General features: G+C 66.7%; 55 protein-coding genes and 3 pseudogenes (1 of these 58 only partly in view). 28 read left to right on the forward strand and 30 right to left on the reverse strand.

Annotated features, from left to right (window positions below):
• Nucleotides 1-258: 258 nt before the first annotated feature.
• Nucleotides 259-741, forward strand: coding sequence for a pullulanase (locus tag RMCN_RS10185; protein ID WP_067388854.1), 483 nt, complete (start codon nt 259-261; stop codon nt 739-741).
• Here the strand turns inward: RMCN_RS10185 and RMCN_RS10190 are convergent.
• Nucleotides 738-1,514, reverse strand: a complete 777-nt coding sequence (locus tag RMCN_RS10190; protein WP_067388962.1) for a TIGR03084 family metal-binding protein — start codon at nt 1,512-1,514, stop codon at nt 738-740. The two genes, RMCN_RS10185 and RMCN_RS10190, sit on opposite strands and share 4 nt — an antisense overlap.
• A 10-nt stretch (nt 1,515-1,524) precedes the next feature.
• Nucleotides 1,525-2,808 carry an MFS transporter gene (locus RMCN_RS10195; protein ID WP_067388856.1) on the reverse strand — a complete coding sequence of 428 codons (1,284 nt, stop codon included), beginning with the start codon at nt 2,806-2,808 and terminating at the stop codon, nt 1,525-1,527.
• 112 nt (nt 2,809-2,920) lie between these two features.
• Between RMCN_RS10195 and RMCN_RS10200 the strand changes: the two genes are divergently transcribed.
• A complete protein-coding gene (locus tag RMCN_RS10200) occupies nt 2,921-3,526 on the forward strand; it encodes a YqgE/AlgH family protein (RefSeq protein ID WP_067388859.1) in 606 nt (201 codons plus the stop codon).
• Nucleotides 3,527-3,530: 4 nt separating this feature from the next.
• On the opposite strand, the gene RMCN_RS10205 is transcribed toward RMCN_RS10200, so the two are convergent.
• Together RMCN_RS10205 and RMCN_RS10210 are read right to left on the reverse strand one after the other, a co-directional pair.
• A complete protein-coding gene (locus RMCN_RS10205; RefSeq protein ID WP_067388964.1) occupies nt 3,531-3,884 on the reverse strand; it encodes a hypothetical protein in 354 nt (117 codons plus the stop codon).
• Nucleotides 3,885-3,964: 80 nt separating this feature from the next.
• A complete protein-coding gene (locus RMCN_RS10210) occupies nt 3,965-5,059 on the reverse strand; it encodes an LpqN/LpqT family lipoprotein (RefSeq protein ID WP_067388862.1) in 1,095 nt (364 codons plus the stop codon).
• 177 nt (nt 5,060-5,236) lie between these two features.
• Between RMCN_RS10210 and leuS the strand changes: the two genes are divergently transcribed.
• Nucleotides 5,237-8,080 carry a leucine--tRNA ligase gene (leuS, locus tag RMCN_RS10215; protein ID WP_067388864.1) on the forward strand — a complete coding sequence of 948 codons (2,844 nt, stop codon included), beginning with the start codon at nt 5,237-5,239 and terminating at the stop codon, nt 8,078-8,080.
• Between the two features lie 79 nt (nt 8,081-8,159).
• Here leuS and RMCN_RS10220 read toward each other — a convergent pair whose 3' ends face one another.
• On the reverse strand, nt 8,160-8,828 hold the full coding sequence (locus RMCN_RS10220) for an SDR family oxidoreductase (RefSeq protein WP_067388866.1): 669 nt from the start codon (nt 8,826-8,828) through the stop codon (nt 8,160-8,162).
• Between the two features lie 53 nt (nt 8,829-8,881).
• Here RMCN_RS10220 and ggh point away from each other — a divergent pair, with 53 nt between their 5' ends.
• Nucleotides 8,882-10,222: a glucosylglycerate hydrolase gene (ggh, locus tag RMCN_RS10225; protein ID WP_067388966.1), complete on the forward strand. Its 1,341-nt coding sequence runs from the start codon at nt 8,882-8,884 to the stop codon at nt 10,220-10,222.
• A 4-nt stretch (nt 10,223-10,226) separates the two neighbouring features.
• Here the strand turns inward: ggh and RMCN_RS10230 are convergent, their stop codons facing one another.
• The 10 genes from RMCN_RS10230 to RMCN_RS10275 all read right to left on the reverse strand — a co-directional run bounded on the left by RMCN_RS10230 (nt 10,227) and on the right by RMCN_RS10275 (nt 19,479).
• Entirely contained in the window at nt 10,227-10,673 is a 447-nt protein-coding gene (locus tag RMCN_RS10230; RefSeq protein ID WP_064346113.1) for a MarR family winged helix-turn-helix transcriptional regulator, read from the reverse strand.
• 77 nt (nt 10,674-10,750) lie between these two features.
• The gene (locus RMCN_RS10235; RefSeq protein WP_067388868.1) at nt 10,751-11,494 is read right to left on the reverse strand and encodes an amino acid ABC transporter ATP-binding protein; all 744 of its coding nucleotides are present in this window, start codon (nt 11,492-11,494) and stop codon (nt 10,751-10,753) included.
• Nucleotides 11,494-13,275, reverse strand: a complete 1,782-nt coding sequence (locus tag RMCN_RS10240) for an ABC transporter substrate-binding protein/permease (protein WP_067388870.1) — start codon at nt 13,273-13,275, stop codon at nt 11,494-11,496. The genes RMCN_RS10235 and RMCN_RS10240 overlap by 1 nt, the downstream gene beginning before the upstream one ends.
• Before the next feature lie 48 nt (nt 13,276-13,323).
• The gene (locus RMCN_RS10245; RefSeq protein WP_067388872.1) at nt 13,324-14,001 is read right to left on the reverse strand and encodes a GntR family transcriptional regulator; all 678 of its coding nucleotides are present in this window, start codon (nt 13,999-14,001) and stop codon (nt 13,324-13,326) included.
• Between the two features lie 52 nt (nt 14,002-14,053).
• On the reverse strand, nt 14,054-14,854 hold the full coding sequence (locus RMCN_RS10250; protein WP_067388874.1) for an LLM class F420-dependent oxidoreductase: 801 nt from the start codon (nt 14,852-14,854) through the stop codon (nt 14,054-14,056).
• Nucleotides 14,855-14,977: 123 nt separating this feature from the next.
• Nucleotides 14,978-15,877 (reverse strand): Rv0045c family esterase, encoded by a 900-nt coding sequence (locus RMCN_RS10255; RefSeq protein ID WP_067388876.1) that lies wholly within the window; start codon nt 15,875-15,877, stop codon nt 14,978-14,980.
• A gap of 92 nt (nt 15,878-15,969) precedes the next feature.
• Nucleotides 15,970-17,046, reverse strand: coding sequence for an inositol-3-phosphate synthase (locus RMCN_RS10260; protein ID WP_064346107.1), 1,077 nt, complete (start codon nt 17,044-17,046; stop codon nt 15,970-15,972).
• Between the two features lie 47 nt (nt 17,047-17,093).
• Complete coding sequence (locus tag RMCN_RS10265; RefSeq protein ID WP_064346166.1) at nt 17,094-17,648, reverse strand: PadR family transcriptional regulator; 555 nt, start codon at nt 17,646-17,648, stop codon at nt 17,094-17,096.
• Nucleotides 17,649-17,770: 122 nt separating this feature from the next.
• Nucleotides 17,771-18,625, reverse strand: a complete 855-nt coding sequence (locus RMCN_RS10270) for a DUF1707 SHOCT-like domain-containing protein (protein WP_084377326.1) — start codon at nt 18,623-18,625, stop codon at nt 17,771-17,773.
• Between the two features lie 20 nt (nt 18,626-18,645).
• Nucleotides 18,646-19,479, reverse strand: coding sequence for a thioesterase family protein (locus tag RMCN_RS10275; RefSeq protein WP_067388879.1), 834 nt, complete (start codon nt 19,477-19,479; stop codon nt 18,646-18,648).
• A gap of 128 nt (nt 19,480-19,607) precedes the next feature.
• On the opposite strand from RMCN_RS10275, the gene RMCN_RS10280 reads away from it, so the two are divergent.
• From RMCN_RS10280 to RMCN_RS10290, 3 genes are all read left to right on the forward strand, one after another.
• The gene (locus RMCN_RS10280; RefSeq protein WP_064346105.1) at nt 19,608-20,033 is read left to right on the forward strand and encodes a DUF5318 domain-containing protein; all 426 of its coding nucleotides are present in this window, start codon (nt 19,608-19,610) and stop codon (nt 20,031-20,033) included.
• A 211-nt stretch (nt 20,034-20,244) separates the two neighbouring features.
• Nucleotides 20,245-22,656, forward strand: coding sequence for a transglycosylase domain-containing protein (locus RMCN_RS10285; RefSeq protein ID WP_067388972.1), 2,412 nt, complete (start codon nt 20,245-20,247; stop codon nt 22,654-22,656).
• Between the two features lie 53 nt (nt 22,657-22,709).
• On the forward strand, nt 22,710-24,356 hold the full coding sequence (locus tag RMCN_RS10290; RefSeq protein WP_084377346.1) for a glycosyltransferase family 87 protein: 1,647 nt from the start codon (nt 22,710-22,712) through the stop codon (nt 24,354-24,356).
• A 90-nt stretch (nt 24,357-24,446) separates the two neighbouring features.
• On the opposite strand, the gene RMCN_RS10295 is transcribed toward RMCN_RS10290, so the two are convergent.
• The gene (locus tag RMCN_RS10295; protein WP_067388881.1) at nt 24,447-25,763 is read right to left on the reverse strand and encodes an adenylate/guanylate cyclase domain-containing protein; all 1,317 of its coding nucleotides are present in this window, start codon (nt 25,761-25,763) and stop codon (nt 24,447-24,449) included.
• 141 nt (nt 25,764-25,904) lie between these two features.
• On the opposite strand from RMCN_RS10295, the gene rpsF reads away from it, so the two are divergent.
• From rpsF to RMCN_RS10330, 7 genes are all read left to right on the forward strand, one after another.
• Nucleotides 25,905-26,195, forward strand: a complete 291-nt coding sequence (gene rpsF, locus RMCN_RS10300) for a 30S ribosomal protein S6 (RefSeq protein ID WP_014818429.1) — start codon at nt 25,905-25,907, stop codon at nt 26,193-26,195.
• A gap of 91 nt (nt 26,196-26,286) precedes the next feature.
• A complete protein-coding gene (locus tag RMCN_RS10305) occupies nt 26,287-26,790 on the forward strand; it encodes a single-stranded DNA-binding protein (protein ID WP_064346102.1) in 504 nt (167 codons plus the stop codon).
• A 41-nt stretch (nt 26,791-26,831) separates the two neighbouring features.
• Nucleotides 26,832-27,086 carry a 30S ribosomal protein S18 gene (rpsR, locus tag RMCN_RS10310; protein WP_064402259.1) on the forward strand — a complete coding sequence of 85 codons (255 nt, stop codon included), beginning with the start codon at nt 26,832-26,834 and terminating at the stop codon, nt 27,084-27,086.
• 13 nt (nt 27,087-27,099) lie between these two features.
• Nucleotides 27,100-27,558 carry a 50S ribosomal protein L9 gene (gene rplI, locus RMCN_RS10315; RefSeq protein ID WP_064346100.1) on the forward strand — a complete coding sequence of 153 codons (459 nt, stop codon included), beginning with the start codon at nt 27,100-27,102 and terminating at the stop codon, nt 27,556-27,558.
• Nucleotides 27,559-28,040: 482 nt separating this feature from the next.
• Nucleotides 28,041-29,423 (forward strand): replicative DNA helicase, encoded by a 1,383-nt coding sequence (gene dnaB, locus RMCN_RS10320; protein WP_067388974.1) that lies wholly within the window; start codon nt 28,041-28,043, stop codon nt 29,421-29,423.
• A gap of 130 nt (nt 29,424-29,553) precedes the next feature.
• Complete coding sequence (locus RMCN_RS10325) at nt 29,554-30,897, forward strand: LAGLIDADG family homing endonuclease (protein WP_084377330.1); 1,344 nt, start codon at nt 29,554-29,556, stop codon at nt 30,895-30,897.
• Nucleotides 30,898-31,177: 280 nt separating this feature from the next.
• Nucleotides 31,178-31,435 carry a DUF3297 family protein gene (locus RMCN_RS10330; protein WP_067388885.1) on the forward strand — a complete coding sequence of 86 codons (258 nt, stop codon included), beginning with the start codon at nt 31,178-31,180 and terminating at the stop codon, nt 31,433-31,435.
• A gap of 340 nt (nt 31,436-31,775) precedes the next feature.
• Here the strand turns inward: RMCN_RS10330 and RMCN_RS10335 are convergent, their stop codons facing one another.
• The 3 genes from RMCN_RS10335 to RMCN_RS31020 all read right to left on the reverse strand — a co-directional run bounded on the left by RMCN_RS10335 (nt 31,776) and on the right by RMCN_RS31020 (nt 33,770).
• Complete coding sequence (locus tag RMCN_RS10335) at nt 31,776-32,603, reverse strand: SDR family NAD(P)-dependent oxidoreductase (protein ID WP_064414579.1); 828 nt, start codon at nt 32,601-32,603, stop codon at nt 31,776-31,778.
• Between the two features lie 79 nt (nt 32,604-32,682).
• Complete coding sequence (locus RMCN_RS10340; protein ID WP_165604429.1) at nt 32,683-33,252, reverse strand: methyltransferase; 570 nt, start codon at nt 33,250-33,252, stop codon at nt 32,683-32,685.
• The gene (locus tag RMCN_RS31020; protein ID WP_165604430.1) at nt 33,141-33,770 is read right to left on the reverse strand and encodes a methyltransferase family protein; all 630 of its coding nucleotides are present in this window, start codon (nt 33,768-33,770) and stop codon (nt 33,141-33,143) included. The genes RMCN_RS10340 and RMCN_RS31020 overlap by 112 nt, the downstream gene beginning before the upstream one ends.
• Nucleotides 33,771-34,047: 277 nt before the next feature.
• Between RMCN_RS31020 and arr the strand changes: the two genes are divergently transcribed.
• Nucleotides 34,048-34,509 (forward strand): NAD(+)--rifampin ADP-ribosyltransferase, encoded by a 462-nt coding sequence (gene arr, locus RMCN_RS10350; protein WP_409366049.1) that lies wholly within the window; start codon nt 34,048-34,050, stop codon nt 34,507-34,509.
• A 136-nt stretch (nt 34,510-34,645) separates the two neighbouring features.
• Here arr and RMCN_RS10355 read toward each other — a convergent pair whose 3' ends face one another.
• Entirely contained in the window at nt 34,646-35,113 is a 468-nt protein-coding gene (locus RMCN_RS10355) for a DUF4262 domain-containing protein (protein WP_064414575.1), read from the reverse strand.
• Nucleotides 35,114-35,410: 297 nt separating this feature from the next.
• On the opposite strand from RMCN_RS10355, the gene RMCN_RS10360 reads away from it, so the two are divergent.
• On the forward strand, nt 35,411-36,541 hold the full coding sequence (locus RMCN_RS10360; RefSeq protein ID WP_067388891.1) for a coiled-coil domain-containing protein: 1,131 nt from the start codon (nt 35,411-35,413) through the stop codon (nt 36,539-36,541).
• A 12-nt stretch (nt 36,542-36,553) separates the two neighbouring features.
• Here the strand turns inward: RMCN_RS10360 and RMCN_RS10365 are convergent, their stop codons facing one another.
• The 3 genes and pseudogenes from RMCN_RS10365 to RMCN_RS32095 all read right to left on the reverse strand — a co-directional run.
• The gene (locus tag RMCN_RS10365) at nt 36,554-37,324 is read right to left on the reverse strand and encodes a DUF1906 domain-containing protein (RefSeq protein ID WP_067388893.1); all 771 of its coding nucleotides are present in this window, start codon (nt 37,322-37,324) and stop codon (nt 36,554-36,556) included.
• Nucleotides 37,325-37,454: 130 nt separating this feature from the next.
• The gene (locus RMCN_RS31025; RefSeq protein ID WP_067388895.1) at nt 37,455-37,667 is read right to left on the reverse strand and encodes a hypothetical protein; all 213 of its coding nucleotides are present in this window, start codon (nt 37,665-37,667) and stop codon (nt 37,455-37,457) included.
• 58 nt (nt 37,668-37,725) lie between these two features.
• Nucleotides 37,726-38,151: pseudogene (locus RMCN_RS32095) on the reverse strand (LLM class flavin-dependent oxidoreductase); the annotation flags it as partial.
• A gap of 376 nt (nt 38,152-38,527) precedes the next feature.
• On the opposite strand from RMCN_RS32095, the gene RMCN_RS10375 reads away from it, so the two are divergent.
• Complete coding sequence (locus RMCN_RS10375) at nt 38,528-39,061, forward strand: TetR-like C-terminal domain-containing protein (RefSeq protein ID WP_084377336.1); 534 nt, start codon at nt 38,528-38,530, stop codon at nt 39,059-39,061.
• Nucleotides 39,062-39,096: 35 nt separating this feature from the next.
• Here RMCN_RS10375 and RMCN_RS10380 read toward each other — a convergent pair whose 3' ends face one another.
• The 3 genes from RMCN_RS10380 to RMCN_RS10390 all read right to left on the reverse strand — a co-directional run bounded on the left by RMCN_RS10380 (nt 39,097) and on the right by RMCN_RS10390 (nt 44,853).
• The gene (locus RMCN_RS10380; protein ID WP_067388899.1) at nt 39,097-41,235 is read right to left on the reverse strand and encodes a DNA gyrase subunit A; all 2,139 of its coding nucleotides are present in this window, start codon (nt 41,233-41,235) and stop codon (nt 39,097-39,099) included.
• A gap of 9 nt (nt 41,236-41,244) precedes the next feature.
• Entirely contained in the window at nt 41,245-43,278 is a 2,034-nt protein-coding gene (locus RMCN_RS10385) for a toprim domain-containing protein (protein WP_067388900.1), read from the reverse strand.
• A gap of 171 nt (nt 43,279-43,449) precedes the next feature.
• On the reverse strand, nt 43,450-44,853 hold the full coding sequence (locus tag RMCN_RS10390; RefSeq protein WP_084377348.1) for an IS110 family RNA-guided transposase: 1,404 nt from the start codon (nt 44,851-44,853) through the stop codon (nt 43,450-43,452).
• A gap of 263 nt (nt 44,854-45,116) precedes the next feature.
• Here RMCN_RS10390 and RMCN_RS10395 point away from each other — a divergent pair, with 263 nt between their 5' ends.
• The 4 genes from RMCN_RS10395 (at nt 45,117) to RMCN_RS10410 (ending at nt 48,784) form a co-directional block, all read left to right on the forward strand.
• Nucleotides 45,117-46,415, forward strand: a complete 1,299-nt coding sequence (locus RMCN_RS10395; RefSeq protein ID WP_067388903.1) for a DUF2786 domain-containing protein — start codon at nt 45,117-45,119, stop codon at nt 46,413-46,415.
• A gap of 86 nt (nt 46,416-46,501) precedes the next feature.
• Nucleotides 46,502-47,890 (forward strand): oxygenase MpaB family protein, encoded by a 1,389-nt coding sequence (locus tag RMCN_RS10400; RefSeq protein WP_064414567.1) that lies wholly within the window; start codon nt 46,502-46,504, stop codon nt 47,888-47,890.
• A 76-nt stretch (nt 47,891-47,966) separates the two neighbouring features.
• Entirely contained in the window at nt 47,967-48,293 is a 327-nt protein-coding gene (locus tag RMCN_RS10405) for an ArsR/SmtB family transcription factor (protein ID WP_064414566.1), read from the forward strand.
• A 2-nt stretch (nt 48,294-48,295) separates the two neighbouring features.
• On the forward strand, nt 48,296-48,784 hold the full coding sequence (locus tag RMCN_RS10410) for an SRPBCC family protein (protein ID WP_064414565.1): 489 nt from the start codon (nt 48,296-48,298) through the stop codon (nt 48,782-48,784).
• Here the strand turns inward: RMCN_RS10410 and RMCN_RS10415 are convergent.
• Complete coding sequence (locus tag RMCN_RS10415; RefSeq protein ID WP_067388905.1) at nt 48,753-50,006, reverse strand: MFS transporter; 1,254 nt, start codon at nt 50,004-50,006, stop codon at nt 48,753-48,755. The genes RMCN_RS10410 and RMCN_RS10415 overlap by 32 nt on opposite strands.
• On the reverse strand, nt 49,990-51,291 hold the full coding sequence (locus tag RMCN_RS10420; protein ID WP_067388907.1) for an FAD-dependent oxidoreductase: 1,302 nt from the start codon (nt 51,289-51,291) through the stop codon (nt 49,990-49,992). The genes RMCN_RS10415 and RMCN_RS10420 overlap by 17 nt, the downstream gene beginning before the upstream one ends.
• Before the next feature lie 157 nt (nt 51,292-51,448).
• Here RMCN_RS10420 and RMCN_RS10425 point away from each other — a divergent pair, with 157 nt between their 5' ends.
• Nucleotides 51,449-52,087, forward strand: coding sequence for a sigma-70 family RNA polymerase sigma factor (locus tag RMCN_RS10425; protein ID WP_082680851.1), 639 nt, complete (start codon nt 51,449-51,451; stop codon nt 52,085-52,087).
• A 70-nt stretch (nt 52,088-52,157) separates the two neighbouring features.
• Here the strand turns inward: RMCN_RS10425 and RMCN_RS10430 are convergent, their stop codons facing one another.
• Complete coding sequence (locus RMCN_RS10430; RefSeq protein ID WP_064414562.1) at nt 52,158-52,424, reverse strand: hypothetical protein; 267 nt, start codon at nt 52,422-52,424, stop codon at nt 52,158-52,160.
• Nucleotides 52,425-52,481: 57 nt separating this feature from the next.
• Here RMCN_RS10430 and RMCN_RS10435 point away from each other — a divergent pair.
• A pseudogene (locus RMCN_RS10435) lies at nt 52,482-52,724 on the forward strand (ArsR family transcriptional regulator); the annotation flags it as partial.
• On the opposite strand, the gene RMCN_RS10440 reads toward RMCN_RS10435, so the two are convergent.
• On the reverse strand, nt 52,708-53,580 hold the full coding sequence (locus RMCN_RS10440) for an SDR family NAD(P)-dependent oxidoreductase (protein ID WP_067388911.1): 873 nt from the start codon (nt 53,578-53,580) through the stop codon (nt 52,708-52,710). The pseudogene RMCN_RS10435 and the gene RMCN_RS10440 overlap by 17 nt on opposite strands.
• Before the next feature lie 180 nt (nt 53,581-53,760).
• Between RMCN_RS10440 and RMCN_RS10445 the strand changes: the two are divergent.
• From RMCN_RS10445 to RMCN_RS10465, 5 genes and pseudogenes are all read left to right on the forward strand, one after another.
• Nucleotides 53,761-53,994, forward strand: a pseudogene (locus RMCN_RS10445) (acyl-ACP desaturase); the annotation flags it as partial.
• Nucleotides 53,991-54,434: a hypothetical protein gene (locus RMCN_RS10450; protein ID WP_067388915.1), complete on the forward strand. Its 444-nt coding sequence runs from the start codon at nt 53,991-53,993 to the stop codon at nt 54,432-54,434. The pseudogene RMCN_RS10445 and the gene RMCN_RS10450, both read left to right, overlap by 4 nt.
• A gap of 154 nt (nt 54,435-54,588) precedes the next feature.
• The gene (locus RMCN_RS10455) at nt 54,589-55,959 is read left to right on the forward strand and encodes a flavin-containing monooxygenase (RefSeq protein ID WP_067388978.1); all 1,371 of its coding nucleotides are present in this window, start codon (nt 54,589-54,591) and stop codon (nt 55,957-55,959) included.
• A complete protein-coding gene (locus tag RMCN_RS10460; RefSeq protein ID WP_064346081.1) occupies nt 55,949-56,578 on the forward strand; it encodes a TetR/AcrR family transcriptional regulator in 630 nt (209 codons plus the stop codon). The genes RMCN_RS10455 and RMCN_RS10460 overlap by 11 nt, the downstream gene beginning before the upstream one ends.
• Nucleotides 56,575-57,066 carry the 5' portion of an alpha/beta hydrolase gene (locus RMCN_RS10465; protein ID WP_067388917.1) on the forward strand. The gene runs 453 nt beyond the window's last position, so the window shows 492 of its 945 coding nt (coding positions 1-492); it begins with the start codon at nt 56,575-56,577; the stop codon falls past the right edge of the window. The genes RMCN_RS10460 and RMCN_RS10465 overlap by 4 nt, the downstream gene beginning before the upstream one ends.

Below are 57,066 nucleotides of genomic sequence, written 5' to 3' on the forward strand. Positions count from 1 at the left end.
TGGCAGTACCTCAAGGAGTTGCGCCTCGACCGCGGCCCGCTGTCGCGCGAGGAGGCCGTCGAGGAATTGCTGGCGTGGTGGACCGCCCGGGGCGGACAGTAACCCCGCCGAACCCCGCCCGCCCAACCCCGCCCTCCCACCCCCGCGAGCGACCGCGTCTGCCCGCCGACACGCCGCCATCGCGCGTACAAGAGCGGTCGCTCGCGCGGGTTCAACGACCGATGGAACCCGCGGCCGGGCTGCTGCGTCCGATCAGGCATGGACTACTGCCTCGGTGACGGCGACGGCTCGGCGACGATCTGGTCCGCGACGCCCGATCTGGATGTCGACGGCGACGGCGCATTCGAGGCGGTCGGGCTCGACTTCGACGGCGACGGCCTGCTCGACGACGCGATGGCCGACCTCGACGACGATGGCATCGCCGACCATCTCGTGCGTGACCATGCCGGTGCCGCAACGCATTTCACTGATGACGGCAGCGGAACCTGGGCGGTCAGCGTCGAGCGGGGGCTGCGCTGGTTCGGCCTCGACGGGGTCGAGCGGTTCGGCGGCCCGCTGGTCGACCTCGACGCCGACGGCCAAGACGACAGCCTCGTCGACAACGATGGCGACGGGTTGGCCGATCGCGCCCTGGCCGGCGAAACCGCCTACGTCGACGCCGACGCCGACGGCACGTGGGACATCAAGCTCACCGACAGCGACGGCGACGGCCGCGCCGACTCGGCCGCCGAACTCAGTTAGCCGCGGCCAGACCCCGGCGGGCCCGCGAACGCCTGCGCGATGCTCAGCCATTGTTCGGCGTCCTCGCCGACCGCGTGCACATCGAGTTCCGAGCGCGGGCGCCGCTGGGTCACCAGCATGCAGAAGTCCTCCGCGGAACCGGACACCCGCTGCGCCGCGTCCTCCGGTCCCCACGACCACGTCGACCCGTCCGGCGCGCGCAACTCGACGTAAAACGGTTCGGCCGGCGGCGCCATGCCGTTGATCACGAACGCGAAATCGCGTGTGCGCACACCGATGTGAGCGATCGACCGCAGCCGCGCGGTGGGCTCTCTGCGCACACCGAGAGCGTCGGCGACATCGAGGCCGTGCGCCCACGTCTCCATCAACCGGGCCGTCGCCATCGACGCGGCGCTCATCGGCGGACCGAACCAGGGCAGCTTGCGGCCCTCGGCGACGGTCAGCAGCGCGTCGTGCAACCGGGACCGGGTCGCGCGCCACTCGGCAAGCAGGTCCGGCGGCGACATGGCGGCCAACTCCTCGGCGCCCGCATCGACGAAGCCGGTCGGGTTCTTGCCCGCCTCTTCGAGCAGGTCGGCGAAGGCGGCCTCGTCGGTGACGGCGGTCAGCGCGACGCGGTCGGTCCACAGCAGATGTGCGATCTGATGCGCGATGGTCCAGCCCTCGGCGGGAGTGGGTTCTGCCCAGCCCTCGGCGGGAAGGTCGGACACCAGGGCGTCCAGTTCGTCGCTCTCGGCGCGCAGGTCGGCCACCATCGGCGCGGCACCAGCCATGCCGGTCACCTTAACCCGGGGTCGGCGACTGTTTCGCGATTGTCGCGTGTGCGGCCAGACCGGCGAGATACACGCCGACGCCGGCCAACGCGAGCGCCGGTTGGCGTCCGTCCGGCGGAATCACACTTGCGCTCAACGCGATCGCCCCGATGAACGACATCCAGAACAGCGAGTCCTGCACGGTGAACACATGCCCGCGCAGGCCGTCGTCGACGTCAAGCTGCATGGCGTTGTCCGCGCACAGCTTGACCACCTGGCCCGCCATACCGAGCAGGAACCCGCAGGCCACCATCATCGCCAGCTGCAGCCCGGACCCGGCCAGCTGGACCAGCGCGGCGATCGCCAACGCGCCGTTGGCCGTGGCGTACCGGCCCCAGCGCCGAACCGCCACCGGCATGACCGCGGCGGCGATGAAGGCGCCCGTGCCGGTCGCCGCGACGAACAGCACCGCGGTGCCCAACCCGGCGACCTGCGCAGTGTCGGTGTGCCGCACCATCACCAGCACCAACAGGCTGTTGATCCCGAACACCATCCGATGCGCGGCCAGGCCCGCCAACGTCGCGGCCACGGCAGGTACCGCCGTCACGGTTCTGACCCCGTGCACCCAGCCGGTGGCGACCGCGTAGAGCACCGAGCCGTGTACCGCACGCGCGCTGTCGTCAGGTCCCAGCAGCCGCGGCGGAAAACGCCACGCCAACCACAGGGCCAGGGCCACCGGAGCGGCCACGATGAGGATGATGACCGCCGAACCGGCGTCGTCGGCGCCGAACAGCCAGCGCGGCAGCAGCATGAAGTTGGCGCCGAGGAACGCGGCGGCCGCGCCGGCCGCGATCGCAACGGAGTTCATCGCCGCCACTTGATCTCTGGGCACGACATGCGGCAGCGCCGCGGACAGCCCGGACGACACGAAACGGGTGAACCCGTTGACGATCAGCGCACAGCACAGGATCGCCAGATCTCCCGCTCCGGATTCGAGCAGCTGCGCGACGGCGAGCACCAGCACCAGGCGGCCGGCGTTCGCCGCGACCAGCACCAGCCGACGATCCCAGCGGTCGAGCAGCGCTCCGGCGAACGGACCCAACAGCGAGTAGGGCAGGAACAGCACCGCGAACGCGCCGGCGATCGCCCACGGTTCGGCGGCGCGCTGCGGATTGAACAAAATCGCGCCTGCCAACCCCGCCGAGAACAGCCCGTCGCCGAACTGGCTCACCAGGCGCAGTTCCAGCAGACGCCGAAACTCGGGCAGGCCACGCACCGACCGCCACACGGCGACGGGCGCGCGAAAATCGGCCAAGGGGGATCCCGTTCCTGATAAGCGGCGGATCGGACCGCACCCACAGTACAAATATCGCGGCGGCGTCGCGCTTGTCCGCCACGACGGGGGTTGCCGGTGCCATGATGGACGGGTGGCGCAGTCAGAGGACCCGGAGGATTTCATCGCCCCTGCCGCGCCTCGAGTGCGGGCGGGGACACTGCTCCTTGCCAACACAGACCTTCTGGAACCGACGTTTCGCCGCAGCGTCATCTACGTCGTGGAACACAACGACGGCGGCACCCTCGGCGTCGTGCTGAACCGGGCGAGCGAGACGGCGGTCTACAACGTATTGCCCCAGTGGGCCAAGCTGGCCGGCAAACCGAAGACCATGTTCATCGGCGGACCGGTCAAACGCGATGCGGCGCTGTGCCTCGCGACTCTGCGCGCGGGGATGGAGGCCACCGACTGTCCCGGTCTGCGCCATGTGCAGGGGCGGATGGTGATGGTCGATCTGGACGCCGATCCCGACTCGATCGCCCCGGTGGTCGAGGGCATCAGAATCTTCGCCGGCTACTCGGGCTGGACGATCGGCCAACTCGAAGGCGAGATCGAGCGCGACGACTGGATCGTGTTGTCCGCGCTGCCATCCGACGTTCTGGTCGAACCGAAGGTCGACCTCTGGTCGCGGGTGCTGCGCAGACAGCCACTCCCGCTGTCGTTGCTCGCGACGCATCCCATCGACGTCAGCCGCAACTAGCTCCTCAACTGCAGGACAGCGTGCAGGTGGCGCACGCGCCGCCGCAAGCATCTCCGGTGCTGCGTTCAGCGCCGGAAAGACGGGCGGCCATCTTCGCGCTCTGCCAGCATCCGGCCCCGACGGTTCCGAGCGCCCCGACCACGCAGACGATCAACACGACGATGGCCGTGCCGGGATCGGCCGCCAGTGCGACGGCACCGCCGGCGGCCAGCATCGCGGCGGCCGCCAGTTGGACCGGCGCCACCGAGCGCAACACGGTGCGCACGGGGTCCTCGGGATGTGGTCGGCGCAGCAGCCACCCGCCGACCGCGGCGATCGCGCCGGCAGCGCACAGGCAGAGCACCGCGGCGATGAGCATGGGCGACAGGATATCGAGACCCGTCGCCATCGACGAGTTGGGACGTCCCCCGGGCGCCAGGCTTCGCCCGGGGGACGGGCCTAACCCGGCAGGCCCGGCTGGGTTCCCAGCGCAGTTGCGCTCGGGATCCGCGGGGCGGCCGGCGCCGTCGCAGCTGACGGCGGATTCGACACCGGCGATGCCGCGCCGGGAGCGGCCGGGGCAGGGGCGCCGGGGGCTGCAGGCGCAGCGGGTGGTGCTGCGGCGGGCGCCCCGGGAACCGTGACCCGGAAACCGTTGACGATCGCGTCCGTGGCCTCCGCGGCCGGGACCACTTGGTCGACACTTGTGGTGACGGACAGCGACACCAGGTACTTGTCCGGCCCGGCCGTGGCGATGACGTGACGCCGCGAGGTGTTCAGCGTCATGTTGTTCTCGCGGTACGTGCCCTCGATCACCGCCGACGGCATGCCGCCGAACTCGGCCAGTGACGCATCGGTGGTGCGCCAGGCGGGCAGCTTCTGGCTGTCGATGAAGCCGTGGCTGATCGCCTCTTTGGGGTCGAACTCGCCGACCAGCTTGTACACCACGACCTGCGCATTCGACGTGTACAGCCCGTTGCCGCCGACGCGGTCCGCGATCACGGCGAAGGCATCGGGCACGTTCGGGTCGGGGACGTGCGACCAGCCGCGCGGCATCGGCAGCACGATGGTGAGCGCCTTGAATTCGCGGCTGTTCTGCGGCTCGAGTTTGACCCCCTTGTCGGCGAAGAACTCCGAGAGCGTGCCGGAGGTGGCGGGCGTGATCGTGGCGACCGGTGCCGGGGGCACGGGCTGGGCGGCCAGGCCCGGCGCCGTGGTACCGGCAGGGGCCGCCGCGGTTCCGGCGTGCGTCGCGGCCGTGCCGGCCGCAGGCGCTGCCCCTGCCGGAGTCGCAGTGCCCGCTGGGGCGGCCGCGCCGGCGGGGGTTCCCGCGGTGGCAGAAGTCACACCCGGTGTGGTCACACCCTGCTGAGTGAGGGCCGCAGCGTTCGGTGTGACGGTGACGGTCTGCGTGACGGTCGCCGGCGCGGGCGCAGGTGGTTGCGGAACGAGAGGTTCGGCCGATGCGGTCGTGCCCGCGAAGCCGAGGACGCCGGCGGTGGCGGCGGCCACACCTGCGGCCAGAACCCGCCAGCGAGGGGCGATCTCGATCATCTGCGTCGGTCCTTCCGAACTGCACGGGAAGAGGTCAGGCGCTGACTGTATCGACCGGCCAAGCACGGCGACCAGCGTCGGAATCGACCTGCAACCGTGTTCTGACATCCCCGCAATGCAACCGAGACCGACCCGTGGCCGAAGCATCGCGGATAGGCGTGCTTATACCCTGTTCACGTGACAGACGCGCCGACCACAGACACCCCGCAGCACCGCTACACCGCGGAGCTGGCCGGGCAGATCGAGCGCACCTGGCAGCAGCGGTGGGCGGACGCGGGGACCTTCCACGTGCCGAACCCCGTCGGGTCGCTGGCGCCCGCTGACGGTTCGCCGGTGCCCGAAGACAAGATGTTCGTGCTGGACATGTTCCCGTATCCGTCGGGTGAGGGTCTGCACGTCGGGCACCCGCTGGGTTACATCGCGACCGACGTCTACGCCAGGTACTTCCGGATGACCGGGCACAATGTGTTGCACGCCTTGGGTTTTGACGCGTTCGGCCTGCCCGCCGAGCAGTACGCGATCCAGACCGGGACGCATCCCCGAATCCGGACCGAGGCCAACATCGTCAACTTCAAGCGGCAGCTGGGCCGGCTGGGGTTCGGTCACGACTCGCGGCGCAGCTTCGCCACCACCGACGTCGACTACTACAAGTGGACGCAGTGGATCTTCCTGCAGATCTACAACGCGTGGTTCGACCCCGCCGTGCAGAAGGCCAGGCCGATTGCGGAGCTCGTCGAGGAGTTCGAGTCAGGGGCGCGCGACCTCGACGACGGCCGGGCGTGGTCAGACCTTTCGACGACCGAACGCGCCGACGTCATCGACTCCTACCGGCTGGTGTATCGGGCCGACTCGCTGGTGAACTGGTGTCCGGGATTGGGCACGGTACTGGCCAACGAGGAGGTCACCTCCGACGGCCGCAGCGAGCGCGGCAATTTCCCGGTGTTCCGTAAGCGCTTGCGGCAGTGGATGATGCGTATTACCGCCTACTCCGATCGCCTGCTCGACGACCTCGAACGGCTGGACTGGCCGGAGAAGGTCAAGACCATGCAGCGCAATTGGATCGGCCGGTCGACGGGGGCCTCTGTCCTTTTCGGCACCGATGCCGGGGACATCGAGGTGTTCACCACCCGGCCCGACACGTTGTTCGGCGCGACGTACATGGTGTTGGCGCCCGAACACGAACTGGTCGACAGGGTGGTGGCCGACCAGTGGCCCGCCGGTGTCGACGAGCGGTGGACGTACGGCGCTGCGACACCGGCCGAAGCGGTCGCCGCGTACCGGTCCGCGATCGCGGCGAAATCGGATCTGGAGCGTCAAGAGAACAAGATCAAAACCGGTGTGTTCGTCGGCGCGTACGCGACGAATCCCGCCAACGGTCAACAAGTTCCGATCTTCATCGCCGATTACGTGCTGCTCGGTTACGGCACCGGGGCCATCATGGCCGTTCCCGGACACGACCATCGCGACTGGGAATTCGCGACCGAGTTCGGCTTGCCGATCGTGGAAGTCGTTGCCGGAGGTGATGTCACGCAGGCCCCCTACGTCGGAGAAGGCCCGATCGTGAACTCCGACTACCTCAACGGGCTCAGTGTCGCGTCGGCCAAGGAGGCGATCACCACCCGGCTGGCGGCGCAGGGCCGCGCCCGTCCGCGCGTCGAATACAAGCTGAGAGACTGGCTTTTCGCGCGGCAGCGGTACTGGGGTGAGCCGTTCCCGATCGTGTACGACGAGGACGGTCGCGCGCACCCGCTGCCGGAATCGGCGCTGCCGGTGGAGTTGCCGGACGTACCGGACTATTCGCCGGTGCTGTTCGACCCCGACGACGCCGACAGCGAACCGTCACCGCCGCTGGGCAAGGCCACGGACTGGGTGAATGTCGAGTTGGATCTCGGCGACGGGCTCAAGCGCTACACCCGCGACACCAACGTGATGCCGCAGTGGGCGGCCAGCTCGTGGTACGAGCTGCGATACACCGACCCGTACAACACAGAGGAGTTGTGCGCCAAGGAGAACGAGGCGTACTGGATGGGGCCGCGGCCCATCGAACATGGCGCCGACGATCCGGGCGGTGTGGACCTGTACGTCGGCGGTGTCGAGCATGCTGTGCTGCACCTGTTGTACGCCCGGTTCTGGCACAAGGTGCTCTACGACCTCGGTCACGTCAGCTCCTCCGAGCCGTTCCGCCGGCTGGTGAACCAGGGATACATCCAGGCGTTCGCCTACACCGACTCCCGCGGCGCCTACGTTCCTGCCGCGGAAGTCGTTGAGCGGGACCAGAAGTTCTATTGGTCGGGTCCCGACGGAGAGGTCGAGGTCTTCCAGGAGTTCGGGAAGATCGGCAAGAGCCTGAAGAACTCGGTGTCGCCCGACGAGATCTGCGACAACTACGGTGCGGACACGCTTCGGGTGTACGAGATGTCGATGGGCCCGCTGGAGGCGTCGCGGCCGTGGGCCACCAAGGACGTCGTCGGCGCGCACCGGTTCCTGCAGCGGGTGTGGCGGCTGGTGGTCGACGAGGAGACCGGTGCGAACCGCGTCGCCGAACACGAGGCGATCGACGAGCCGACGCTGAAGTTGTTGCACCGCACCATCGCCGGAGTGACCGACGACTACACGAACCTGCGGAACAACACCGCGGCGGCCAAACTGATCGAGTACACGAACCACCTGACCAAGGAGGGGGTGACGGCGCGCGCGGCGTTGGAGCCGCTGGTGCTGATGGTCGCGCCGCTCGCCCCGCATCTGGCCGAGGAACTGTGGCGTCGGCTGGGCCACGACTCGTCGCTGGCGCACGGACCGTTCCCGGTGGCCGACCCGCAGTACCTCGTCGAGGACACCGTCGAGTACCCCGTGCAGGTCAACGGGAAGGTGCGCGGTCGTGTGACGGTCGCCGCGGACGCGGACGCCGACGCGCTGGAGGCCGCCGCGTTGGCCGACGAGAAGGTTCAGGCGTTCATCAACGGCGCGACCCCGAAGAAGGTCATCGTCGTGGCGGGCCGCCTCGTCAACATCGTCGTGTGACCCCCCGCCCCGCCGCTCGATTGTGATTCTGGCGACGGTTTGGGCGCTCTGAGCGTCGTCGGATTCACAAACGGCGGGGCTACTTGCGGGGGCGGACGACGACCTCGTGCACGTGGGCGTCCGGCGGGGTGTGCACCGCATCGGCGATCACCTTCGCCACACTCTCCGGGCTCAGGAACCGCGACGGGTCGTACTGGCCGCCCTCGTAGGCGACCAGCCCCTCCTGCATCTCCGTGGCGATGCGGCCCGGATACACCGACGTCACGCGCAGCGACGGCTCGTCTGCCCGCAGCGAGTCGGCGAACGACCGCAACGCGAACTTGCTCGCCGAATACGACGCCAATCCCGGCGACGCGTTGATTCCCGATCCCGAGTTCACAAACAGTACGTGTCCGCGCGCGGCGCGCAACGCAGGCAACAGTGCCAGCGTAAGGGCAACCGCGCCAATGACGTTGACCTCCATGGAGATACGCCACTCGTCGACGGTGGATTCGGCGACCCGGCCCGGAAACGCCACCCCGGCGTTGTGGATCAGCACGTCCAGCTCGACGATCGGCTCGACCGCGGCCTCGATTCCGGAAACGTCAGCCAGGTCGATCGGCCAAGTGGTCGCGCCGAACTGCGCGGCGACCTCGTCGAGCGCCGCCGACGGCCGCCCGGCCAGAAACAGGGTGTGGCTGTCGGCGAGCGCCGTGGCGATCGCCGTCCCGAGTCCCCGTGAGGCACCCGTGATCATCGCGGTCGGCATGTCGAAACCCTACCGATCTGCGATTCGCCGCGAAGCGTCGCATCATGGAACGGATGCCACCCGACCACAGCTTTGCTCCCACCCAGCTCGCGGCCCGCGCTGCGTACCTGCTGCGGGGTAACGACCTGGGCACCATGACCACGGCCGCGCCCCTGTTGTACCCGCACATGTGGAGCTGGGACGCGGCGTTCGTGGCGATCGGGCTGGCCCCGCTGAGCGTCGAGCGCGCCGTCGTCGAACTCGACACCCTGCTCAGCGCACAGTGGACCAACGGGATGATCCCGCACATCGTGTTCGCCAACGGCGTCGACGGTTATTTCCCGGGCCCGGCGCGCTGGGCCACATCCGCGCTGGCCGCGCACGCGCCGCGCAACCGGCACACGTCCGGCATCACCCAGCCGCCGGTGCACGCGATCGCCGTGCAGCGCATCCTCGATCACGCCCGCACCCGCGGCCGGTCCACCCGCGCCGTCGCCGAGGCGTTCCTGGACCGCCGCTGGTCCGACCTCGTCCACTGGCATCGCTGGCTCGCCGAGGCCCGCGACCCGAAGGAGCACGGCCGGGTCACGCTCTACCACGGCTGGGAGTCCGGTATGGACAACTCCCCACGCTGGGACAGCGCGTACGCCAACGTGATTCCGGGCAACGTGCCGGAGTACGAGCGCGAGGACAACACGATCGTCACCGACGCCACCCAACGTCCCTCCGACCTCGAGTACGACCGCTATCTCTGGTTGCTCGAGGAGATGAAGTCGGCGCGCTACGACGACGAATTGCTGCCCAAGGTCATGAGTTTCGCGGTCGAGGACGTGTTCGTCTCAGCCATCCTCGCGGTCGCCTGCGACGTGCTCGCCGAGATCGGCGAGGACTACGGCCGCCCACGCGCCGACGTGCGTGACCTCTACGCGTGGGGCCGGCGGTTCCGGGCCGGAGTCATCGACACCGCAGACGAAAGAACCGGCGCGGCAAGGGATTTCGATCTCAAGGCCGGCAAGTGGGTGGCCACCGAGACGGTCGCGCAGTTCGCCCCGTTGTTGTGCGGCGGCCTTCCGCACGACAAGGAACGCGCGCTGGTGAAACTGCTGGAGGGCCCGCGATTCTGCGCTCACCCCGACCTCAAGTACGCCTGTATCCCGTCCACCTCGCCGGTGTCGCGGGACTTCCGGCCGCGCGAATACTGGCGCGGGCCGGTCTGGCCGGTGATGACGTGGCTGTTCTCGTGGTGCTTCGCGCGCCGCGGCTGGGCAGAACGCGCGCGTCTGCTGCGCCAGGAGGGACTGCGCCAGGCCAGCGACGGAACCTTCGCCGAGTACTACGAACCCTTCACCGGCGAGCCGCTGGGCAGCATGCAGCAATCGTGGACGGCGGCCGCCGTCCTGGACTGGCTGGGTTAGCCCGCTATTCGGCCAGCCGCTCGAGCGGGTCGATGGCCTTGGTCAGCGTCTCAATGTCCTCCGGGCTCAACCGCGACAGCAGGCTGGCCAGATGCGCGCGACGAACCTCGAGCGCCTCCTGGTGCTGAGCCCGGCCCTCCGGGGTGATGTCGACGAGCACCGCGCGCAGGTCCGACGGGTCGCGGGAGCGTTTGACCAGGCCCAGCTTCTCCAATCGGCGGATCGCGACCGTCGTCGTGGGCGTGCGAACACGCTCGTGGGCGGCCAGATCCGTCATCCGCATCGGGCCCTGCTCCAGCAGCGTGAGCAGGATCGACAGCTGCGCCAACGTGAGGTCCCCCGCGTCGGTGCGGTTGGTGTCGCTGCGACGCAGCACGGAGAACACCCGGGACAGAACCCGCTGCAGCTCTCCTGACAGCTCCGCGACCTGCGGTTCGACGACTTCCGCCATAATTTCGGCAGTCTAACCTGTTAGCCGCTGCCATGATGCGTGACGGACGCGTTATTTCAAAGTCGTCGACGGCCCGGTCACAGCACCTGCGAGAGGAACCGCTGCAGGCGCTCGGTCTCGGCCGCGTCGAAGATCTGCTCGGGCGGTCCGGCCTCGACCACTTTGCCGTGATCCATGAACACCACGGCATCCGACGTCGACCGGGCGAAGCCCATCTCGTGCGTGACCACCACCATCGTCATGCCGTCGGCGCCGAGGTCGGCGATCAGCGCGAGGATGCCCTTCACCAACTCCGGGTCGAGCGCCGAGGTCGCCTCGTCGAAGAACATCACCTGCGGCGCCATCGCCAGCGCCCGCGCGATCGCCACTCGCTGCTGCTGTCCGCCGGACAGCGTTGTCGGCCGCACGTCGGCTTTGTTGCGCAGGCCGACGCGGTCCAGGTGTGCCAGCCCGAGCTCGCGGGCCTCGTCGGCGCTGAGTCGTTTGAGCTTGCGCGGGGCGAGTGTCACGTTGTCCAACACGCTGCGGTGCGGAAACAGGTTGAAGTTCTGAAAGACCATCCCGATGCGCTGGCGCAACTGGTCGGGATTGTCGGCGAGCACCGAACGACCGTCGAGCAGGATGTCGCCGCGGTCAGGCTCGTACAGCCGGTTCAAAGTCCGCAACAGCGTGGACTTGCCCGAACCCGACGGCCCGATCACCGCCGCGGTGGTGCCGGCGGGCACATCGATGTCCACGCCGCGCAGCACCGGGTTGGGGCCGAATGAAAGGTGGATGTCGTTGGCGCTCAACGACACAGGATCGAATCCCGACGCGCTCATCAGATCATCTCCTGAGACGTCGCCATCGGAAGCGGGTCCTCCTCGGAGGGTTTTCGCCCGCGTCGCAGCCGGTTGTCGATGTAGTTGACCAGATGCGTCAGCGGCACGGTCAGCAGGAGGTAGAAGAAGCCCGCGGCCACCAGCGGTGACAGGTTGCCGGTCTGCGCGTTCAGGTCGCGTCCGACCTGGAACAGCTCACGCTGATCGGCCACCAGCCCGAGGAAGTAGACCAGCGAGGAAGCTTTCAGCAGCGAGATGAACTGGTTCATCAGCGCCGGCAGCACCCGCCGCACACCCTGGGGTATCACGACCAACCGCATCGACGAGGTGTACGAAAAGCCCAGTGCGCGTGATGCTTCCATCTGCCCGGGTTCGACGCTTTGGATACCGGACCGGAAGATCTCCCCGACATAGGCGGCCGCCATCAAGCCCAGCGCCGCGATGCCCAGCGGGAACGGGTTGTTACCGGTCAACCCGCCCACGACCGGGCCCACTCCCAGGCCGATCAACAAGATGATGACCACCTCGGGCAGGCCGCGGAAGATGTCGGTGTACACCCGCGCCGGCCACCGCAGCCAGCGATGCCGCGAGATCCCGGCGACGGCCAACAGCATCCCCAGCACCAGCCCGATGACGGCTGCGCTGACGGTCAGGATCAACGTGTTCGGCAGGCCGGTCTTCAACAAGTCCGGAACCGCCTGCCGGTACAGGTCCCAGTTCAGGAACGAGTCCTTCAGTTGCGCCAGCGTCGATTTCGGCGCCGCGGGTCCGGTCGGGGCCTGCTGGTTCTCGGCGGCGATCGCGTTGAAGTCGGGCAGTTGGGGCGGTGGAGCCGCCTTGGAGCCCGGCTTCCACCCGGGCGGCAGCGCCCGCGGCACCCATTCCGAATACAGCCGCGCCCAGGTGCCGTCGGCGATCACGGCGTCGAGCCCGGAGTTCAGCGCGTCGATGAGCGGGCGGTTCTCGGTGGCCACCGCCCAGGCGATGAAATTGTCCAAGCTAAAGGTATTTTCGATGATCTCGGCCGGATCGCCGGGTTGCACGGTTCCCGACGCCTGCTGGGACGGGGCGACCCAGGCGTCGATCTGCCGGGTCTTCAGGCTCGCGTAGACGGTGTTGTAGTCGGGGTACTTGACCGGCTGCAGGCCCAGGGTGTCGATGACGTAGGACTCCTGCACGGTGCCTTGCACCACGCCGATGCGCTGTCCCGGGGCCAACTTGTCGAAACCGGTGATCGGCGAGCCGGTGGGCACGACCAGCGAGAAATAGCCGAAGTCGTAGCCGTTGGTGAAACCGACTGTGCGGCGGCGCTCCTCGGTCGTGGTGATCGATGAGGACCCGACGTCGAAGCGCCGCGCCGCCACCTGCGCCAGCAGCCCGGAGAACTCGGTGCCGACGAAGTTGATCCGCAGGCCCAGCTTGTCGGCGATCGCGCGCAGCACCTCGTTGTCGAAGCCGGTGAACTGACCCGCCGAGTTGATGCAGATGCTCGGCGGCGCGTCCGACAGGGTGCCGACGGTCAGCGTGCCGGGTTGGATCAGGCCCAACGCGTCGACGTTGACCGACGTGAGCGGCACCACGGAGGGGGTGGTGTACCGGTCCTCGTCGGGCCCGGAAGCCGCCGCGGCCAGGTTGGTCGGAAGGGCGCTGGCACTCTCGACGCCGGGAGGTGTGCACTGGTCCACGTTGGCGTGTGCGGGTGCGGCCAACCCGACACCGGACACCAGCACCGCGACGAGCGCCACCACCAAGATCTTGCCGAAGCGCGCGAACGGGGTCATCTGTGCAACGTATCGGTCAGGGCCGCGCGTTCGCGGGGTTGGGCTCGATCAGAACGTAACCGACGAGGCGTCCGCCCCGCGCAGCACGCCTCGTCGAACCAGTTCGGTGACCATGATGTGGCCCATCGCCTCGCTGCGGGCGATGCAGGCGGCGCGTGCGGCCTCCTGGTCACCGCCGCGGATCGCAGCGGTCTCGTCCTCGTAGAACGGCAGCATCTCGTCGTGGTCGCTCAGGTATGCCACCCAGAACGCTCGAGGTGTGAAGGCCTGGACGGAGCGGATCAGCGCCGTCAGTCGCGGGCCGGCGTAGGCGTCGGTGATCACGGTGCGGTACTGCCAGGCGGCGTCGTAGAAGGCGCGGGAGTCGCGGGTGCCGCGCAGCGTGTCGGTCAGCGCGTCCAGCCGTTCGGCGACGCGGGGATCGGGCTCGGCGGCGGCGCGCGCGGAGGCCATGCCGGTCAAAAACCCGTGCAGCTCATGGTGCTCACGAACGAACGCCTCGTCGAAACGTTCGACGAACGCCCCGCGGTGATATCGGGTGGACAAGATGCCGTCGTGTTCCATCTGTACGACGGCCTCTTGAATCGGCACGCGCGACAAACCGAGGTCCTGCGCGATCTCGTTGCGGTCGATCCGATCACCGGACCGGAGCTTGCCGGTCAGGACGAGGTTCACGACGTGCGCGACCACAAGGTCTTTTTCCTTGACCCCATACTTCTTGGGCATGGCGGCGACAGTCTCTCACGCACCACGCCTCGCCGGGAGCGGTTACGCCGGTTCAGCCGCCCGCGTTTTGACGACGGTCGCGCCAGCGGACCAACGCTTCGGCTTCGGACAGGTCGTAGTCGGGTCCGTTCACCCCGACGGTCAGCATCGTGACGCCGAGGTCGGCGAGCGCATCGGCCTCCCCGATCAAAGCCTCCACGGTCTTTCCCGACACGCCTGCCGACCGCTCGATGGTCTGCGGGTCACGACCCACATCGGCGCAGTGTCGCGCCAAAACCTCGGCCTTGCGCGGGTATTCGGCGCTGTCGGAGAAGCTGTGCCAGAGGTCGCCGTACTCGGCGACCAGTCGCAGCGTCTTCTTCTCGCCACCGCCGCCGATGAGGACCGGGATGTCGCGGGTGGGTTGCGGGTTGAGCTTGGACAGGCGCGACGTGATGCGCGGCATCGCCCCGGCGAGGTCGTCGAGCCGGCTGCCCGCGGTGCCGAACTCGTAGCCGTACTCGTCGTAATCCTTCTGCTTCCAACCCGAACCGATGCCCAGGATCAGGCGCCCGTCGCTGATGTGGTCGACGGTGCGCGCCATGTCTGCCAGCAGCTCGGGATTGCGGTACGAGTTGCAGGTCACCAGGGCGCCGATCTCGATGCGCGATGTTTGCTCGGCCCAGGCGCCCAGCATCGTCCAGCATTCGTAGTGGGCCCCGTCGGGATCGCCGTAGAGCGGGAAGAAGTGGTCCCAGTTGAAGGCGATGTCGACGCCGATGTCCTCGCACCGGCGGACCGCGTCGCGGATATGGCTGTACTTCGGGGAGTGCTGCGGCTGCAATTGCACGCCGACACGAATCGGAAAGCTCACACTTCAACCGTACGCAGCGTCAGTCTCCCGACCACCAACCCCCGCGAGCGACCGTGTCTGCCCGCCGACACACCGCGAAACCGCGGACAAATGCGGTCGCTCGCAGGCAGGGGCGAAACCGAGCTACTCGGCGAGCACCGCCCGCAGGATGTCGATCAACTTGCGCGGCTGATCGCTCTGCACCGAGTGTCCGGAATCCTCGACGATGTGGACATCTTTGAATCCCGGTGCGCGACGGGCGAATTCGGCGGCGTCGTCGTCGTTGACGAAGAACGAGTTGGCGCCGCGCACCAACGTCGTTGCCACCGCCAGCCGCGGGACGTCGTCCCACAGACCCTCGAAGCCCTCACCCTTGCGCATCTCGTCGTAGCGCCAGGTCCAGGTGCCGTCGTCGAGCCGTCGCGCATTGTGAAACACGCCGCGGCGCAACGACTCCCGATCACGGTGTGGCGCTGCGGCGACCGTCTTCTCCAGCATCGCCTCGAACGAGGGGAAGATGCGGTCGCCCTGCACCAGAGCGACGGTGCCCTTCTGCGCCTCGGTCATCTGGGTGTGCCGCTCGGGCGCCGAAGGCGTCACGTCGACGAGCACCAGCCTGCGCACGAGATCCGGGGCCTCGACGGCCAGGCGCAACGACGTCAGGCCGCCCAGCGACATGCCCACCACCAGGGAGGCGTCCGGGGCCAGTGAGCGGATCACGGGTTCGACCGCGACCGCGTTGCTCTTCGGGCCGTAGTCGCCGTCCTCGCGCCACGCCGAGCGGCCGTGCCCGGGCAGGTCGATGGCGAGCGCCGGCACGCCGAGCCCGACGATCACGGTGTCCCAGGTGTGGGCGTTCTGTCCGCCGCCGTGCAGGAACACCACCCGCGGCGACCCCTCGCCGAATTTCAGCGCGCTGATGGGTCCGGAATCGATGCGCTCGGCGTGGGGCACCGCGTCGACACCGGCCTGCCGCGCGTTCTCCGTGAGGAAGATGAACTCGTCGAGCGTGGCCAGTTCGTCGTCAGCAGAGATATCGGTCACGAAGTCATCTAACCGTGTCGCCGGGACCGACGTAATGGCGGTCCGTACTGCGACGAATCGACCAAAACGTCGGTTTCGGCGAGCAGTGAGAGTCAGCCCTCGATGAAGGTTTCGAGCTGCGCCCGGGCGACATCGTCGGGCAGCTGCTTGGGCGGGCTCTTCATCAGGTAGGCCGAGGCCGCCTCGACGGGGCCGCCGATGCCGCGATCGAGCGCGATCTTGGCCGCCCGCACCGCGTCGATGATGACACCGGCCGAGTTCGGCGAATCCCACACCTCGAGCTTGTACTCCAGGTTCAGCGGCACGTCACCGAACGCGCGGCCCTCGAGCCGGACGTAGGCCCACTTGCGGTCGTCGAGCCAGCCGACGTGATCGGACGGGCCGATGTGCACGTCTTTGGTCTTGAACTCGCGCTGCAGGTTGGAGGTCACGGCCTGGGTCTTGGAGATCTTCTTCGACTCCAGCCGCTCGCGCTCGAGCATGTTGAGGAAGTCCATGTTGCCGCCGACGTTGAGCTGCATGGTGCGGTCGAGTTGCACGCCGCGGTCCTCGAACAGCTTGGCCATCACGCGGTGGGTGATCGTCGCGCCGATCTGGCTCTTGATGTCGTCGCCGACGATCGGGACGCCGGCGTCGGTGAACTTCTTCGCCCACTCCGGGTCCGACGCGATGAACACCGGCAGCGCGTTGACGAACGCCACACCGGCGTCGATCGCGCACTGGGCGTAGAACTTGTCGGCCTCGTCCGAACCGACCGGAAGGTAGGACACCAGGACGTCGACCTCGGCGTCCTTGAGCGCCTTGACGACGTCGACCGGGTCGGAGTCGGACACCTCGATGGTGTCGGCGTAGTACTTGCCGATGCCGTCGAGCGTCGGTCCGCGCTGGACGGTGACGTTGAGCGGCGGCACGTCGGCGATCTTGATGGTGTTGTTCTCCGACGCGAAGATCGCCTCGGACAGATCGAAGCCGACCTTCTTGGCGTCGACGTCGAAGGCGGCGACGAACTTGACGTCGCGCACGTGGTAGGGGCCGAGGCGCACATGCATCAGGCCGGGCACGGTGGCCGTCTCGTCGGCATCGTGGTAGTACTGCACGCCCTGTACGAGCGACGACGCGCAGTTGCCCACGCCGACAATCGCGACCCGCACCTCTCCGTTGGATGACATGACGACTCTTCCCTTCGTAATCCCGGTCGTAGCTGGTTCGGTTCTGCCTAGGGCTGCACTGTGTTGTCTGAGCGCCCCTGGCTCAGACGTTCCGCCGCAATCAACTCGTTGAGCCACTTCACCTCGCGCTCGCTCGACTCCAACCCCAGCTGATGAAGCTGGCGGGTGTACCTGTCGATCGAGCTGCTGGCCCGCGCAACGGCTTCACGCAGACCCTCGCGGCGTTCCTCCACCTGACGACGACGCCCCTCCAGGATCCGCATCCGGGCCTCGGCCGGGGTGCGGTTGAAGAAGGCGAGATGGACACCGAATCCGTCGTCGGAGAAGTTCTGTGGGCCCGTGTCGGCCACCAGTTCGGAGAAGCGCTGCTTGCCCTTCTCGGTGAGCTGGTAGACGCGTCGCGCCCGGCGCATCTTCGGGGTGCCGTCCGGTGCAGCGTCCTCGACGATCAGCCCGTCGTTCTGCATGCGCCGCAAGGCCGGATACAACGATCCGTACGAAAATGCGCGGAAGGCGCCGAGCAAGCCCGTCAATCTCTTGCGAAGTTCGTAACCGTGCATCGGCGATTCCAGCAGGAGTCCCAGGATGGCCAATTCCAGCACCGAGGACACCCCCTCCAGAAATCGCAGCTCGTCCGTTACGGCGTTTCGACACCTCGCACCATAGTATCGCGCCGATATATTCGGCGCGAATGTTGGGTTACCGTCGCGCGAACGACTGGGCCTCAGCCGGGGTAGTTGATCTGCTTGACCGTGCCGTCACCGGCCAGCTCGATGTACCCGCTGCCGTAATCGCTGGACACGTAGACATCGACCGACAGCGCGCCGGGGGTGGTCGGATCGGAGGCCGGGTCGATGGACAGATACGTGCTGGTGACGTCCTCGGGCTTCATGCCGAGCGTCTCCGGGGCGCCGCGCAGGACGCCGACGACCGCCTTGGCGTCGAACTTGCTCAGGTCGACCTCGACGGCACTGCTGCTCTTCGAGGTCGACGAGGGATCGTCCCAGCCGCCGCGGTAGGTGTAGTTCAGCTCGCGGCGCTCCTCGGCGGGGTCCGGCCGGGTCAGCGATGCGTAGTCCGGGTAGACGATCAGGCGGTATCCGTTGGTGTCGCCGAACCGCTGTTTCATCTGTTCGAGCAGACCCGTCAGCCCGCCGAGCGAGTGCAGATGCTTGGGCGGGGTCAGCACCACCGGGGTGATGCCGTCGGACTTCGCCCCGGGATCCGACGTGAAATTCAACGGCGACGGGGTGTTGCCGTACAACCCCCAGCCGATCGCGATGCCGAGCACCACCAGCACGCCGGCCACCGCGAGACGCAGACCCCAGCCGTTCCCCGCCATGGGCAGCGTTCGCGGCTTGCGCAACGTCGGCAGCTGCACGGGGGCGTTGTTGGTCTGCAGATCGGACACCAGCGCCTGCAACTCGCCGAGCGTGGTCGCGGTCGTCGCCGCCTTGACCCGCTCGCCGTGTTCGGTCATCGACAGCTGGCCCTCGGCCAAGGCGCTGTCGAGGATCTGGCACGTGTCGTTGCGGTCGCTGTCTTTGGCCCGCGTTGCCGATGTCTGCCGGGTTGCCACGCCGATGATCGTAGAAGTACTCAGCGGATGAGGCCCTGGGAAGTCATCACGGCCAGCAGCGATCCGTCCGCACCGCGCAGCGAGCCGTAGGCCGAGACGCCGCCGCTGGCGACCGAGCCCCGCGCCTCGAGCAGCCGCCACGCCGTGGACGGGACCAGGTGTGCGCCGGGCTGCCACACCAGGCTGAGGTCCAGGCTCAGTAGCCATGCGTCGACGAATCCGCTGACCTTGCCCGGCGCATCGAACAGGTGGGCGTCGGCGTGCAGGACGTCGCTGATCTGGGGGTGGCTGAGCGGGTCGGTACGGGAATCGGTGTCGGCGCTCACCCACAGCGCCACCTCCGGGCGACGGTCCGCGAAGCGGGTGAGGCTCGGCGGATAGTCCAGGCCGCGGCGATGGGCGAATCGCAGCGGCCGGTACTCCTGGCCGATCCAGTCCAGCGCGGGCGCCGACTCCGGTGCCGGCAGCGGGACGGCGTAGCGCTCGAAGGGGACGGGTGCGTCGACCGACGGCGGGCCGAGCCAACCGTCGGCGAACCAGCTGTTCGCGATGAGGATGGTGCGTTCCCGCTGGCGGATGGTGGCCTCGACGGCCGCGGCGGTGCGTCCGCCGCGGATGCTGCGGACGTCGATCTGCAGCGGTCCGGGCGCCCCGGCCTCGACGAAGGTCACCGACAGCGACGCCGCCGCCGGCCGACCGCTGTGCGCGAACATCGCGGCCAGCGCCAGTGCGGAGGTGTAGCCGCCGAAGGCACGACCGTCGAAGCACCACTGTTCGGGAAGGTCGCGGGTGAATCGGCTCGCGCCTTCACCGGCGGGCCCGCCGTCGAGGGCGAAGTCGCGCCCGTCCAACATCGAGTCTCCTCAAGGTCGCCGCACACGGCCGATTGCTGGTGCCGTCGGTCCAGATCAAACACCTTAGAGAGGGGCGTGACCGTGCCGTCACGCTCCGGTAGGTCCATCGCCGACGTACTCTGGTCCTCGTGCGATTGCAGCGACAGGTGGTGGACTACGCACTTCGGCGACGGTCCCTGCTGGCCGAGGTCTATTCGGGACGCACCGGCGTCTCCGAGGTCTGCGACGCCAATCCCTACCTGCTGCGCGCCGCCAAATTCCACGGCAAGCCCAGTTCAGTGACGTGTCCGATTTGTCGGAAAGAACAGCTCACCCTGGTGTCGTGGGTATTCGGTGACCATCTTGGCCCGGTATCGGGTTCCGCACGAACGGCCGAGGAGTTGGTCCTGCTGGCGTCCCGATACGACGAATTCTCCGTACACGTGGTGGAGGTATGCCGCACCTGCAGCTGGAATCACCTGGTCAAGTCGTACGTGCTCGGCGCGGTCCCGCCACCGAAGGGAAAACCCGGCACTCGAACCGCGCGCTCACGGGCGCGCACGGCCAGTGAATAGCGAAGGGCGCCACGACCGGTCAGTCAACGAAGTCCGTTCAGGACACGGGGCTGATGGCGTGAGCGCGCCGAAACCCAACGCCGGTGACGCCGGCCGACACCGCCCGGCCCCCGAGGCACCGCAACACCGATCAGCGCCCGACGCGCCGCAACAGCGCCCGCCGGCCGGCCAATCCCAACACCGCCCGTCGGCGGATTCCCGCACCCGGCCGGTGCCGCCCGACGACCGGCACACCTCGGTGCTGCCGCCGGTGCGCGAGGCTCGACCGCCCCATCTGCGCGACCCCGTCGACGTCGTCAAGGCGGCGCTCGACGGCACTCCGACACGCAAACCGCCGACGCCACCACCGCCGCCGCCCCGGCCGCCCGGCGGGGGCGGGCCTCCGAGCGGTCCGTCGGGTCCGCGGCGAGGTCTGCCCAGCCAGGTCAACTGGACGTGGGTGCGTCGCGGCGCGCTCATCGCGGCGGCGGTGTTCATCGTGCTGCCGCTCATCACGTTCGGAATGGCGTACATGATCGTCGACGTCCCCAAACCGGGGGACATCCGCACCAACCAGGTGTCGACGATTCTGGCCAGCGACGGCAGTGAGCTCGCGAAAATCGTTCCCCCCGAAGGCAACCGCGTCGACGTCAACATCGACCAGATCCCGGTGCAGGCGCGCAACGCGGTGATGGCCGCCGAGGACCGAGACTTCTACTCGAATCCAGGCTTCTCGTTCACCGGGTTCGCGCGGGCCATCAAGAACAACCTGTTCGGCGGCGACCTGCAGGGCGGCTCGACCATCACTCAGCAGTACGTCAAGAACGCGCTGGTCGGTTCCGAGCGCTCCGGCGTCGGGGGCCTGATCCGAAAAGCCAAGGAGCTGGTCATCTCGACGAAGATGTCCGGCGAATGGTCCAAAGACCAAGTGATGCAGTCATATCTGAACATCATCTACTTCGGTCGAGGGTCCTACGGCATCGCCGCGGCGTCGAAGGCGTACTTCAACAAGCCGGTCGAAGAACTCAACGTCGCAGAGGGCGCGCTGCTGGCCGCGCTGATCCAGCGACCGTCGGCGCTTGACCCCGCGGTCAACCTCGAGGGCGCCACGGCGCGCTGGAACTGGGTGCTCGACGGGATGGTCGAGATCGGCGCGCTGACCCCCGAGGAGCGGGCCGCGCAGGTGTTCCCGGCGACGGTGCCGCCCGACCTGGCGCGCTCGCAGAACCAGACCACGGGGCCGAACGGCCTGATCGAGCGGCAGGTGCAGAAGGAACTGCTCGAGCTGTTCGACATCAACGAGCAGACGCTGAACACCGAGGGCCTGCAGATCACCACGACGATCGACCCGAAGGCGCAGCAGGCCGCGGAGGAGGCCGCCGCGGAGTACCTCGAGGGCCAGGACCCGGACATGCGCACCGCGATCGTGTCGATCGACCCACGCACCGGTGGGGTGAAGGCGTACTACGGCGGCACCGACGCCAACGGTTTCGACTTCGCGCAGGCGGGCCTGCCGACCGGGTCGTCGTTCAAGGTGTTCGCGTTGGTCGCGGCGCTGCAGCAGGGGATGGGCCTGGGCACCCAGGTCGACAGTTCGCCGCTGGAAGTCAACGGCATCAAGATCACCAACGTCGAGGGTGGCGGCTGCGGCACGTGCAACATCGCCGAGGCGCTGAAGCGTTCGCTGAACACCAGCTACTACCGGCTGATGCTCAAGCTGAAGAACGGCCCCCAGGACGTCGCCGACGCTGCGCATCAGGCCGGTATCGCCGAAAGCTTCCCCGGCGTCGAGCACACGCTGTCCGAGGACGGGCAGGGCGGTCCGCCGAACAACGGAATCGTGTTGGGCCAGTACCAGTCCCGGGTGATCGACATGGCGTCGGCGTACGCCACGCTGGCGGCATCCGGGGTCTACCACAAACCGCACTTCGTGCAGAAGGTCGTCAACTCCGAGGGTGAGGTGCTGTTCGACGCTTCGCAGCAGGACAACTCGGGTGAGCAGCGGATCGAGAAGAAGGTCGCCGACAACGTGACCTCGGCGATGCAGCCGATCGCGGCCTACTCCAACGGTCATGCGCTGGCCGGCGGTCGGCCGTCGGCGGCCAAGACGGGCACCAACCAGCTCGGCGACACCGACAGCAACCGCGACGCCTGGATGGTCGGCTACACGCCGTCGCTGTCCACCGCGGTGTGGGTCGGCACCACCGAGGGCACCAAGCCGCTCGAGAACCAGTGGGGTTCACCGATTTACGGGTCGGGTTTGCCGTCGGACATCTGGAAGGCGACGATGGACGGCGCGCTGGAGGACACCGACAACGAATCGTTCCCCAAGCCCGAGGAGATCGGTGGCTACGCGGGTGTTCCGCAGGCTCCGCCGCCACCGTCGACGACGGCTCCTCCGACGGAGGTCACATCGCCGTCGCAGACCGTCATCCAGCCGACAATCGAAGTGGCGCCGGGCATCACGATTCCGTGGGGTCCGCCGACGACGGTCCCGGTCGCTCCGCCGCCCGGTGGCACCGTCCCCGGCGGTCCTGTACCCGCTCCCGGGGTTCCCGCGCCGGCACCGGCACCCTTCGGAGCGCCGCCGCCCGCACCCGTTGGAGCACCCCCGGCGCCCGGTGCGCCGCTACCGCCTCCGTGACCGAGGTGGGGGGCGAGGAAAGCGGCGAGCCGTCGACGGCCGCGGCGCAAGCTGTGTCGCCTGCGGGGCTCGCTGAGGTGGTATCGCCGGCTCGGCCGGCGGCCGACACCAGAAGCTTCGACGAGCGTGATCTCCCCAGCCGCACCGACGTCATCGGGTCCGCGCTGTCCGATGTCATCGGCGGACCCGTCGGCAGGCACGCGCTGATCGGCAGGCAGCGGTTTCTGACCCCGTTGCGCGTCATGCTGATCATCGCGTTGGTGTTCCTGGCGCTCGGTTATTCGACGAAGGCCGCGTGCCTTCAGACCACGGGCACGGGCACCGCCGATCAGCGGGTGGCCGATTGGAGCAACCAGCGGGCGTACTTCCAACTGTGCTACTCCGACACGGTTCCGCTCTACACCGCCGAACTGCTCAACCTCGGTAAGTTCCCGTACAAGTCCAGCTGGATCGAGAAGGACGCCACCGGCCAGCCGCACATTCAGTACGACGGCAACATCGCGGTGCGCTACATGGAGTATCCGGTGTTGACCGGCATCTACCAGTACGTGGCGATGTCGTTGGCCAAGACCTATACCGCGCTGACGAAACTGGTGTCGATGCCGGTGATCGCCGAGGTGGTGATGTTCTTCAACATCGCGGCGTTGGGTCTGGCGTTGGCGTGGCTGGTCACGGTGTGGGCGACGTCGCGATTGGCCGGGCCGCGACGGGTATGGGATGCCGCGTTGGTGGCGGCCTCGCCGCTGGTGATCTTCCAGATCTTCACGAATTTCGATGCGCTGGCAACGGCTTTCGCGACGGGCGCGCTGCTCGCGTGGGCGCGACGAAAGCCGGTGCTGGCGGGGGCGCTGATCGGTCTGGGTGTGGCGGCCAAGCTGTATCCGCTGCTGTTGTTGGCACCGCTGGCGGTGCTGGCGGTGCGCACCGGGAAGCTGCGGGAGGTCGGCAAGACGGCCGCGGCGGCGGTGGCGGCGTGGCTGGTGGTCAACCTGCCGATCATGGTGCTGTTCCCGCGGGGGTGGTCGGAGTTCTTCCGGCTCAACACCCGCCGCGGCGACGACATGGACTCGATCTACAACGTCATCAAGTCGTTCACCGGGTGGCGCGGGTTCGATCCGGATCTGGGCTTCTGGCAGCCACCGACGGTGACCAACACGGTCTCGGCGATCCTGTTCGTGTCCTGTTGCATCGCAATCGGTTACATCGCGCTGACCGCGAAGCGCCGGCCGCGCGTGGCACAGTTGGCGTTTCTGGTCGTCGCGGCGTTCCTGTTGACCAACAAGGTGTGGAGTCCGCAGTTCTCGCTGTGGCTGGTGCCGCTGGCGGTGCTGGCCCTGCCGCACCGTCGCATCCTGTTGGCGTGGATGACGATCGACGCGCTGGTGTGGGTGCCGCGGATGTTGTACCTCTACGGTGAGGCGAACATGGGATTGCCGGAACAGCCGTTCACCATCACCGTGCTGCTGCGCGATATCGCGGTGGTCGCGTTGTGCGCGTTGGTGGTTCGTCAAATCTATCGGCCCGAACTTGACCTGGTCCGGGCTCGCGGAGTGGTCGACGACCCGGCGGGCGGGGTGTTCGACCGTGCGCCAGACGCGCCGCCGCGGTGGCTACCGGACTGGCTGCGACCGGACGGGTCGAGACTGCGCACAGATCGCGAAGCTACGAAAGACCGCGATCTGACCGCAGTGTCGAGGTAGGCGGCCCGCCGCTCAACACCCGCCCCACCTCGATTGTGAATCCGCCTGCGCGAAACTGCCTGAAAGCGCAGCCACATTCACAATCGGTGGCTAGCAGGCGACGGCGAAGAGCCGCCATTCGCCGGGTACGCCTTTGAGTTCGTGGGTGCCGCGGTCGTCGAACGTCAGGCCGGAGCCGATGACCAAGTCGCGCAATGTACTCGACACGAGTACCTCGTTGGCACCGGCGAGGGCGCTGACCCGTGCACCGATGTGCACGCCGATGCCGCCGATATCGTCGCCGCGGACCTCGCATTCGCCGGTGTGCAGCCCGGCGCGTATCTCGATGCCGAGCGCCTGGACGGAGTCGCGAATGGCCATGGCACAGCGGATCGCTCGTTGCGGGCCGTCGAACATGGCGAGAAAGCCGTCACCGGAGGTGTTCACCTCGCGGCCGCGGAAGCGGGCCAACTGTGCGCGGACGACGGCGTCGTGAGCGTCGAGCAACGCGTGCCAGTCGCGGTCGCCGATCTCGGCGGCGCGACGGGTGGAGCCGACGATGTCGGTGAAGAGCACGGTGGCCAGCACGCGGTCGTCGGCCACGTCGGGTTGGTGTCCGGTGAGGAACTCGCATATCGCCTGGAAGGACTCACGCCAGGGCTCGACGAACTGGTACATGTTGCGGCCCGGCAGCTCAACGTATTGCGCTTCGGGTGCATGGTCCGCGACGGCCTTCCCCCACTGAGGCAAATTGAATTGGTCGCCGCCATGTTGGACGACCAGCGTGGGAGTGCGGATGCTCGAAAGGATCGCTCGCACATCCAATTCGGTCACGAGCGGCAAGAGCAACGACACCGTCGCCGGGCTGGCCGCCAGCCGTTCGTGCCGTGCCCACGACGCGCGGATCTCCTCGTTCCATGGCATGTCCGGATTGATGATGTGCTGGAACTCTCCGGTTCCCCACATCGCGACCCAGGCCGCTTTGACTTGCTCGAGGTCTGGCCCCTCCGCGCGTTCCACAGGTGGATCGGCATAACCCTGAAGCACCACCAGCGCGGCTGTCCGGGACGGATGCGTTGCGGCGAAGAGAGCGGCGGACGCGAATGCGCCGTCGGCGGCCAGCAGGACCGCCTCCTCGCTTCCGAGGTCGTCGAGGACGGCGGTGATGCTGTCGGACCACTGCTCCAATGTCGGAAGCGCCTCCGGGGTGATGGGGTCTGACGCTCCCGCACCCGGCTGATCGAAGAAGATGAGCCGTCCTAGTGACGTGACAGCCGCAACCCACCCTTGAAGCGAGGGCAGCTCGGGCGCCAATTCGCAACAGGTGAACCAGTTGGGCACGAAGACGATGTCGCGCTCGCCGGGCGCCGACGCCCGGTAGGCGACGCGCAGGTCCCCGTTCAACGCGTAACGCGTCTCGGAGAACATGGCCGAAGTGTAGAGCCGCGAACAGGACGATTTCGCAGATCAGCGCGGTTTCCTGTAGCCTGGGCCGGTTGCCGACGCAGGCGACCCTCCTGCCACGGACAGTCCGTGGCCGATCAGACCGTAGGAGGTGATGAGGTCTTCATGCGTCCATACGAAATCATGGTCATTCTCGACCCCACCCTTGACGAGCGCACCGTAGCTCCGTCGCTGGAAACGTTCCTCAACGTCATCCGCAAGGACGGCGGCAGTGTCGACAAGGTCGACATCTGGGGCCGGCGCCGGTTGGCATACGAGATCGCCAAGCACGCCGAGGGCATCTACGCCGTCGTCGACGTGAAGGCAGAGCCCGCCACCGTGACCGAGCTGGACCGTCAGCTCAACCTGAACGAGTCCGTGCTGCGGACCAAGGTCATGCGGACGGACAAGCACTAGTCCCGAAGAACGGGCTGTAAGCGTCGGAGTGCTTCCGTAGGCTCGCCTGCGACCGCTCCCAGACTTACACCGCCAATCCCAGGAGGACATCGTGGCTGGTGACACCATCATCACCGTCGTCGGAAACCTGACTGCCGATCCCGAACTGCGCTTCACGCCGTCGGGTGCTGCCGTCGCCAACTTCACCGTGGCGTCGACACCGCGCATCTACGACCGCCAGAGCGGGGAGTGGAAGGACGGCGAGGCACTGTTCCTGCGCTGCAACATCTGGCGCGAGGCCGCCGAGAACGTGGCCGAAAGCCTCACTCGCGGTTCGCGGGTGATCGTGCAGGGCAGGCTCAAGCAGCGTTCGTTCGAGACCCGCGAGGGTGAGAAGCGCACCGTGGTCGAGCTCGAGGTCGATGAGATCGGCCCGTCGCTGCGGTACGCGACCGCCAAGGTGAACAAGGCCAGCCGCAGTGGCGGCGGTGGCGGCGGTTTCGGTGGTGGCGGCGGCGGAGGTTCGCGGCCTGCCGAGCAGCCGAAGGACGACCCGTGGGGCAGCGCCCCGGCGTCGGGCTCGTTCTCCGGAGCCGACGACGAGCCACCCTTCTGATCCCCAACTGATCAATCAAGAAGTAAGAAAGAGAAAGACACATGGCCAAGGCCACCAAGCGTCGGCCGGCTCCCGAGAAGCCGGTCAAGACCCGCAAGTGCGTGTTCTGCTCCAAGAAGGGGCAGACCATCGATTACAAGGACACGGCGCTGCTGCGCACGTACATCAGCGAGCGCGGCAAGATCCGTGCCCGCCGCGTCACCGGCAATTGTGTTCAGCACCAGCGTGACATCGCGATCGCGGTGAAGAATGCGCGCGAGGTTGCGCTGCTGCCGTTCACCTCGTCGACGCGATAGGCAGGACGGAAAGATGAAACTGATTCTCACCGCCGACGTCGAACATCTCGGCGTCCAGGGCGACATCGTCGAGGTCAAAGACGGCTACGCGCGTAACTACCTGGTGCCCCGCCGGCTGGCGGTCGTTGCATCGCGCGGCGCGGAGCGCCAGGCCGAAGAGATTCGTCGGGCCCGCGAGCAGAAGGCCATCCAGGGCCGCGAGCACGCCGTCGAGTTGAAGGCCGCGATCGAGAACCTCGGTCCGGTGCAGCTGTCGGTGAAGGCGGCGTCCGACAGCGGCAAGCTGTTCGGCTCGGTGACGACGGCCGACGTGGTCGCGGCGATCAAGAGCGCCGGCGGCCCGAATCTGGACAAGCGCACCGTCCAGTTGCCCAAGGCACACATCAAGTCGACGGGCACGCATCCGGTCGCGGTTCGGCTCCATCCGGAGATTGCCGCGACGGTTTCGCTGGAAGTTGTAGCCGGGCAGTAACCACAGCGTCAAATACGGCCGGGTGAAGACGTGATCGATCTTCACCCGGCCGTTGCTGTGTGCGCGAGCGAACTTCGCGCGGCGGATAGCCGTAGCGAAGATAACCCGCCGTTAACCTGGACGGTCCCTGGCGGCAATACAACACGCCCGAGTCGGCAACCTGACACGACACGCCGAGGCATTTGTCATCCACAAGATCGCAGACGGTTTATGGTGCGGCTATCTGCGCAGATGCAGTGAGCGAAGTGGTTGATTAACAGGTTCTCCCCAACGACTCAACATGGCTGTCCAGACCTATCCACACCCCATCCACAGGTCTATGAACAGGGCCGGGTTGCGCCCCCGCCAGCAACGTCTAGCGTAAGCCGTCGGCGGGGCGGATCCAGAGCCGCGAAAGCGGTTTGTCGGATGTCTGGCTTACAGTCGCGATTAGCGGGTATCGAACTTGCGTTCGATAGTGAATAAAGGGGGTGACGCGCTACGTGGCCGTCGTGGACGACCTTGGTCATCACGGGATGGACACCCCGCCGCCGAGCGAGGACTTCGGGCGTCAGCCCCCTCAGGACCAGGCTGCCGAGCAGGCGGTGCTCGGCGGGATGCTGCTGAGCAAGGACGCCATCGCCGACGTGCTCGAGAAGCTGCGCCCGGGGGACTTCTACCGTCCTGCGCACCAGAACGTCTACGACGCGATCCTCGACCTCTACGGCCGCGGTGAGCCGGCCGATGCGGTGACGGTGGCCGCCGAGCTGGACCGGCGCGGGCTGCTGCGCCGCATCGGCGGGGCGCCGTATCTGCACACGTTGATCTCGACGGTGCCGACGGCCGCAAATGCCGGGTTCTATGCAGGCATCGTCGCGGAGAAGGCGCTGCTGCGGCGGCTGGTCGAGGCGGGCACGCGTGTCGTCCAGTACGGCTACGCGGGGGCCGAGGGCGCCGACGTCAACGAGATCGTCGACCGCGCGCAGTCGGAGATCTACGACGTCACCGAGCGGCGCACGGCCGAGGACTTCGTGCCGCTGGAAGAACTGCTGCAGCCGACGATGGACGAGATCGACGCGATCGCATCGCAGGGCGGCATCGCGCGCGGTGTGCCGACGGGCTTCGTCGAACTCGACGAGGTGACCAACGGCCTGCATCCGGGGCAGATGATCATCATCGCGGCGCGGCCGGGTGTCGGGAAGTCAACGCTCGGTTTGGATTTCATGCGGTCCTGCTCAATCAAGCACCAGATGCCCAGCGTCATCTTCTCGCTGGAGATGAGCAAGTCCGAGATCGTGATGCGGCTGTTGTCGGCCGAGGCGAAAATTAAGCTGGCCGATATGCGATCGGGCCGGATGAGTGACGACGACTGGACGCGGCTGGCCCGCCGGATGAGCGAGATCAGCGAAGCCCCGTTGTTTATCGATGACTCGCCGAATCTGACGATGATGGAGATCCGTGCGAAGGCGCGGCGGCTGAGTCAGAAGGCCGGCTTGCGGCTGATCGTCGTCGACTACATGCAGCTGATGACATCGGGCAAGAAGTACGAATCGCGCCAGCAGGAAGTGTCGGACTTCTCGCGAAGCCTCAAGCTGATGGCCAAGGAACTCGACGTTCCGGTGGTGGCGATCAGCCAGCTGAACCGTGGACCGGAACAGCGCACGGACAAGAAGCCGATGGTGTCGGATCTTCGCGAGTCGGGCAGCCTGGAACAGGATGCGGATATGGTCATCCTTCTGCACAGGCCGGATGCGTTCGAGCGTGACGACCCGCGTGGTGGCGAGGCGGACCTGATCCTCGGCAAGCACCGTAACGGCCCCACGAAGACGATTACCGTTGCGCACCAACTGCATTTGTCGCGATTCGCCAACATGGCCAAGCAATAAACCTGGCCGACACCGCCATTACGATCCCCGCCCGCCACGCGTGCTACTGGTGTTCCAAGGGTCCAACACTGTTCGTAAGAGGCTAAGCGCGCTGGCGGAAGCTGTCGGTGGGCCGAGGTAGCTTCGATTCATGCCAGCTGTCGATGGGGATGCCGAATCCGGTTGTGCCAGTGGGGCCGGGGACCGACCATGGGATCTGCAATTGCGGGTGACAAGGGCGGATAACGGCTATGACACTCCCCTGGAAGAGCTTGTGTATACGGGGGAAAGATCGATCCTGTGGTCAGTCGATGAAAGGATGCGTCTCGTCAAACGGCGCCTGAGTGGATCGATCTCAACTGGCAGGTGTGAGGCCTCGAGCATCAGATTGTCGTCGGGGAGAGCTCTAGAAGTCAGTTCGTCGCTGTCTGTTCGCAAGCTCACAGGTTGGTCGCCGATAGCCGAATTGGCGGTGGGCGACAGGATCGCGGCAGTACGTCGCCTCCCGCAGCCTGAGCAGACCACCCGCATGCACGATTCCGAGGTGATCTTATTGGCGCACATGATCGGTGATGGGTCCTGCGTGAAACGGCAACCGATCCGATACGCGTCCATCGACGAGGCGAACCTTATGGCGGTTACCATCGCAGCGGCGCACTTCGGCGTGACGGCGATCCGCGACGATTACGCTGCAGCTCGTGCTACCACCTTGCGCCTTCCTTCCCCGTATCGCTTAGCTCGCGGCAAGCGAAACCCGATCGCTGAGTGGTTGGACACTCTCGGCCTGTTTGGTTTACGAAGTTACGAGAAGTTTGTTCCTGCTGCGGTATTCGCACTACCGGACGAGCAGGTCGCCTTGTTCCTACGTCATCTCTGGGCGACCGACGGGTCGGTGCGGTGGGATTCGAAGACCGCGCAGGGGAGGGTGTACTACGCGTCCACAAGTCGCCGGCTGATCGATGATGTATTGCAGTTGCTTCTTCGCATAGGCGTGCAAGGGAGGATCACTCGAACAAGCAAGGGAGGCTACCGTGATTGCTGGCACCTGACGATCGACAGGGCCGCCAATCAGGTCGCCTTCCTCAACAAGGTGGGAGTTCACGGCGAGCGGGGCGTCAAAGCAAAGGAGGTTGTGGCTCAGCTGCTTGGACGCGTGCGACGACCAGGCACAGACACCATTCCCGTCGAGGTCTGGGGCCACGTCAAAAGCCTTCTGAAAGAACGGAACTGGTCCGATCAGCAATTTGCGGTCGCCACCAATACCAGGTTCGATGGGCCGATGATGTGGACCCATGCGCCAGGGAGATCGCGGCTGCATCGGATATCCAACGTCCTCGATGATTCAGTGCTCCATGACCTGGCGACCAACGACGTCTACTGGGACAAGGTCGCCGAGATCACGAGCCTCGGGTCTCACGACATTGCTGACCTGAGCGGTACCCAGGACTATCCGGTTGTAGTGCGGGGCGTATTGGTGCAACCTTTGGGCGACTGAATCGGCGCGTGCGGGCGATGTAGCACGCAGTAGGCGGACCTGCCGGAGCAGTGCTGGGGGACGAAGGACACCGCTACCGTTGCGCATCAGCTACACCTGTCGGGATAGACATATTCGGGTGTTATCGGCTAACTGCCCGCGGGGTCTACCGCAAGATCCGGTGACAGCTTGGCCTGCCAGTGTCACCTATTCCATCCAGCGGACCCCAGTACGGCTGGATCGCGTAAATTCCTTGCCAGAGAAACGCAAGCACCTGACGCCGTATAAAACGAGAGCCATCATGCCCGAAGATTCAAAAGCAGACGTTCCACCGAACCACCTCTCCATCGATCCGCGCAGCGCCTTCTACAACGAAGAGGTGCTTCGCCGCGACGTGGGTATTCGCTTCAATGGCGTTGAGAAGACCAACGTTCACGAATACAACGTGGCCGAGGGTTGGGTGCGTGCCGAAATCCCGACCGCGAAGGATCGCCGCGGGAATCCCATGGTCGTCAAGCTCAACGGCACGGTTGAACCTTATTTCCGCTCAACGGAGTAGCGGACCTCGCGAAGCGAGCAACGCCACCCCTCGAGCAATCCCCGTGCCCTGGCCCACGCTCCCCGAGAGCACATGACGGACCACCCTAGGGCGCGAGTATGGCCAGACTCGAAGCACGGCGAGCGGGTATCAGAGCCGCGGCGCGAGCGGCAGTTCGGCTCGCCGCTGAAATGGCGGCGCTTGGCGGGCCGATCTTGTCCTCGACTCTGCGAGCCAGCAGCGCGATGTCGCCGCCGGCCGCATCTACCACGCAATCAGCAGGCGTTTTTGGGACTCTCGTTAACTTCATGGGAGAGGACGGCCTTGCGGCCGTGCGAAATCTCCGTGTGGAACCGTGGAGCTACCGCTGAGACCTATCGAGCATTTCGTAAGTGTGCTGCCACAGCACCTTTCGTAGCTCTACATCATCGGCGGCGCGGTGCGTCTTAGCGACCCGTCGTTTGCGGAAGTGCTCGCCCGAAGGCCAATCAACACCAGGGGCTGAGTCCGCCAACCATACGAGGGTGTCTGCGCCCTGCTCGGGGGTGCGTAAGAGCTTCCGCAAGGGCGAGTGGAAGACGGCGCGCATGACCGCCGTCGAATCGTTGGCGAAGTTTGACGCCACCGACCCCGGTTCGAAGGATGCCGCGGCGAGCCCGGCCGATCGATACCTGCGGTGAAGTTCGCGGGTGAACAACACATTCGCGAGCTTGGTTTCCGAATAGGCATGCAATGGACGAAACCGCTTCTCCCCGTTCAGATCAGCGACGTGCAGCTGCACCAAACGCGCGGCACTGCTCGATGTAGCGATCACAGCCGCCTTGGATTCGATCAAACGATCCAGGAGAAGACGTGTGAGCAGAGCGGGCGCCAAGTGATTCACTTGGAGAGTGCGTTCGTAACCATCACGGGTCAGCTGACGCGCGCCGCTGAGTTGAAGTCCGGCGTTGTTGCACAGCACATCGATCTTGTCGTAGCGGTTCAAAAGCTCTGCCGCCAGACCGCGGACGTCGTCCAGACTGTCGAAATCACAGCAGTGATGCGGTGCCCCGACTTCGGCCGCTACTGCCTCAGTCTTCTCCCGGGATCGCCCGACGATGACCGTCGTGTGTCCACGAGAAGCCAGCACCTGGGCCGCAGCACGCCCGACCCCGTCGCTCGCGCCCGTGATGACGATCGTCTTGCCCACGGCCTCGACGATACGTCGACCACGAAGGGCGCAGGACTGTCTAACTCGGCGGTCGGTCCAGCGATATGGGCTGCACCCTTCACGCCTTCTCGGCCTCGATGAGGTCGTGCGGGACGACCGAGAACGTCCGGCCGGTCGGCCTCAGACCGGCGCCGGTGAGGAGGGCCGACAATTCGGCGAGCGAACGCAGACGTCCGCCGTCTCGTTGGGTCAACGTGTGCAGATCGAGAAGCGGCGAAAACGGGTTCGGGCGATTGGGTTCCTGAAGGTATTCGACCACCACCAGCTTGCTCCCTCGGGGCATGCTCGCCGCCACCGCGGCAAGAATCTCTGCGCAGCGTTCGTCGTCCCAGTCGTGCAGCACATCCTTGAGCAGATAGACGTCAGCGGTGGCGCTGATGGTGCCGAAGATGTCGCCCTCGACACGGTCGATGCGATCAGCCAGGCCGCGCTCGGCGAGGAAACTTTCGGCTTCGGCGATCATCCCTGCACTGTCGACCAATATCCCGCGCAGGTTCGCGCGCGATTCCGCCACGATCACCGACAGCAGCGTGCCGATGCCGCCGGCGACATCGCACACCACAGCACCGTCCGGCCACGGGTAGACCCGCGCGATGGCGCGGGCGCTGATCTCGGTGGCTTGCCGCATCGTCGACGCGAAGAGCGTTGCTCGTCGGGATGGGCGGCGAACCACTCCCATACCGACATCCCGTGTACGAGCTCGAAAGCGCTTCGGCCGCTTCGCACACTGGCGGCAAGGCCGCCCCATGCATCCACGGTCGACCGCATCCCCTTGTAGCGCATCCACGCCCGCAGCGAAGAAGGATGGTCGCTGCGCAGCACCGCCCCGGTGCGGGTCAGCTTCACCGCGCCCGTGCGGTGATCCATCGTGCAAAGGCCGCATCCGACCGCGCCGCGCAGCAGGCGGTGAGTGGTGTCTTCATCGCAGTCAATTCGGGCGGCGATCTCGTGCGCGCTCTTCGGCCCATCGGCGAGCACATCGGCGATCCCGAGTTCGGCGATGGTTGCGGCGATCTGGACACCGCCGACGCCTTCGCCGAGATCCAGCATCGCGATCTGAGGCGGCACCAAAAGGTCGGCGAGCTGTTTGAGTCTGCGTCGCAGAGCCAGCGTGGCCAGCACTACGGGCAGTGGCGTCGACGGCATCCGTGCAGGTTAGCCATCCAGGCGGATTCTCAATCCCGCTTTCTAGCGTCACCGCGGGAGGGAAACACACAGGTGCCCCCGCGGGCAGTTCGGCGGATGCACTGCCGGGCGTCTGCTCGGCGGCATTGCGAAAGCTGTTCTCTCAAAAGGAGATTCGGACCGACACGACCGACCGAGAGCCTTCGGTGAGATCCCGGGATCCGCACTCCGCAGAATCGCTCTCACCTCCAGGATAAGGCCTGATAGGGGGCTTGTGGCAAGGCCCGGGTGGTGCTGCATGCTGGGATGTCTCAGCAGTACGTCCGAAGGACTTCAGGTGTCCAAACAGATTGATGACGGCCCGTTCTTCCACGGCACGATCGCGAAGCTGAGTGTCGGTGAGTTCCTCACCGCGGGGCATCGATCAAACTACCGTCCCGAGATCGTGATGAACCACATCTACTTCACCGCTCTCGTTGAGGGAGCCGGCCTTGCCGCGGAGATCGCCGCGGAACTCGCCGAGGGGCAAGCACTTCCGAGGGTGTACGAAGTAGAGCCGACCGGAGAGTTCGAGAATGACCCGAACGTGACGGACAAGAAGTTCCCCGGCAACCCGACTCGGTCCTACCGCAGTACAGCCCCACTGCGGATCGTCGGCGAGATCACTGAGTGGACGCGACTGACCCCTGAACAGTTGCAGACGTGGCGCCACCGACTGTCTGCGCTTCTCTCAAACGACGATGCGGAGATCCTGAACTGAGAAGACCGCCGTCACCACTTTCTACGTCGCCGCACCAAGCCCTCGGCCGCTCACCGACGTCCTGCACGCCGGCGCTGCGCTGCGCGGTACCTGCTCGTACGCCGCTACTTCGATTCGAATCGGGTAGCCGGCCAACCTACGTCTGCCGAGCGCGCACGCCCAACACTGGCTGGCGGCGGCCGCCGGCGTTGAACTCCGGGCACCAGGGGGAGTGGCCGCGCTCATCGAGCCACGCGATCTGCAGGGCCCGCACGTCGGGTCCGTACAGTTCCACCGCCAGACACATATGCACGTCTGGTTGCGCGACCGCGACGAACTCGGCGCGCCAGCCGTCGGGCAACTCCATCGTGTCGCCGGGTGCCGGCACCCGGGAGCGGATCATGTAGTCGGCCACCGTGTTGAGCACCCTCGCCGCTTGCCGGGGTGCCAACGCGGTCACCAACAGCTCCGGCAGCCCGGCTCCGTGCAGCCCGATGGTGTAGGCGAACGGGGTCGGCTCGTCCTCGACGTATTGCACGGCCCAGCCGTGCTCAGAAATCTTTCGTCGGAGCACGTCGTGGTAGTCGGCACGGGTGGCCTCCGGGTGATCGCATTGCCAGCACATCTTGGCTCCTTTCCGTCGCTGCCCTCACCTTCCTCTCGAGGTCCGACAACCTGCCTGCGTGTCGACTTGCTGTAACCGCCAGACCCGCAAGGCGGTCATCGCCGTCGGCGGCGTCCACGAGCCGCGCAGCCATCGCGCTGACGATGCCGGTGCTCGAGAAGTGGCGGGCCTTCAGGAAGGAAGCGGCGTCAGATTGACCGACGAGTAGACATCGTCGGTGTGAGTTCATAACCTGTCCGAGACAAAACGTGGCCGGACCGGGATGGGTCCCTGCAACGAAGGATCGTGACAATCCGAATGGGTCGGGTGCGCCGTTTACTCCCGCGGATGGCGGGCGGCGTCGCAACCGCAGTCCTGGCGCTGGCTCTGTCACTGGCAGGCCACGTGGTGGCAGACCCGGCGGATGACGCACTGGCCAAACTCAACGAGTTGTCGGCTCAGGCGCTGGAGACCCGCGAGGCCGTCACCGCCGCCCAACACGATGTCGACTCACGAATGGCTGCCCAGAAGGCGGCCGAAGACCGCCACCGCACCGACCTTGATGCCCTCGCAGCCGCGAACTCCCAGCTAGCGCCGTACCAGGCGGCAGTCGACCGCATCGCGGCGATGGACTACATGAGTGGCCGCAACGGCCAGGCAGCGGCGCTGCTGACCGCATCCTCGCCGCAGCAATTGCTCGACAAGCTGACGCTGCAGCGGGTGGTCGGCGCCACGACGGCTGAGCAGATGAAGGCGTTCCACGCCGCACGCGAGCGCGCCCAGACCGCCGCCCAGGCTTCCGAAAAGTCGGCAGCGGACGCCCGCGCCGCGGCCGAGCAGGCCGCTGCGGTCCGCGCGGACCTGCAGGCCAAATGGAATGACCTGCTGCGCAAGATCGCCGCCGCCGAGGCGCAGTACGCGGCGTTGACACCGCAGCAGCAAGCGGTCATCGACAACGCGGTCCCGCCACCAGCAGCGCCCCCGCCCCCGCCGCCCGCTGCGCCCGCACCGCCGGACCCGGCGATACTCGCGATGCCCGGCCAGCCGCCCGTCGACCCCGCTCAAGCCCTGGCTGCCGCGCGCGTCGACGTCCCGGAGGCACTGCCCGTCGGTGTCGCGAACGAGGCCGGGCTACAGGTCAACACCGTCCTTGCCGCCCGGGCGATCAGCGCGAAATATCCTCAGATCGCCGACATCGACGGCGTTCGGCCCGACTCGAAGCCGTGGCATCCGAGCGGCCTGGCGATCGACGTGATGATCCCCAATCCCGAGAGCGCCGAGGGCATCGCCCTCGGTGACGCGATCCGTGACTTCATGCTGAGCAACGCGAGCCGATTCGGGCTCCAAGACGTCATCTGGCGCGGCACCTACTACACGCCCAGCGGTCCGGCGGGCTCAGGTTACGGCCACTACGACCACGTGCACGTCACCACGACGCCGCGCCGCTGACCGCGACAACGGTCACGGGTGCAGATTCCACTGGCCGCAGTCCTGGGCCAGCACGTCGTTGACGTCGACGCGGATGCCACCGACCACCGGCCCCGGGTTCGACGCGGTGTCGATGATGCGCTGGTAGAGCACCGCGCCGGGGTAGATCTGACCGTTGGACCAGGACCGGGTCTGCCAGGCCCACACCTTGCCGGGCGAGGTCGACCTGCCGATGACGCCGTCGGCCGCGGCCCACTGGCACGTCCTGATACCGCCGTAGACCCCGGTGCGCAGCGCGCCGATCACCGAATTGATTCCGCGAAACCAGGGCAGCGCGACGTTGTTCCACGTCTCGCGGTCGATGTCGTCGTCGACGCTGAAGAAGATCGGCGCAGTGCGACCGCCACCCGCTGCGGTGTGCAGGTGCCAGGCCGTGCGCGCGTCGGCGACGCCGCCGGCATACCCGCGCGTGAAGTCCGACGGTGCCGTCCCGCCCGGCTTGCCGTACTGGTAGTTGCTGACGATCACCAGACCGGCTGCGGCCAGCGATTTCGCGTAGGGCAGCGTGATCGGCTTGGCGCCGAAGGACGAGCCCGGTCGTGAGGTCGAGACGTAGTTGATGACGCCCGAGTGGCCGGCGGCCCGGATGTCCTGCGCCGGAATCTGGCGCATCGCATAGTCGATCAGCGTGGGGCGCGCCGCCTCGGCCCTCGGCGCATGCGTACCCGCCGAAGCCGCACCGAGTCCGGCCAGTGCCGACACCGTGGCGGCGTAGCGCAGTGCGTCACGCCGGGATAACTGCACCGCGCGATGTTATCTATGAGACGCCTGTGATTAGGGAGCCACGCGGGGTCGATATCAATTTTTGATGCCGCACCGGTACGGGCGGGTGCGGCGCCATCATGTGCCCCCGTCACCGACACCGAGCGCCGGATCAGATACCAAGCACCTCGCGTGCGCGGTCGATTTCGTTTGGGTCGGTGGTCGACGGGATGAGCCTGAGCTCGTCGAGTCCCGCCTCTCGTGCACCGTTGACGGCGGCAAGAAGGCCGGCCGCTCCGCAGTTCATTGTCCCCGTGCCCGGAGTGGTCAAGTAGGAGACGTCTTCTCCGACGGTGCCGACTTCTTCGTCCCAGAAGTCCTTCACGTGCTCCCTTCGGGCCGATCACGCCGGCGACAAGCGGAATGCCGTCGCTCTGGACGGGCGCGGGCCCTACGGGAAAGTGTCCGTCGATGGGCGGCTCCTGGGCCCACACGCGGCGCATCGCAGCGACGGCCTCGTCCATTCGTTGCCGCTTTCGGTCAAGCGGGCTGTCGGCTGCGAGGTAATCCTCGTCCCAGGCGCCGATGCCGATCCCGAGCGTCAAGCGTCCGTCCGATAGGACGTCGATCGTCGCCAAGTCCTTGGCGAACAGGACGGGGTTTCGCATGGGGAGTGCGACGACGTCGGTCCAGAGTCGGACGCGCTCCGTCATCGCAGCCGCGGCGGCAAGCTGCGGGACGACTGACCAGCTGTAGGGGTAAACGATTCGTTCGTAGGTGACGAGCCCGTCCCACGGGCCCTCGTCTATCTTCCGATACCACGCAAGCTCCGTCTCGCGTCCGTGCGGGAACAGTGTCGGAAGACCCATGGAGATCTTCAACCCGAGATCAGAGCTCAACGTGGCACCTCGGTAGGCGTGGGGCAGAGCGGAATCCGACTACTAAGCGGCGCAGCGCTATCCGTGGCATATGCAGCATTCCTTTACTGAACCAGCGATCGACAGCAGGCATAATAGCAACAGTATGTTCAATTAAGCTCGCGTGTCTCGGGGATCGGAAGGCCGCCCGGCGCTGGCGCGGTCTAATGGGACACCGACGGCGAGGAGGCTCGATGAAACCGACAGCGCGCAACGCCAGCGTCGGTCCAGCTGCAAGGGACCAAGGATCGTGAGCTCGTCAACGCACCGCAGTGCGGCGAATCATGCAGTCAGACAACGCGTTCGCCCTGGCGGACGCAGCGAGCGTGTGCGTGAATCGGTGATGCGCGTATGTCTGGAGTTGTTGACCGAAGGCAAGGTGGAGCTTCCGATCGCGGAGGTGGCGGTACGGTCGGGGGTGAACAGGGGCACGATCTATCGGTGGTGGCCCACCTCGGGGGCACTGCTGGACGAAGCTCTCGTATTTCACGCGCGTCATCGCACCGACACCCCGGACACCGGCGCGTGGGAGAGCGATGTCCGGACCCTGATCACCGAGTTGGCCTCGCTCGCAGCCGATCCCGTGGAGCGAGCAATCATGGCCACGATGATCTCGGGGCGGTACCCGTCGTTGAACGACTCCATGATGGGCTGGTTTCGAAACGACCTCTCGCAATGGTTCGGGATGGTCGAGCGAGGTATGGATCGCGGCGAGGTGAGCGCTGACGTGGATTCGGCGGTCGTGCTGCGCATGATGCTGGCACCCGCGGTGTCGGTCTCCCTCTTCGACGGACGAGCGATGACACCCGACGAGATCGATTCCCTGGTGACGTTGGTGTGTCGAGCTACGGCAGCGCGGTAGGGATCCGGTCAACCGTAAAGCGAAGCGAACTTCGGCTAGCCGGCCGGCGTCACATCCAGGCCCGAGCCCTTGATCGACGCCTTGGCACGGTTTTCCGCGCGCACGGCCCTCTTCCCGCGCACGAACCCCGTCGCCGAGATCGACGCCGCAAGCAGCGCGCTCTCACCCTTGACGAATGGATGGAACCCGACGCCGGCGCCGCCGCGGCCCTTCACCGGGATGTCGGCGACTTCGGTGACCTTCCAGCTCTTTTCCGCCAGCGACAGGATGGCCTCGACGTTGGCGCACGAGACGGGCAGCGCGGCGATGACCTCGTCGTCGGCGCCGGCCAACTTCACCCCGGCCACGCCGTTGCCGGCCACGCCCTGCGGATTCACCGCCGCCGGGTCGATGCGCAGAATCTTTCCGCGTCGCGTCACCAGCGCCAGGTGGTACCCCTCGGGTAGCACACCCGAGCACACGAGGCCGGTGATGTCCGGCGCGACGGGAATCTCGCGGACCTTGTACGGCAGCCCTCCACCGGAGGTGAACTTCACCCGGCCGTCGGTCCACACCGCCCACCCCAATCCGGAGGTGAGCAGCTCGCCGTGGCGGTCGGAGAAGACGCCGCGGTCGTCGAGCCGCCAGGACGCGTTCACCTTGCGCTCCCGGGGTCCGTCGTCGCCTCCGCCCGACGTGACCGGCGTGGCGTCGAAGTCGAGCACGGTGCGGCGGTCGAATTCGGGGCCCTTGAACAGTTTTGCCGTCTCGACCAATTCCTTGTCGATCACCGACTTCCGCGCCTCCGGATCCGACACCAGCTCGGTGAGTTGGGCGAATTCGGCGTCCAGTCGTTCGGCCTCGGCCTGTAGTTCGATGACGTCGAGTTTGGTCAGGCGGCGTAGTTGCAACGCCAACACGTAGTCGGCCTGAACGGCGTCGATCTTGAACCGGTCCTGCAGACCCTGTCGGGCTTCGTCGACGGTGTCGGAGCCGCGGATCACCGCCACCGCGGCGTCGATGTCGAGGTGGATGGTCATCAGGCCGGCCACCAGATGACGGCGGGCGGTGACCTTCTCCAGCCGGTACTCACTGCGGTGCAGCACCACCGAATCACGGAGGGAGAGAAACGCTTTGATCAACTCGCGCACCGACCACCACCGCGGCACCCGGTTCTCGTCGAGCGCGACGAGGCTGGCGGCGAAGGTCCCTTCCAAAGGCGTCAGAGCCAGCAGCTGATCGCGGATCTGTTCGGCGCTGTGGCCACGTTTGGCGGTGACGACGATCCGCAGCCCGTTGCGGCGGTCGGTCAGATCGGACATGTCCGCCACACCGGGCAGCTCACCGGACTCCACCAGGGCCCGAATCCGTTCCTGCACCGTGTTACTCGCGACGCCCGGCGGCAACTCGGTGATGACGACATTCTTCCCGTCCACCGACAGCGTGCCGCGCACGGTGAACTGGCCTCGCCCGGTGGTGATGTACTCCCGTAGGCCGGCGGTACCGACCACCGTGGCACCGCAACCCCAGTCCGGGCCCGGGATCAACTTGACCAGGCGGTCGTCGGTCATGTTCGGCGTCTTCAACAGCGCCCGGCAGGCGGCCATGATCTCGCGCGGATTGTGGGCGGGCACCTTGGTGGCCCACCCCTCGGCGATGCCGACGGCACCGTTGCACAACAACACCGGCCACTGGGCAGGCAGCACCGTCGGCTCGATCCATTCGCCGTCGAAGGTCGAGACCATCGGCACGGCGTGACTGTCCAGCTCGGCGGTCAGCGCGGCGCCGGGAGCCGACAACCGCATCTCGGTGTAGCGGTCGGCGGCGGGGATATCACCCTGAATACGCGGGAACGCGCCTTGCCCGTCAATGACTTTCACGCGCTGGAACTCGGCGGCCATCAGCGCGGCCGCACCGTACATCGACGTACCGCCGTGCGGGTGCAGGTTGCCGGTGACGGCCGAGCAGACCTTGGAGGACTTCTGCGGCTTGTTGCCGGGCGTCAGCTTCGAATCGTGCATCTGGTACAGCAGGCGACGCTGACCCGGCTTGAGTCCGTCGTAGGCCGAGGGGATCGCGCGGTCGCTGACGCTGTAGAGCGCGAAGGTGAGTTGGTAGCGGTTCCAGTAATCGTCGGCGCTCTGGTCGAGGACCAGGTCCGGATTCTGCTCTGGAACGTCCAAGGTGGCGGTCACGTGGCTCTCCTAGTCGAGATCGAGGGAATTGGTGTCGACGCGGGCGGCGATCTCGGCCATCCACGTGCGACGACCCTCGGGCGGTCCGCCGAACAACGTGTGGTGCAACTTCTTTTCTCCGTCGTCGGGCAGGACACGAATCACGGTGCGCCGCTGGGGATCGAGCACGGTGTTCCAGAAGTCGTCGGCGTCCATCTCGCCGAGGCCCTTGTTGCGCTGCACCTCGACCCTGCCCTTCGAGGCGGCCTTCATCTTGGCCACCGCCGCGTCGCGCTCGGACTCGTCCTGACAGTAGATCCGCTCGCTGGCGGTCTTGACGACGAACAGCGGCGGCAGGGTCACATAGACCATCCCGGCCTCGACGAGCGGACGGTAGAAGTCGAGAAACATCGAGATCAGGCTGGAGTTGATGTTGCCGCCGTCGGGATCGGCGTCGGAGGCGAACAGGATCCGGTCGTATCGGCACAACTCGGGGTCGCAGTTGTCCCGCACACCGCAGCCCAGGATGCGCTCGATGGAGTCGAACTCGTCTTTGGACCGCGCCTTGCTCAAGGCAAACCCATATACGTTGGGCGGCTTGCCTTTCAGCGGGAATGCCGCCTGGAAGGTGGCGTCGCGGGCGGCCTTGATGGTGCCCAGAGCCGAATCACCCTCGCACAGGAACAACTCGGCGCCCGACCCGCGGCCGGTCTCGCGGCTGGGAAGCAGCTTGGGCGGCAGCGAAAGATTGGTACCCAGCCCCTTGGCCTTCGAGGCCGCGCGCGAGCGGGCCTTCGCTCCCTCCGCGCTGCGCCGTGCCCGCGCCGACTCCAGCGCCAGCTTCGTCCACAGGGTCACCGCGTCGCCGTTGGCCGGATTGGCCGCCCACACCGTGACGCTGCGCGCCACATCCGGGGCCATCGCCACGTTCAGCGACCGCGACGACACCGCGGTCTTGGCTTGTGAGTCCCAGGAGACATCGGGTGCACGGGTGTCGACAGCGAGTGCGGTGACGGCGGCGAAATCCTGTGGCTCGGGGCCTTCTTCGCCCTTGGCCAGGCCGAGATCCCGCATGCGCGACGCACGATCGGCCAGGGCTTCGGACAGCCCCTTCATCGCGGCGGTGAGATGTGATCCGCCGCCGGGGGTTCGTACCGTGTTGCAGAACGCGGCCACCGTCGCCGGTTCGGCCGGGCCCGCGGTCAGGGACCAGCGGAACGGTGTAGGGCCGCGCCCGGTGGTGTACTCGCCGCGACCCTCGACCGCGGCGCGGATGTCGGGCGCCGGAGTGCCCGCGGCGGTGCACATGAGGTTCAGCAGCGTGTCGGTGCCCCACGGGCCGCCGAATGGTTCAAGCAACGCCGGCGGCACCTGCTCGCCGGGCCAACCCTCGTCGACCACAACCAGGTGAACACCGGGGGACATCCGGGCCGCGGCATGCGCCCGCAGCAGCACTTCGCCGATGTCGATGCTGGTGTCCGGGACCACCGCCGGGTCGAACAGGATACGGACGGTGGTGCCTTGCATGGCGGGCTTGCGATTGCCGGCGCCCCGCAACTTCTGTGCGTCGGATCGAGTGAACGGGGCGTCGGGATCGAACTCCTTGCCCTCGAAGGTTCCCGGGTAGCCGCGCCCGAAGCTCTGCACATAGGTCTTACCGGCCCGGTGCACTGTCACGTCGGTGCGCGCGGAGATGAACACCGCTGCGGCCGCGCCGATTCCGTTGAGACCGGCGCCGGTGCTCGCGGCATCGATATGGGCGTCGAACTTCCCGCCGGCCCGCGCGGTGCCGAGCGTCTTGACGATGCCGTTCTTTCCTGTCGCCGGATCGGTGTCGACGGGCAGGCCGCGGCCGTCGTCGGCGACGCTGACCGAGCCGTCGGCGTGCAGGGTGATCGTCACGGTCGATCCACCGTTGCCGGAGTCGGCGACCTCCTCGATCGCGTTGTCGATCAACTCACGCAGCGCGGTGTTGAGCACGTCGAGTCCGAGGTTCACCGCCGGCCGCAGGCGCGTGTGCTGGACATCATCGAGTTCGGTGATGTCGGCGGCGGTGTAACTCACTGCGGGTCCTTTGTGTCGATGCCGAATTGGGGGCCGCAGGAATCGTAGACGCGGGGATCGACATCTCCGCGGAACCTGGGTGCCTGCGGCGATAACGGTGTCGACACAGCGAGGTGAAGACTGCCTCGAACGAATCGACGCGCCTGCCGCAGAGTGAGTTCCTAACGAAGGTCAAGCCACTTGTGGGTTTGTCGTAGGGTTGCGTTTAGCGGGCTGGGATGTTGGAGCGCTTGGCGACTTCTGTGACTCCTGGCCCGCCTTCTTGCGTCGCTCGCGCATGAGTTTGTGGCGGACGTGATCGCGTTGGCGGGGATCGAGTCGGTAGCGCTGTTTGACGATGGCGCGGCCTTGGGATTCGGTGACCGCGGTGCCGTCGACGTCACGCAGCTGGTAGGGCTGTCCGGTGCGCATGCAGGTGGCGATGCGGGTGATCAGCATGGTGGCCAGATGGCAGATCGCTGAGTCGTGGTGGCGGTTTCCGGCCATCAGTCGGTGGTACTTGGCGGCAAACTGGGGATCGACTTTGCGTGCCTGATCAGCTGCGGTGTAAAGCATTTCGCGTAGCAGCGGATCGCCTGCCTTGGTGATCGACGACTCGGTTTTAGCCACCCCGGATTGGCTGACCTTCGGGATTAGTCCGGTGTAGGCGCGGATCGCAGCCAGCGAGGTGAAACGGTGCGGGTCACCGATCCGCCCGGCAATGACCGCGCTGATGGTGGGACCGACCCCGGGTGCGGACGCAACGATCCCATGCGGGTCGGCGTCGGCGTAGAGGTTGGCGATGCGCTCATCGATCTCTTTGATCTGACGGGTCAAAAACAGTGCTTGTTCGGCTTCGTGGGCGATGTCGGCGGCCAGTTCGGCGAAGTCCATCCCATCGGTGCCGTCGACATTCCACAGGAGCAGGGTTTCTTTGGCCGCCGCGATCAGACCGACGGCATGCCCGTCGCGCCAGTTGCCGCGCGAGCGTGTGGCCAAGAACCTGGCCAGCCTGGCTTGGCCGAGCCGGATCACCGCGTGCGGATCGGCGTAACGGGCCAAAAATTGCAGCGCGGCGTTGCCGTAATTGGAGCCCAGCACTGCATACCAGGCCGGTCCCAACAGCTCGATGAGGGAATCGAGACGGGCATAGACCGCGGTGCGGCGCTTGACCATCGTGGAACGCTGCTTGGTCAGCCGCCGTAACGGATCAGCTGGGCCTTGCCCGGTGTAGGGACGCAATCCTTCCGGGTGCAGCAACGGCAGCCGGGCCAAAAGCTCCGAGTCGATCCGATCGTTTTTGGCATGTTTGGAGTAGTACCTACGTAAGTCAGCCGACTGCGTGGTCGGCACCATCACCACCGTTGCGCCGCGCCGGCGAAACCACTCGCCGATCACGATCCAGGCGTTTCTGGTGGGCTCGACCACCACCGTCAGCTCAGCGGGATCCTGGGCACCCACATCGGCCCACACCCGCTCCAGGTCCTCGGGGCGGGTCAAGAACTTCCGGCCCCGCCACACCGTTTTGCCGTCACGAGCCAGCGTCGCCTGGTGCGCAGCCCGGACCGCGACGTCGATCCCCAACGTCAATGCCACCACAAAACCCTCCTGCCACTAGCGCTTTCAGATGACCAGGTGACGGGGCGCCGCGGCCACGGCCCAGACATTCTCTAAGCAGGAGTCCACACCCACGGGCTGGCTCCAAGTTCCCGAACAAGGACACCGCACGACCAGACACCAAAGTCCACGGGAGGCCGTTCAAATCTCAGGGATCACCACGTGTCCCAGTCGGACCCTCGGACCTGCCCGTGAACTCACACAGAGGCTAAATGTCGGACCCCTACGGAAGACTTCGACGCATGGGGAGACGTAACCGCGAGAAGCGGGCAGCCAAACAGAGGAACCGGCGCCGGGCGACGCCCAAACAGGAGCGCGTCGGGTCATTCGATCCGGGACCGGACCGCGCACTCCTCCTCGAACACCTTGTCGTCGCATTGAGCACGGCCGCTTCGGGCCCTCCCGAGCACCTGCCGCGTCGTGCCACCGAACTGCTGCGCGAGTTCCGGGACCTCGCGCACGAACTCGACGTCGCCGCTGACCTCGCCGTGAACGAGGCCATCAGCGCGGCATGGAAGCACGGTTGGCAACCGTCCGATCTGCATGAAATCGGGCGCCGCAAGCTGAAGCCGGCCGAGATCCATTACCTCGACGAGGCGATCGTCAATGAGTGTCGGCGGTACGCGGCCGCCACGTTGCACCCGGACTGGCGCGCCGATATCGCCAGGCTCTCGGCCACGGTCGGATCGAGTGCCCAGCCACCTCAGATGTGGCGGTGGGCCGCGGCGAATGCCGTCGACCAGCGCGACGCGCTGGCCGTGGTCCTCAAACTCCTGAACCTTCTCGGCCGCCTCCCGGCGCTGGAAACGATCTTGCCGCTGCCCGGTGAGTATCGGCCTACGGCAACGGCGGTGACCGTCACAGACGAAAAGGCGCTCGGCAAGGTGCGCGCTCTGCTGGCAAAAGCCGAAGCCACCGAGTACCCGGACGAGGCGGAGGCTCTTTCGGCCAAAGCCCAAGATCTGATGAGCAGGTATTCGCTGAACGAAGCGCTCGCCCGCCACGATCGAGGCCGCGAGCCCGCCGCGATCGCGCGCCGAATCTGGATCGAGAACCCGTACGCCGCGGCCAAGGTGACGCTGGTGCAAGTGGTGAGTCAGTCCAACCATTGCCGTGCAGTGTGGGCGGAGCGACTCGGGTTCGTGACCATCATCGGCTGCGAAACCGATCTCGATTTGGTCGAGTTGCTCACCACGTCGCTGCTTGTGCAAGCCAACCGAGCCATGCTGAGCGCTGGCCGCAGCGGAACCGCGCAAGCGCGTTCCAGGACGTTTCGCCAGTCTTTTCTCCTCGCGTACGCACAGCGCATCGGCGAGCGACTCGACAGCGCGAGCGCATCGGTCACCGAGGAAGTCAAGCGCGACGTTCGACTGCTTCCTGTGCTGGCGGCCAACAGTCGAGCGGCCGAAGAACTCGCTCATCAGCTGTTTCCGTCGACGGTGCCTCGCGCGGTCTCAGGGTCCAACGGTGCCGGCTGGGGCGCCGGACGTGCCGCGGCCGACATGGCAATGCTCGACACCCACGAGTCGATAGCGGGGTAGCGAGGGCGGAATCGGCATTCACATAAGCGGGGCCGTGCGATAACGTCGAAATCAGTGTCCTGTATTTATCAGATTGGATCTGCCCGATGACCGTGACCGGCGAACAGCAAGAGATCCTGCTCGAAGACGTCGAGTTCAACCGGCGGGATCATCCCGATCGGCCGCTGCGGCCCATCCCGCCCGGCCGCGACCACTTCGCGGACCAGTGGCGGCAGATGCGCGAGTTCATGTTCGGCGAGTGGATCGACATCGACAAAGAGGTCCAACCCAACGAACTCACGCGGCTACGCGACGACTACTTCTGGCAGGGCGACGAATACATCGTCGGCGTGGTCGACGCGTTCGAGCGCCTCGGCTACGAGAAGGGCCGCGCACTGTATGAACAGGCGCTGACCCAGGGCGTCGACACGCTCGAGGACCCGCCCCGGGAGTTCGTCGAATTCTTCGAGCACCTGGATCAGCTTCCGAGCCAGTTCGACCTCGAGGCCGCCGAACGCGGCCGCATGCTGGCGATGTCGGCCACTAGGACCGCCACCATGATCATCCAGGGGTGGGCGTTCTACGAGACCGCGATGACCGGAGACATCTCCGCCTCCACCGGCGCCACCGGTCGTTTCGCCGATGACGGCCCGCGGCGCTTCATCGAGACCGCACGGGTGTTCGCGGAGTTCACGCTGCCCGACATCTTCGACCGGCACTCGGAGGCCTTCCAGGATGTGGTGCGGGTGCGGTTGATGCACGGGCTGGCCAGTCGTGGTTTGCGCCGCAAATGGGGGGACGACGTCTACCTCAAGTTCGGCGAGCCCATTCCGGTGACGTCCCTGCTCGGGTTCGGCAGCGGGATGCTGCTCGGACGGCTCGTCGACCATGCCTTCGGGCGCAAGCTGACCAGCCAGCAGCTCGAGGACCTCGCCGAGTACTCGTCGTACTCCGGGCGGCTGTGGGGTGCGCCGGAGCGGCTCTATTCCCCGACCGGCCTGGAGCTGATCAAGTCGCTGAACTATGTCCTGGCCAGGGGCGGCAACCCGTCGCCGTGGCGAGCCGAACTCGTCGATGCGATCGCGGGTCCCGCGCACCTGACGACGCTGACCGAAACGCTTCCCGGCGTCGTCAAGAAGTTGGTGGCTCGGCACGCCAACCAGCTCACCGCAACCCTCGCGCTCGTCCCGGCGGGCGCGGTGTTCGGATACCAGCAGATCGAGGCGATGGTGGCCGGCAGCTTCTTCGAGCCGCTTGGCTACAACTACGAACGCCGGGTCCGGATCTTCAAGAAGGTCGCCAGGCTCAACGTCGGCATCGCGATCGTGGCCGACAAGCTGCCGTGGTCCAACCCCCTCCGCGAGCAGAGAAAAAAGACCGGTGCGGCCGCGCGTGAGCGGATCGCGATGCTGAACAAAATCGCCAAGGGCCGGCAGATTCCGCTGACGTACACCCACCACGACCGATCGACCAAGGGAGAGGGCTTCACCGGCTGAGTCGAGCGCGCTGCGCGACCGCACGAGCAAGCGTGACGGTTGACAACGTACAACCGATTGGTTGTATATTCTGACGGTGACCGACCAGGACGAGGACAGAGCGGACGCGTTCTTCCACGCCTTGGCCGACCGAACTCGGCGAGACATTCTTCGTCGGGTGCTGGCCGGCGAGCACTCGGTCACGGCGCTCGCGGCGCAGTACGACATGAGCTTCGCCGCGGTGCAAAAGCACGTCGCCGTGCTGGAGAAGGCGGGCCTGATCTCCAAGCGTCGTCAGGGGCGAGAGCAGCTGGCGAGTGGCGAGGTGGAGGCGGTGCGGTCAGTCGCCTCGATGCTCACCGAGCTCGAGGACGTCTGGCGAGGTCGCATCGCTCGCATTGACGAGCTACTCAGCGAGGAATAACCATGCCTGTCACCGACATCAGCAAGAACATCGACGAGCGCACCCTGACGATCACCGCGGAGTTCGCGGCGCCCGTCGAGCGCATTTGGCAGATCTACGCCGACCCGCGGCAGCTCGAGAAGATCTGGGGCCCACCGGGTTACCCGGCCACCGTGGTCGAGCATGCGCTCACCCCGGGTGGCACCGTCACCTACTACATGACCGGCCCCGACGGCGAGAAGTACGGAGGCTACTGGAAGGTCACGGCCGTCGACGAGCCGCGCAGCTTCAGTTTCGAAGACGGCTTCGCCGACGAAAATCTCAAACCCGCAACCGATATGCCGGTCGCGCACAGCGTCTACACCTTCGAGGCGATCGGCGACGGTTCCACCAGGGCCACCTACGTCAGCACGTACGAGTCGGCCGAAGGCCTGCAGAAGGTGCTCGAGATGGGCGTCGAAGAGGGCACGGCGCAGGCGATCAATCAGATCGACGAGCTACTCGCGAGCTGACGCCGGGCACGGTCACGATGCCGGAACCCTCTGTCGTCCCGCCGATCTTCGGCTGGAGTGTCGCGAATGTGCCGGCAGCGGCGGTGAGTCCGCCGACCACAACGGCCCACCCGCCGGCCCATCCGACATGCGCGGCGGTGCCGCCGACGATCAATGGACCTGAGGCGCGCCCGAGGGTCGCCCACCCCTGCAGCCGCGCATTCGCCGTCGCGAACTCGCTCAGCCGGACTCGTCGGGCCACAAGGAGTGGGCGAAGCATGCTGCTGGTTCCGGACGCGGCACCACAAACCAGTCCGCCCAGATACAGCCACGGTGACGCGGTCGACGCGAGCATGCTGATCAGCGCTACCGCGTGCAACGCCGCCGCTCCGGCGGCGAGCACTTCCGGTGGAAGCCTTCCGATCCGCCCCGCCAGCACAGCCCGTCCGGTGACCTTTCCGATTCCGCTTGACGCGAGCACGAATCCCGCGACATACGGGTCGACACCTCGGTGGCTCAACATTGCGACGACCAAAACCGTCGCGGCGACGGCACTCGCTTGTTCAAGCGTGTATGCCACACGCAGGCGCCGCATCGGGCGAGAACCAATCAGCAGGCGCGGTGCTGTCGGCGGGTTGCAGTGGGTCGGAATGTGCCGCGGCAGATACCGGGCGTGCAGCGCTGCGGTCACCACCCCGCCCGCGGCTCCGAGCACCGCGACGGCAGCACGCCACCCGAGCGTTTCGGCGAGGTACTGAGCCAAGGGCACGAACACGCTGCTGGCCAGCCCACCGGCCACCGTGACGGTGGCGATCCTTCGACGCATCCGGCTTGAATCCATCAGGGCGAGAACAGCGAATGTCGGTTCGTAGAGAGTGGCAGCCATGGCCGCGCCGATCAGCGCCCATGCGGCATAGAGCATCGCTATCGACGACGCGGACGCCCACAGCGTGGTCGCGACGATCATCAGCAGTGCGCCCCCGGTCATCGTCACCCGCGGTCCCAGCCTGGCCAACAACACGACGACGGCCCGCGCAGACATGCCCGCCACGAGGAGTCCGACCGAGAACGCGCAGCTGACCGCGGTGACACCCCAGCCCGGTTGGCGTGTCATGAGGGGCGCCACGGCGGCGAACGCGTAGTACAGCACTCCCCAGGAGATCAGCTGTGTGATGGCCAGCGCGGCCGTCGCCCGCCGGAGTTCCGGCGGGCCCGACCGTACTGCCTCAGCCGCAGCAGGCACTCGTCTCCGCCTCGGGTTGGGGAACCGCCGGCTCAGGCTGTGCCTTGAGGCCGCAGGTCGATCCGGATGTCGGAAGAACCAGCTCCACCCGGTTCGCGGCGTCGTCGTCGCCGGCGAGTGCGGCGACCACCGAACGGACCTGCTCATAGCCGGTCGCCAACAGCAGGTTGGGCGCACGGCCGTAACTCTTCGCTCCGACGGCGTAGAACCCCTGTTCGGGATGGGCGAGTTCGGCCGCCCCGTGCGGGGGCACCGAACCACACGAGTGGACGTTGGGGTCGATCAACCGGGCCAGCGCCCGCGTGCTCTCCACCCACGGGTCGAGGTCGAGGCGCACCTCGCGTAGGAAGTCGAAGTCGGGACGAAATCCCGTTGCCGCCACGATCTCGTCGAACGGTCCGGTTTCCCGGCCCTCGGGCGACACCAACACGATGCCCGACTCGTCGACGTCGGTTCGTTCGATGCGGAAACCCGTCAACAGCCGGACCTGACCCGAGGAGACCAACTGGTGCGCGTCGGCCCCGAGCTTGCCCCGCTCGGGTAGCCGCGCATCGACGTCGTTGCCGAAGACCCGCGTCTTTTCGCCTCTACGCACGACCCAGGTGATCGTGGTGCCGGGAGCCGACTCGGCCAGCAGGGCCAACTCGCGGATCACGTGCTTGGCCGAGTGTCCGCTTCCGACCACGGCGACCCGTCGGCCGGCGTAGCGATCGCGTTCGGTGCCGAGCACATCGGGAATTCCGTAGCTGATGCGCCGGGCCGCTTGGTCTTCGCCGATCGCCGGAATACCCTCGGCACCAATCGGATTCGGGGACCGCCAGGTTCCTGTCGCATCGATGACGGCGCGCACCGGTGTCCGCGTGTCACCGTGCGGGCCGCTCGTGGTGATGATGAACGGCCGGGCGCCGCGGTCGTCGTCGCGCAGCTTGTCCACACCCTGGCGGGTGACACCGACAACCCGGTGGCCGAGCCGCAGATGGGGCGCGATGGCATCCAGCCCCGCCAGCGGCGACAAATACTGCTCGACGATCTCGGCGCCGGTCGGGTACGCGGCCGGATCCGGCGAGTTCCACCCGTGACCCTTCAGCAGCCGTTGCGCGGCACGATCCATGTCGTAGCGCCACGGCGAGAACAGGCGCACGTGGCCCCAGCGTCGGACGCTGGCGCCGACGACTTCTCCCGCTTCGAAAACGACGAACGGCAGGCCGCGCTCGGCCAGGTGCGCGGCCGCGGCAAGCCCGACCGGACCGGCCCCGAGAACCGCGACGGGAAGCTGCTTCGACATGGTGTTCCTCCTTGTTGTGGGGTTCATGTGTTGTGACGGGTGAAAGCCCGTATGGACGCGATGAGTCGCGTGGGTGCATCCTTTGGCATGAGCCACCGTCTATAGAGGTGCCGGCCGCGTATTCCGTGACCGCGGCGCAACCGATAGGGAGTCGGACATGACGTCGAACCTGACAAGCCGAGCCGAGCTGACGGTCGAGGACGTCTGGCGGCGCTTCGGCGCGGAGATCCGCACCTTCGTCCGTCGGCGCGTGGCGGATCCGCATCGCGCCGACGACCTGGTCGCGGACATTCTGCTGCGGGTCCACCGGAACTTGAGCGCACTGGACGATCACGATCGCCTGGCGGCGTGGCTGTTTCGCATCGCCCGCAATGTGATCATCGACGAGTACCGCCGGGCCGGCGACAACAGAGAAGTACTCGAGGCCGCACCGGGCGAGCGTCTGGTGAAAGACATCGCCGACCCCACCGACACTGAAGATGTGCGGCGCGAGTTGGCCAATTGCCTGAGACCGTTACTGGATGACATGTCTCCCGCCTACCGGCGCGCACTGGAGTTGACCGACCTTGACGGCGTGACCCAGGCGGTGGCGGCCGAGCAGGAGGGAATCACCGTCTCGGGCATGAAGTCCCGAGTCCAGCGCGCCAGAAAACAGCTCGCCGACCTACTGGCTCGGTGCTGCTCGCTAACCCTGGACGCGCGCGGAATGCCGCTGGATTACACGCCTCCCGCGCATTGTCACCCCAGTACGTCCGTTGACGTCGCCGACAGGACGTGCGGCTGCTCGCCCCGGTGAGTGGCACACCCTTTCCGATTCAATCGGTACGGATGTGCCACTCGGCCGAGGGCTTAGATGGCGGCACGCCCTAACAGCCCGAGCCGGTCAACTTGTTGTACGCGCGTTCGTAGTTGCTCGCGGCCTGCAACGTAAGCGCGTCGTTCGGCCCCCACTTGTCGTAAGCGTTCTTGAACGCCTTCGCGGTGAAGTCGTAGTCGTGCCATACCTTGGCGCAGTACTTGGCGTGATCGCGTTCCATCGGCTTTGCGTCCGCCATGCCGGACCCGAGGCCGGCGAGCGCGAGTGACAGCGCGACGGCCGCGGCCGCCCTTCTCGCGATTGCCCGAATGTTCATCTGAGTTCCCTTCGTAGGTGGGCGGGATCTTCCCGCTTGCACCCCGTACAGACGTGGGCCCGCGTCAAAGGACGCGCATGTTCACCGCAGTTCATTTGCGATATCACGACCGGAATCAAGGTGTCGCAGCCGACGGTGTCCCACCAGTCCGAATTGCTGCGTGACGCTGGACTTCTGACCTTCGAATGCCGAGTGTCGTGGGTGTACTACACCGTGGTGCCCGAGTTGCTGCAGCCTCTGTCCGCACTGCGCCCCGAGATTCCGATCGCCAGGACGACTCGCCTCACAGGAGGTCCGTGATGGTTTTGAGGCCCGCCTCGTAGAGCACGCCGGGTAGCATGCCACCGTCGATCTCGATGGTCGTACCGTTGATGTAATCGGCTTGGCCGCTGCACAAGAACACCGCCACCCGCCCCACTTCGGCCGGCTCTCCCGCCCTGCGGAGCGGGATGTCCCGGAAGTATCTCTCGGCGGTCGGGTCGTCCTTGGGCAACACGAATGACCTGAAGTTGTCGGTCATCGTCGGCCCGAGCGCCAGGCAGTTCACCCGCGCCTTGGGACCCCACTCTTCGGCCAGCGACCGGGTCAGGTGGTTGAGCCCGGCCTTGGCCGCACCGTAGGACACGAGAGTCGGCGACCCGGCGGGATGCCCGGCCCCGGACGAGATGTTGACGATCGAGCCGACACCGTCCTGCTCGCGCATTTGTCGAAAGACCCTGATCGCGAACCACATCGGGCTGATCAAATTCATCTGGACAGCGAACGAGTGGAACAGGACCGTGCGCTCGAAGTCGTCGGCACCTGTCGGCGCGCCCTGCATGCGCGCGACGAGTTCGGGAACGTCCTCGACGTGTGGAGTGGGGACCGTGCCGCCCGCGTTGTTGACCAGTATGTCGATGCGCCCGTAGTCGGCAACGACGCCGGAGATGAAGTCGTCGATCGCGCGATAGTCACCCTGATCGCACACCCGCTGAGAAGAGCGGCCGAGCCAGTCGGCGTTCTGCTCGACGCCCGGCATGGCCTCGAGCGGCCGCCGCGAACACCCGATGACGGTCGCTCCGGCGCGCAACAGTTCGTGCGCGATACCGACCCCGACGCCCCTGCTGGTTCCGGTCACGATGGCGACCTTGCTCTCAAGGGGTGCGTTTCCGTGCACGGGATTGTTCCTCTCGTTAAGGGGGATTGGCTAGCAGACCGATTCACCTGGGAGTCAGACCTTATCGACTTACAGATCGACTCGGAATGTGGCGGCGTCGGCGCCCGTTGAGCGGCACCGGTCAAGCGCTCATGGCATCGGACCTGACCGACGCGCAGCGACTCCACGAACTCGAGCAGCCATCTCGACGACAGGGTGATGCCGGTGCTGACGAAGTGGCGGATATTCGAACGCGAGGACTTCACTGGTGAGGCCGCGCGGATGCGCGACGTCGGTGTGCTGTTCGAGGAGCTGGAGGAGGCCTCGCAGAAGTTCGAGGAATCCAAGCAGCGTCGCCGCGAGCGGAGGATTGCGTCGGCTCCGGCAGACTACGTGCTAACGCCGCCCGCGCGGCCGCCGATGAAAGGGGCATGACGCCGTCCCGTGGAGTCGCGGTCGCACTCGCCGGTGCGGTGTGTGGGTTCTGGTTGGGGGGAATGGCGACGGCACACGCAGAGGCGTTCGCCCAACTCGATCGCGTTCCCGTGGTGGCGTCGCCGACATGCGGCGGCAGCGTCAGCGCCGAGGCACAGGTGACCCCGGTACAGGTCGGCGATCGCGCCGAGAACGGGGTCCGCGTCGCCATCCACTACGACGCGGGTACCTACGACGGCTCGTGTTCTCTCACCGTCGCCGCCGATTGGGTCAATCTCGACACGGGCGCCTCGGGCAGCAGCGACATCACCGCTGTCTCGACCATCGACGGGCACTACGGCTTCATCGGATATGCCAATACGACATTCGCGACCGGTCCCGGCACGGTCGTCCTCACGGTCAGCTCGCATCCCGATGACGAGATGCGACTCACCACCTGAGTCCGAAGCGCCTGCCTACTTCTCCTTCGGCCGCCGGGACAGCGGCTGCCACCAGCGAAAACTTCGAGGTGGCCCCGCCGTGCAACAATCTTTGACAGCTGTCAGAGATTTGGTACCGTAGCCGGTGACTGAGTTCACAGAAACGGTAGGCAACATGGCTACATCACCCACGGCGGCGATCATCGGCGCAGGTATCAGCGGACTGACCACGGGCAAGAACCTCGCGGACGCCGGTATCGAGTACGACTGCTTCGAATCGTCCGATCGGATCGGCGGGAACTGGGCGTTCCGCAATCCGAACGGCCACTCCAGCGCGTATCGGTCGCTGCACATCGACACCTCGCGTGAGTGCCTGTCGTTTCGCGACTTCCCGATGCGCGCCGACCTCCCCGACTTCCCGCATCACTCGCAGGTCAAGGAGTACCTGGACGACTACGCCGAAACCTTCGGTCTGCTGGACCGCATCCAGTTCCGAAACGAGGTCAAGCACGCGCGCCGCCTGCCCCAGGGAGGCTGGGAACTCGACACCGCGGACGGACAGACACGGCGGTACGACACACTGGTCGTCGCGAACGGCCATCACTGGGATCCGCGCACGCCCGACTTCCCGGGCGAATTCACCGGCGAGAGCATCCACGCCCATCACTACATCGACCCCACCGAACCGCTCGATCTGCGCGGCAAACGCATCGTCGTGGTCGGCATCGGGAACTCGGCGGCCGACCTGGTTTCCGAGCTCTCTCAGAAGTCTTGGCGTAACACGGTTTATCTCTCCACCCGCTCGGGGGCGTGGATCGTGCCCAAGTACATCTTCGGCAAGACCGCCGACAAGGTCGCGCGCTCGCTGCCGGTGATCCCGCTGGCGTGGCAGCGGCGTGCGATGCAGCCGTTCGCCAAGCTGATGTTCGGCGATCCCGAGAGCTACGGCCTACCCAAACCCAACCATCGGTTCCTCGAGGCGCACCCCACCCAATCCGCCGAACTGCTCATGCGGCTGGGTTCCGGCGACGCGACCGCGAAGCCGAATATCGAACGCCTGGACGGGAATTCGGTGGTGTTCGTCGACGGCTCGACCGTGGAGGCCGACGTCATCATCTACGCGACGGGATACAACATCACGTTCCCGTTCTTCGACCGCAGCTTCATCGAGGCCCCCGACAACCGGCTCCCGCTGTACAAGCGCATCCTCAAGCCGGGCATCGACGACCTGCTCTTCATGGGATTCGCCCAGGCGGTGCCCACGCTGTTCCCGTTCGTGGAGTGCCAGGCCCGGTTGGTCGCCGCGTACCTCGCAGGCACCTACCGGCCCCCGTCGGAGTCTGAGATGTGGCGCGTCATCGCCGCCGACGAGCGCAAGTACGTCGGCCACTTCGCCGACAAACCGCGGCACACCCAGCAGGTGGATTACTGGGATTACGAACGCGATATGCGCAGGCGTGAGCTGCCGGCAGGTCGGCGCCGCGTCGAGAAGTTCGGTCCGGTGCAGCTGGCCGGCCGGGCACGCGAGGCAGCCGGTGTCGCCTGAGTCGACGCAGACGTCGCGGCGCAACGCGCGCCGGCCGCAACCGCGCGGGGACGAGAGCCGACAGCGGCTCCTCGAAGCCTTCGAGCAGCAACTGCAAACCCAGTCGCTCGCCGAGATCAGCGTCGCCGAGGTGGCGCGGGCAGCGGGTCTGAAGCGGCCGGCGTTCTACTTCTACTTCGCGGGCAAGCACGAGGTCGTCACCGAACTGCTCACCGACATCTTCGCCGACGACGTGTTCACCATCGGCGGCTTCCTGGCCGGCGGCGGTGACCCGCGGGCCTCCGTGACGGACGCGATGACGCGGACGTTCGAGTCATGGCACGCCCATCGGACCCTGTTCCGTGCGATGCTCGACGCCCGCGACTCCGACCCCGAGGCCAAGGCCATCTGGGACCAGTGGTTGGCGCGGTACGAGGAGTTCGTCGGCGACTTCATCGCCACTCAGCCCACCATCGACATCCCGGACGCCAAAGCTCTTGCCCACGCGCTGATCTCGATGAACGAACGGGTCCTCGACCGTCACATCCGCTCGGATGACGGACCGGAGGCCGCCCGCCCGCTTCTCGCGGCGATCATTCACGTCTGGCACACAGCGCTTTTCGGAGAGGCTGCACAGTGACATCCACCCAGATCCAGATTCGCGTCGACGGCGACATCATCGCGGCGCGGCGCTTCCCGGCGACGACGGACGCGCTGACCGACCCGGCGGGACGGCCCTGCGTCGTCATGGCTCACGGCCTCGGCGCCACCCAGGACTGCGGGTTGTTCGCGTTCGCAGAGGCGCTGGCCGACACCGGCGCGGACGTCGTGACATTCGACTACCGCCACTTCGCCGAATCATCCGGACAGCCAAGACAATTGGTCTCACTGGCCGGACAGGTCGCCGACTACCATGCGGTGATCGACCATGCGCGCCGCCTCGAAGATGTGGATCCGGCGCGAATCGTGGCTTGGGGGGTGTCGCTGTCCGGCGGGCACGTCATCCGCGTCGCCGCGGACGACCCGCACTTGGCGGGAGTCATCTCGCTGACGCCCGCGACGGACGGGCTGTCCGTGACGGCCCACATGCTCAGGACGCTCGGCCCGCGCTACGTCATGCGTGTAATG

It is taken from the genome of Mycolicibacterium novocastrense (assembly GCF_001570485.1).
In the GTDB taxonomy this organism is placed as follows: Bacteria; Actinomycetota; Actinomycetes; order Mycobacteriales; family Mycobacteriaceae; genus Mycobacterium; species Mycobacterium novocastrense.

Excerpts from the sequence above, each read along its gene's own strand:
- RMCN_RS10185 (WP_067388854.1), top strand. The coding sequence starts at position 259 with ATGGACTACTGCCTCGGTGACGGCGACGGCTCGGCGACGATCTGGTCC.
- RMCN_RS10190 (WP_067388962.1), bottom strand. The coding sequence starts at position 1,514 with ATGGCTGGTGCCGCGCCGATGGTGGCCGACCTGCGCGCCGAGAGCGAC.
- RMCN_RS10205 (WP_067388964.1), bottom strand. The coding sequence starts at position 3,884 with ATGCTCATCGCCGCGGTGCTCTGCCTGTGCGCTGCCGGCGCGATCGCC.
- RMCN_RS10210 (WP_067388862.1), bottom strand. The coding sequence starts at position 5,059 with ATGATCGAGATCGCCCCTCGCTGGCGGGTTCTGGCCGCAGGTGTGGCC.
- RMCN_RS10220 (WP_067388866.1), bottom strand. The coding sequence starts at position 8,828 with ATGCCGACCGCGATGATCACGGGTGCCTCACGGGGACTCGGGACGGCG.
- ggh (WP_067388966.1), top strand. The coding sequence starts at position 8,882 with ATGCCACCCGACCACAGCTTTGCTCCCACCCAGCTCGCGGCCCGCGCT.
- RMCN_RS10230 (WP_064346113.1), bottom strand. The coding sequence starts at position 10,673 with ATGGCGGAAGTCGTCGAACCGCAGGTCGCGGAGCTGTCAGGAGAGCTG.
- RMCN_RS10235 (WP_067388868.1), bottom strand. The coding sequence starts at position 11,494 with ATGAGCGCGTCGGGATTCGATCCTGTGTCGTTGAGCGCCAACGACATC.
- RMCN_RS10240 (WP_067388870.1), bottom strand. The coding sequence starts at position 13,275 with ATGACCCCGTTCGCGCGCTTCGGCAAGATCTTGGTGGTGGCGCTCGTC.
- RMCN_RS10245 (WP_067388872.1), bottom strand. The coding sequence starts at position 14,001 with ATGCCCAAGAAGTATGGGGTCAAGGAAAAAGACCTTGTGGTCGCGCAC.
- RMCN_RS10260 (WP_064346107.1), bottom strand. The coding sequence starts at position 17,046 with ATGTCATCCAACGGAGAGGTGCGGGTCGCGATTGTCGGCGTGGGCAAC.
- RMCN_RS10275 (WP_067388879.1), bottom strand. The coding sequence starts at position 19,479 with ATGTTGGACGGGCGCGACTTCGCCCTCGACGGCGGGCCCGCCGGTGAA.
- RMCN_RS10295 (WP_067388881.1), bottom strand. The coding sequence starts at position 25,763 with ATGTTCTCCGAGACGCGTTACGCGTTGAACGGGGACCTGCGCGTCGCC.
- rpsF (WP_014818429.1), top strand. The coding sequence starts at position 25,905 with ATGCGTCCATACGAAATCATGGTCATTCTCGACCCCACCCTTGACGAG.
- rpsR (WP_064402259.1), top strand. The coding sequence starts at position 26,832 with ATGGCCAAGGCCACCAAGCGTCGGCCGGCTCCCGAGAAGCCGGTCAAG.
- rplI (WP_064346100.1), top strand. The coding sequence starts at position 27,100 with ATGAAACTGATTCTCACCGCCGACGTCGAACATCTCGGCGTCCAGGGC.
- RMCN_RS10325 (WP_084377330.1), top strand. The coding sequence starts at position 29,554 with ATGCCAGCTGTCGATGGGGATGCCGAATCCGGTTGTGCCAGTGGGGCC.
- RMCN_RS10330 (WP_067388885.1), top strand. The coding sequence starts at position 31,178 with ATGCCCGAAGATTCAAAAGCAGACGTTCCACCGAACCACCTCTCCATC.
- RMCN_RS10340 (WP_165604429.1), bottom strand. The coding sequence starts at position 33,252 with ATGCGGCAAGCCACCGAGATCAGCGCCCGCGCCATCGCGCGGGTCTAC.
- RMCN_RS31020 (WP_165604430.1), bottom strand. The coding sequence starts at position 33,770 with ATGCCGTCGACGCCACTGCCCGTAGTGCTGGCCACGCTGGCTCTGCGA.
- arr (WP_409366049.1), top strand. The coding sequence starts at position 34,048 with ATGCTGGGATGTCTCAGCAGTACGTCCGAAGGACTTCAGGTGTCCAAA.
- RMCN_RS10355 (WP_064414575.1), bottom strand. The coding sequence starts at position 35,113 with ATGTGCTGGCAATGCGATCACCCGGAGGCCACCCGTGCCGACTACCAC.
- RMCN_RS10360 (WP_067388891.1), top strand. The coding sequence starts at position 35,411 with ATGGGTCGGGTGCGCCGTTTACTCCCGCGGATGGCGGGCGGCGTCGCA.
- RMCN_RS10395 (WP_067388903.1), top strand. The coding sequence starts at position 45,117 with ATGGGGAGACGTAACCGCGAGAAGCGGGCAGCCAAACAGAGGAACCGG.
- RMCN_RS10400 (WP_064414567.1), top strand. The coding sequence starts at position 46,502 with ATGACCGTGACCGGCGAACAGCAAGAGATCCTGCTCGAAGACGTCGAG.
- RMCN_RS10410 (WP_064414565.1), top strand. The coding sequence starts at position 48,296 with ATGCCTGTCACCGACATCAGCAAGAACATCGACGAGCGCACCCTGACG.
- RMCN_RS10420 (WP_067388907.1), bottom strand. The coding sequence starts at position 51,291 with ATGTCGAAGCAGCTTCCCGTCGCGGTTCTCGGGGCCGGTCCGGTCGGG.
- RMCN_RS10425 (WP_082680851.1), top strand. The coding sequence starts at position 51,449 with ATGACGTCGAACCTGACAAGCCGAGCCGAGCTGACGGTCGAGGACGTC.
- RMCN_RS10430 (WP_064414562.1), bottom strand. The coding sequence starts at position 52,424 with ATGAACATTCGGGCAATCGCGAGAAGGGCGGCCGCGGCCGTCGCGCTG.
- RMCN_RS10450 (WP_067388915.1), top strand. The coding sequence starts at position 53,991 with ATGACGCCGTCCCGTGGAGTCGCGGTCGCACTCGCCGGTGCGGTGTGT.
- RMCN_RS10455 (WP_067388978.1), top strand. The coding sequence starts at position 54,589 with ATGGCTACATCACCCACGGCGGCGATCATCGGCGCAGGTATCAGCGGA.